Origin of the sequence: Bacillus sp. TH25 (assembly GCF_016650935.1) — a bacterium.
GTDB lineage: Bacteria > Bacillota > Bacilli > Bacillales > Bacillaceae_G > Bacillus_A > Bacillus_A mycoides.
In genome coordinates, this window is the sequence record NZ_JAEKEU010000036.1 from 352,410 (window position 1) to 410,080 (window position 57,671).

Below are 57,671 nucleotides of genomic sequence, written 5' to 3' on the forward strand. Positions count from 1 at the left end.
CACCTTTAAATACATCTGCGGTTGCATTTGCGATATCACGAGCTACTTTTGGATTTTTATCCTCAGCTGTAACGGAAATGACTTGTGAATCTTTTTCATTCGCAACATTAATCTTTTCTGTTAAAGCTTGTGCAGTCATATTTAAATGTAATTTTTCATTCACTTGGTCTAAGACTACTGGACTTTTAATAATGACCTTATATGTATTCGTTAATTGAATATTTGTTTGAATTTCACCAGCTTGAATCATTGCACCCTCTAGCTTTTTCTGATTAACCAGAATTTGCGTTGAAGATTGATAGATTGGTGTCATGAAGAAGAAGCTAATGATAGCACTTACAATAGCTGCACCAAAGGCGATTACGAGGATCATTGCTAAACGTTTTCTTAAAATATGAAATAACTCTTTCAAACTAATTGTTTCTTCCATAAGTTCCTCCAACTTTCTAAAATTTGCACATAAAAAAATTATAACATATAAATCTTACATTTTTTTATTTTAGTAATATCTATGTACGATTGGTATTTAAAAACATATATAATCTTACAAAATAATCTTAAATATGACAACACATTCCATCAATTTTATAAATTTTCTATTATATCATTTTTTTTGTATAATTCAATAAATAATTTTAAAACAATTCAAAAAAACTGGTAAAAATACTTACCAGCTTTAAAAATTACTATTCCATATATTATTTTCTAATAATATCCATATTGCTCTTTTTCTTCTTTTTTATCATTTAAAACGACGCCAAGTAGTTTTCCAGATGCTTTATCTAATATTTGTTTCGCCTTTATCAGTTTATCTTTTTCTGTTTTTTCACTACGAGCTACTAATACAATTCCGTCGCATTTATTTGCGAGTATTTGTGCATCTGTAACGGCTAGTACAGGTGGTGTATCGATTAAAATGACATCAAACATCTTATATGCCTCTAGAAGCATTTCATCCATTTTACGGTATCCTAGTAGTTCTGCAGGGTTTGGCGGAATTGGGCCTGATGGCATGACATATACATTATCTATATCTGTTTTTTGAATACATTGCATAAACGAAGCCTGTCCTGATAATAAATTTGTTAAACCATTTGGATTGTGAACCGCAAATAAGTTTTGTAATGTCGGCTTACGTAAGTCCGCCCCAATTAACAATACTTTTTTCCCTTGTTGACCGAAAACAACTGCTAGATTAGAAATAGTCGTTGTTTTCCCGTCTCCTGGATCTGCTGAAGTGACAATAATAGAACGAATATGGTTATCTACAGATGTAAATTCAATGTTCGTACGAATGTTACGGTATTGTTCTGTAATACGTGATTTAGGCTCTTTATGTGTAATTAATTGTCGTAATGGTTTTCTTTTCTTTCTTCCGAACATGTTCTAGTCTCCTTTTTCAAAATGCGACCTTTTCCCTTTTTCTCTTTTATGCTCGATATGCTACGCCTATTTTTCATTTACTTCTACCGTTAAATTTCCCCATTACTTTCCTCTACAGTTCATCATAACGAATCATAATAACCTTTGTCCTATCTTATAACCTCCATAATGTGACAACGGCATCTCTATCTTTATCGCGCTATCATTCATCTTGATTTCAAGATATTTATAGCGTCATTATATACAAACTCCCATTCATTTACAATTAAAATTCTGATTACTCTGCATTTTAATATTTCAAATAAAAAATATAGTAATTAAAAAAATCCTTCTGCATATTACAGAAGGATTTTTTTAATCACTATCTATTCTTTCTTATCACCAATTGCAAATGTAATTTCAGCTTCGCACGCAACTTCACCATCTACTGTTGCGATTGCTTTTCCTTTTCCGATTGGTCCACGTACGCGTGTCATTTCTACTTCTAAACGAAGTTGATCACCTGGGCGCACTTGTTTTTTGAAGCGGCAGTTGTCGATGCCTGCGAAGAAAGCAAGTCTCCCGCGGTTTTCTTCTTTCTTTAATACAGCAACTGCTCCAACTTGAGCTAATGCTTCTACAATAAGTACGCCGGGCATAACTGCATAGTCTGGGAAGTGTCCATTAAAGAACTCCTCGTTTGCAGATACATTTTTAATTCCAACCGCTCTTTTTCCCTCATCCACTTCTAATATTTTATCAACAAGTAAAAACGGATAGCGGTGAGGAATGATTTCTTTAATTTGTTCTATATTTAGCATGTAACAATCGCCCCTTTTACAATATTGGTCTTACCACTTGGACATATTGTTATTATCACATTTTGTTTATTATTTGTCATTATAAAGTGAAACTTTAATCAGTGGGGGGGTCCATCCCCCACTGATTATTAGTTGAACCAATCGGGCTTTTACGGGCAGTTGATCTCCCACCTAACTCCCTTGCATTCGCCAAATTTTGAGGTGGGAGTCTTACTGCCCGTTAATGCGGGATAAAGTAAAAATTTACTTCCTATTATAAAAAAATGCACACACTCTATTCCATTAAAATAGTTGCACTTCTCAGCAACTGACACGGAGGTAGAAAAGAGTGTATGCCCAAATTAGGGAAAGGCAATATGTATTTGAACATTTTTTGCCTTAATGTCGTATTCGACTCATTATATTACAAACGTTTTCAAATATGAAAATATTAAATTTAACCATATATATGAATATTTTACCTGTTTTCTCTATTTTTCTTTATTTTCCTTCCATTTTCTCAATAAATTAAAAAAATATAAAAATATAAAGATATAAAAAAATAAAAAGGACCAAGGTTTGATACCTTAGTCCTTCTCACTTTATCCCGATTGGTGAAGGCTAATAATCAGCGGGGGATGAACCTCCCACTGATTAAAGTTTCACTTTATTTCAATGCACGACGTGGTAATTTATCGATATTCTCTAACATAATACCTGTACCAATAGCAACACATTGCATTGGGTTTTCAGCGATTAATACTGGTACCTTTAATTCTTCTGCTAGAAGCATGTCGATACCGTGTAATAAAGCTCCACCGCCTGTTAGAATAACACCGCGGTCGATAATGTCCGCAGATAGTTCTGGTGGTGTGCGCTCTAGTACGCCTTTTGCAGCTTGTACAATGATAGCTGCGTCTTCTTTTAGTGCTTCTGTAATCTCTTCAGAGCATACTGTAATTGTACGTGGTAAACCTGTTACCATGTCACGTCCGCGAATTTCAAGCTCTTCACTACGTGCACCTGGGAATACTGTACCAACTTTAATTTTAATATTTTCTGAAGTACGTTCTCCAATTAATAGCTTATACTTACGTTTAACGTAGTTTAAGATTTCCATATCAAACTTATCGCCAGCCATTTTGATAGAGGAAGAGGTAACAATATCACCCATAGAAAGTACGGCAATATCTGTTGTACCTCCACCAATATCAACAACCATGTTTCCGCTTGGCTGGAAGATTTCCATACCCGCACCAACTGCGGCTACTTTTGGTTCTTCTTCTAAAAATACTGTTTTACCACCTGAACGTTCAGCAGCCTCACGAATTGCTTTTTGTTCTACAGATGTGATATTTGTTGGACAGCAAATTAAAATGCGAGGTTTTGAAAAGAAACTCTTCACGTCCAATTTGTTAATGAAATACTTTAACATTGCTTCTGTAATTTCGAAATCTGCGATTACACCATCTTTAAGCGGACGAATTGCTACAATATTACCAGGTGTACGTCCCACCATACTTCTTGCTTCTTCACCTACTGCTAATACTTTTCCACTATTACGATCAATTGCCACAACAGATGGCTCATTTAATACAATACCCTTACCTTTAACATGAATTAATACGTTAGCCGTACCTAGGTCAATTCCGATATCTCGTGCAAACATTCCCGTCATTTCCTCCTCGATATTCAAAATCAGGTTACACCCGAATTCTTTTACACCTAATTTCTGATTTTATCATAAATTTAACAGAAACGTAATATTCGCAAAAAGAATTCTTCTGAAAAATATTACCGAATTCACAAGGAATGTTTGCTATTTTAGATTTATTGGCGCACAGGGTTTTCTGTATCTTCTTTTCGGTACTTTTGCTTTGTTGCTTCTCCACCTCTTAAATGACGAATAGACTTATGATAATCAAGAATTTCTTTCACTTCATTTGCCAGCTCTGGATTTATTTCTGGCAAACGTTCTGTTAAATCTTTATGGACTGTACTCTTTGATACCCCAAATTCCTTTGCGATTACACGCACTGTCTTTCTTGTCTCCACGATATACTTGCCAATCTTGATAGTTCTCTCTTTGATGTAATCGTGCACACCACTCGCCTCCCTAAATTGGATGTGAGAAGTGTGAAATGAGACTCGCTGCATACGACTATGAAGTAAATGTGAGTGCTGTTTGTAAGCGTTAAACATTCTTGGATTTATAATGAAATGATTCACGATTTCTCACCTCAAACACTCTCTTTGCATTGGTTTATACCATTGTATTGCCCGCACTACTGATATATGCTACATGTTCACTATTTTTGCGGACTAAGTTAAGAAAAATTACGTTTTTTTGTGAGAAATACGTTAACGATGACAATTATGGCAAAAAAAAGTGACACCTCTTTATAAAAGGTGTCACTCTTCTCTTTCATATTCTTCTTCTAACAACTGATGGTGGGGGACTTCTTTCTTACCGGCAATATAATAATATAAAGCGAATAAAACAAACAATAAAATGATAGCAATCGACAGAACAGATAAAAATGACACAGTATCCCCTCCCTTTTGTAATATATATTCGAGAATCTCGTCATTTTTCCTTGTTATTGCAACTTTTTTCTCGAAATTGATTATTTTTATATAAAAATAAAGTGAAACTTTAATCAGAGGGGTTTTTGTTCATCCCCCACTGATTATTAGTTGAACCAATCGGGCGTTTACGGGCAGTTGATCTCCCACCTAACTTCTTTGCTCCAGCTGAATTTTGAGGTGGGAGTCTTACTGCCAGTTAATGCGGGATAAAAAAATCAGCTCTCCTAATGAGAACTGATTTTTTCACTTTATTATTCTTGTGAAGAAGAACCGTTAGATGATTCTGTAGAACCATTCGTTGATTTTTCTTCTTTTTGAGATTTCTCATCTTGTTTACCGTTCGTCTCTTTATCACTAGTCGAGCCGCTTGTTGATTTCTCTTCTTTTTGAGATTTCTCATCTTGTTTGCCGTTCGTCTCTTTATCACTAGTCGAGCCGCTTGTTGATTTCTCTTCTTTTTGAGACTTATCTTCTGGTTTCGTGCTTGTTGACTTTTCTTCTTTTTGAGATTTGTCATCAGCTTTTTTACCAGAAGCATTTGTCGCCTTTGCAGCACCTGCATCAGCTTTAATTTCTGCTACTGATTTATTTAAATAACGCTCAGGGTTCACAGCCACATTGTCTTTACGTACTTCAAAGTGAACGTAAGAACCTGCATCTTTATTCATTGCATTTAGACCTGATTTTCCTAACACTTCACCTTGCGCGACTCTTGCACCTTTTTCTACTTTCACACTGCCTAAGCTTTGATAAGATGCTGCTACACCATTTCCACTATCTACTGTTACAACATAACCAAGAAGTGAATCTTTTTCAGCTTTCGTTACTGTACCACTTAAAGCAGCTGTAACATCAAATTCTTTTCCGTTTTTCGCAGCAATGTCAATTCCTTTATTCGGGGAATATGTGTTGTTATAAAAGACAAGTGCTTTTTCTTGTTCCGCCTCTGATGCTGCATCTTCATAGAATTTCTTCTGTACTACTACTTCTGCATTTGCTGCAGTTGGCATTTTCACTACTTCTGAAGATTTTGTTACTGGTACTGCCGGATCTTCCGTTTGTGTATACGGTGTTGCTTGATCTTGGTTCGGAGCTTTCTTTGGATTAGCTCCCTGGAACCATAGCGCAACCATTAAGATTACCGCTGCACAAGCAATGTATAGTGCCGGAAACACCCATCTTTTTTGAAATAAATGTACTACTTTTTGCGACTTTTTACTATTTCTTCCTCGCATTCCATCATCACCTCAGCAATCATTTTGAACAATATTCACTCATCCTATACAACCTATAACTAATTACTTTTCGACAAAATCTGTAAAAATATGTATAGGAATTGCAAAATTTCCGAGGAAATGATAGAAAAAGGAAAAAACTGAGCGTTTCAGCTCAGTTTTTAGTCCATTTGTTTCTTTCTATAAATGAAGAGCGTAATAACAAGTACTGCAACTAACCAAATAGTTATATTCAATAAATTACTAGCAATTGCACTAAAACCTTCACCTTTTATAACACTGCTAACTGCAAGACCGATATGACGAGTTGGTAAATAACCAATCATCTTTGTAACAACTTCATTCTTCACAAACATTCCAATTAAATCGCCCAAAAGAAATGTCATTAATATTGGCAATCCAATTGTTGAGGTTTGTGGCACATTTTGAGCTAATAATCCGATACAAGTGCCAATGAGATTAAATATTAGCATTCCAAGAACAAAGATGAGTAATAATAATGCAAAATTACCTTCTAATTTACCTAAAATAAGTAGATTAATAAAACAAATTGCAACTGTAATCAGACCTGTTAATGAACTTTTACCAATTAATACTTCAATTGATGATGCTGGTGATAGCATAAGAACACGAAGCGTATTTTTTTCTTTTTCTTCAGCGATGAGCATTGCCTGTACAAAACCTCCGACCATAACTAACGCCATCGCAGTTAATGTACCTGCCCCAACTTCTCTAAAGTTATCTGCACGACTAAATAGTATTGCAAAGAAAACTGGCATTGCCATCATAATTAAAGTTTGTGAATTCGTTTTAAAATCCTGTAACTCTTTCCGAAAAATAGCTGAAAATCGTCTCATTGAAAATGTCATTATAATCCCCTCCCAGTAACTTCAATAAAGATATCGCCTAGCGTTGGTTCGTGTGAATGAATGGATAGTAATTCACCTTTTTTCATCCATTCTGAAATACGTTTTGCACCTAATTCGTCTTTTTGCACTACTTCTTTTTGCTTATCTTTTAATACGACTTGTATTTGATCTTTTGCGTATTGTAGGCGAAGGTTTTCTGGTGTATCAAGCGCTACAATTTCTCCGCCGCATAGAAAGGCGATGCGGTTACAAAGCGTTTCTGCTTCATCCATGTTGTGCGTTGTTAAGAAAATCGTTGTTCCTTCTTTATTTAAGTCTTTTAAGATTTTATGAATGTTTTGTACGTTTACTGGATCAAGTGCAGATGTTGGTTCATCTAAGAAGAGGATATCTGGTTTGTGAAGGATCGCTCTCGCTAGTGTGACACGCTGCTTCATTCCTTTTGACAATTTTTTTACTTGTGTTTTTTTATCATCTAATAAGTTCACTTGTGCTAGTACTTCATCAATTCGTTCTTTTTTACAATCGTATAAGTCGCAAAATAATAGTAAGTTATCATAAATGCTAAGTCTTTCATATAAGCCGCTATTGTCTGTTAAAATACCGATTCGTTTGTAATCGATACTACTTGGCCCTGTAATGTCTTTCCCTAACACTCGTACTGTTCCAACGCTATGAAGCAATTGAGAAGTTAAAATCTTTACTGTTGTTGTTTTACCAGATCCACTCGGTCCGAGGAATCCAAAGATTTCTCCTTGCTTCACCTCAATATTTACATTTCGAAGGGCCGTTTTTCCATCGAAACTTTTCATTACATCTTTCATTTCAACTGCCAATGTCATTTCGTCATCCCCTTTGTTTTTCTTTTTATAGATGAAAGTCGCTTTAGCGCTTTTCGTTTGTTTGTTTCGCTTTTCTTGACTCAATCATATGAAAAACAAAGGGTAGGCGCAGTAAAATACCAGTAAAAGGAGTATTTTTACCGGTGAATGAATCGTATTTTGAGCTTATCGGAGCATTTTTATAGCCCAATTACACCTTTTAATTCATCCATTCGTCCTTTTGAAAGCGGGATTGAACTTTTTCTTTCGTCATCCAAAATTAAACTAAAACTATTACGTGTCCACGTAATAACTTCTCGTACTCTTTGTAAATTGACGAGGTACGAGCGATGACATCTAAAGAATCCAAATCCTGTTAATCTCACTTCTAGTTCACTTAATGTTAATGCGCATACGAAATCCCCTTCGCGCACATGAATATGTGTCACTCCATTTTGTGTTTCAATGAAATGGATTTCCATCGGATCCAGTAAAATGATTTTATCATTCACTTTCGCTGGAATTCTTTCAAGTTTCATTTGCGGAATCATTTGAACTACTTTTTCTTCATCGACTTCTTCAACTTCCTCTTGCTCTATTTCTATCTTTTTCACACCATCGTTGTTTAATATGTACACATCTTCTGTCAGCGAAAGGGCATCTGATAAAAAGGAGGACGTAATAAAGATTGCCTTTCCTTGCTCTTTCATTTTCATAATCGCTTTTCGAATAATGATCGTACTCTCTGTATCCACATTTTGCTCTGGCTCTTCTAAAATAACTAAATCCGGATTATGAATCATAACTCGCCCAAGATGAAGACGGCGTTTCTCTGAAAATGACAATTTTTCTATTTTAACGTTCAACTTATCTAGGAGACCGACATATTGTACTACTTCTTCCATACTCATGTTAGATTCATAAAGCCCTAATATAAACTTAAAGTACTCCTTCACCTTCAAACGGTCGTATGCTTCATCTCTCAAAAAACAAAAACCGATGCGGGAATATACTTTCTTTCCAATCGGCTCCTCTTCAAATAACACACTACCTGAAGAAGCCTCTTCTTCTCCAATAATAATGCGATGCAACACTTTAGCTGTATGGTTATTACACTGCAAAACAACACATTGTCCCTTCTCAACCTCTAGCTCAATTGCCGGTAACTGGTTCGTCTTCCCTAACTGTTTCAACTCCAGTAGCGCCATTTCGTCTCCCCCAAATGTTTTTATCCTATTATACCAAACAATTAATGGAAAATTATGATATTTTAAACAAAAAAGAAGTAGGTATCAGGAAACCCCTGACACCTACTTCTTCACCATCAATTTTCCTTCATAATCATTCATCGTCTTTATTTCAATGCCTTTATAGTAATGAGCGACTATCTCTGTATATTTCTTACCTTCCGCTGCCATACCATTCGCACCGTACTGGCTCATACCGACGCCGTGACCGAATCCTTTCGTTGTAACGGTGATGTTATCCCCTTCTTGTTTCCACGTAAAGTCTGAGGAGCGTAAATCTAACTTTTCACGAACTTGTTTTCCTGTTAATGTTTTCCCTTGGAACTCTACATCCTTTACTCGCTTTCCTTCCGTAAGGTCTTTAATATTACCAACCTTTCCGTCCGCTAGCACTTTCACACCGAGACGTTTTTGAAAATCAGCTACTGTGAATTTTTGCTCACTCGTAAATTTTGGAGAGGCTTGATCCCACGGACTATCTACACTCTTTAAGTATGGATAATCATTTCCCCAATAATCAGCTGCATTTTCTGTTCGTCCGTTACTCGTTGAGAAGAAGGATGCTGAAATTGGTTTTCCATCATACGTTAAAACTTGTCCTGCGGTTTTCGAAACGGCTTCCTCAATTTTCTTTAAATTATTTTCGTAGTTATTACCCCATTGTTTCTTCAATTCCTCTTTGCTTTTGTACACTTGATCTTTCACTGTATCTGTCACGTCCGCATTGTTTTTCTTACCACCGCTTAGCATACGCTGCACTACAAATGTTCTTGCTGCTAATGCCTGCGCCTTTAGCGCCTCTATTTCAAAGCTGGCATTCATCTCAGAAGCTACTACACCGGCCACATACTCCTCCATAGGTAATGTTTCTACCTTCTTCTGCTGATCACGATATACAGCAACTTGAACCGCTGTATCCACTTTCCCTGGAGCTGGTATACTTTCTATCGCTGGAGGAGTTTTAGAAGCTGCTTCTTCCCCTACTTTTGCTTTCGCAAACGGAATAACAAGAGCAGCAGGTACAATGATAACGAGCGCTATTAGGAGCGCTACTGTAATGAAAAGTGGCTTTGAAAATTTCATCCTATTCCCCCAATATAAAGTTGGATTCCTTTCATTCTTATGGAACTACGGGATTTTTTAGAACATACTTGGGGGTATCGATATAAAGTGAAACTTTAATCAGTGGGGGTTTTGTCCATCCCCCACTGATTATTAGTCTTCACCAATCGGGCATTTACGGGCAGTTGATCTCCCGCCTAACTTCCTCCCATTCGCCGAACTTTGAGGTGTGGGGCTTACTGACCGCAAATAGTGGAATAAAACAAAAATTTTCTAAATATTTTTACTGAGACGTGCATAAGTATAGAATTTATTGACTATAACAGTAATAACCCAAAAAAATAGCCCCTATGTCAAAAGACATAGAGACTACTTCAATTAAGCGTGAAGATCAGAAACTTCTTGTTCTTTCACTTCTTCTACTTTTTCGTTTACACGTTCAATAGTTGCACCTAATGCAGCTAATTTCTTATGGAAGTCTACATAACCGCGGTCAAGATGTTTTAACTCTGTTACACGAGTATAACCTTCTGATACTAAACCAGCTAAGATTAATGCTGCTGCAGCACGTAAATCAGTTGCGCCAACTTCAGCTCCTTGCAAGCTACTTGGACCGTTCATAATTACAGAACGACCTTCGATTTTAATATCAGCATTCATACGACGGAATTCTTCAACGTGCATAAAGCGGTTTTCGAATACCGTTTCTGTAATCATACTTGTTCCATCAGCATGTAGTAATAATGCCATCATTTGTGATTGCATGTCTGTTGGGAAACCTGGATGAGGCATAGTTTTAATATCAACCGCTTTTAACTTGTCTGGGCCGATAACACGTACACCTTCATTTTCCTCAATAATTTTAACACCCATTTCTTCCATTTTCGCTGTAATTGAGCGTAAATGTTCAGGCACAGCATTTTCAATTAAGATGTCTCCACCTGTAATTGCCGCTGCAACCATGAATGTTCCTGCTTCAATACGGTCAGGAATAATAGGGTGGTTTGCACCATATAATTTTTCAACGCCTTCAATACGAATCGTTCCAGTTCCAGCTCCGCGTACTTTCGCTCCCATTGCATTTAAGAAGTTAGCTAAGTCAACGATTTCTGGCTCTTTCGCTGCGTTTTCAAGGACTGTTGTCCCTTTTGCTAATGTAGCTGCAGACATAATGTTTTCTGTCGCGCCTACGCTTGGGAAGTCTAAATAAATTTTAGCTCCTTTTAGTTCGCCCTCTACGTGTGCCTCAACAAATCCGTTACCAACTTTTACTTTCGCTCCCATTGCTTCGAAGCCTTTTAAATGTTGGTCAATTGGACGTGAACCAATTGCACATCCACCAGGAAGTGCAATACGAGCACGACCGTTACGTGCTAATAATGGTCCCATTACTTGAACAGATGCACGCATCTTACGTACATACTCAAATGGTGCTTCAATGTTTAATTCTTTAGAAGAATCGATTGTTACTTGGTTATTTTCAAATACGACTTCAGCATTTAAATGACGTAATACCTCGTTAATTGTGTATACATCAGATAATACTGGCACTTCAGATAGTACATTCTTTCCGTCACTCGCTAATAGGGCTGCAGCGATTATAGGTAATACAGCATTTTTTGCGCCCTCAACACGCACTGTGCCGCTTAACCGCTTTCCGCCACGGACGATGATCTTTTCCAAATTATTCCCCTCCGTGTCCTTTTTTCAGTATCTATCCACTCAATACTCAGAAGTTATGATCGGTGTGCCAACCACAATTGTATCTTTGTTGTTTGTAGAACGTATTGCTATTTGCACATTTATTTTCTCTCTATTTGTTGAAAGAGCGTCATTCCACTTTTTATTATATGCGGAGACTGATACAAATGCTCTTTCTTCTATCTGTTCGATCGCTCTTGCTGAAAGATCTTTCAAAACCTGATTGGTTTTATTTTGCAAAACACCTTCAATCTTATCATTCAGTACACCTTGAACACAAGTGTAAATTATAGGTTTTTCACTAAAAATTTTATCCATGTTCTGAACGTACTTCGGGTCCCATTTCGCCCCGCTCACTTCAAAAATAATAAAAGTGTTTTCTTTAGTATTTTCCTTACTCCAAGTTACTACTATTCGTTCTTCATGTGAAGAAGATTTTTTATAGGATGTAGCCTTATATCCATCTGGAGATTGTTCTAATTCCCAACTTTCAATGTTTGCCTTTTCCTTCACATCGTTTAACAATTTTTGAAACGTATGTATATTAGAAATTGTTTTCGTTTCTCGCGCTAACCATGACCACCGCTCTACTTTTGCATCGTTCTTCTCTAAAGCTGCAATCATGCTCTCCATTTTCTGTTCATCGCTTATAGGTTTCATCTCTTTATATCCAACCAAAAATAAAACAACACTTACGATAACGATAAGAATGGCTTTAAACTTCAATTTCATCCCCTCCTATCCCCATTGTTAACGGAGATATGAGGTTCTATACACTTACTTTACTAAATACGTTAAACTCTTTGAATAGCCTAAATAATCAAGGAAAAAGTTACTTACAGATGTCCCAATTGTAATTGTAATTAGGATAAGTAATACTCTCGTCTGCATCACTTTTCCAGACTTCATTAAGCGCTCAATGTGAATACCTTGTAAGGCCCACCACGTAATGGTAATAAACAATAAATGCGAAACAATGGCAATCAGTGCTTGTTGCCCTAAAAGATGTGCCAAAAAATCGACCCCTTTTTTTGCTTGGCTACTACTTACGCAAAATGTAAAAAACGATACCATAAATAAGTAGGAGCCACACTTTTTCACACGCAAATAAACATCTTACATTTTACATCGTAATTTTCTGTTAAAAAACATATACCTATAGGTGTTTTCATTTGCTGTTACTCCAAAATAAAAAGCGTAGAGTACGGACTCTACACCTTTTATTTTTACTATTGTACCACGTTCCCTAAGAAGAAGAAATCTTTCATTAATGGAAAATATTCATAGAAGAAATTGTAACCAATCATCGGCATAATCCCCAGTATTACAATTGAAATTGCGCAAAGACTCATGACAATCTTTATATTTAACGGTAACCGAAGCTTTTCTTCTGCCCCTTCTGTGCGGAAAAACATTTGCTGTAATATCCGGAAGTAATATACGAATGAAATAACTGTTGTCCCCATCATAATAGAAGCTAATACGTAATGAGCAGGCTCAACATGAAGTGCCCCTAAAAAGATGTTAATTTTTCCGATGAAACCTGCTGTCCCCGGTATTCCAGCTAATGATAAAATAAAGATCGTCATCACTATAGCTGTAAATGGGGATCGCTTGTATAACCCTGTAAAAATAGTCATATTTTCCTTATCATTTTGTAAGATTAATCCGTGGATGATTGCAAATGCCCCTATATTCATAAGCATATATGCAAGCATATAAAACCACATACTATCCATCGTAAACTGCGATAGCGCTACAAGAGGGACTAGCAAATACCCAGCATGCGCGATACCTGAATAGGCAAATAGACGTTTTACATTGTATTGCTTTAATGCTACTACGTTCCCAACAATCATCGTAATACTAGCTAGTACCGCAATGTATATACTCATACGCCCGTACAAAGATTGTGCGTCTCCTTGGATTGCCACACCTGCAAACACCATAAGAAACAAACGCGTAATGAGTAGAAAACCAGCAATTTTAGAAATCGTTCCGAGAAAAGCAGTGACAGGTGTAGCCGCTCCCTCATACACATCTGGTGCCCACATATGAAATGGCACTGTTGCAATTTTAAATGAGAGTCCAACGAGCAAAAGTAGAAATGCGAGGGCTAACAATAACTGAATGCCCCCAGCCAATCCTTGCGTAAATACCTTTTGCATTTCCACTATGTTGGTCGACCCTGTAATACCGTATAAATAGCTCATTCCAAAGAGTGTAATTGCTGTTCCAATTCCTCCGTTAATGACATATTTCATTGCAGCCTCATTCGATGCACGGTTTCTTTTTCGGATTCCTACTAAAATATAGGAAGAAAGCGAAAGCAACTCTAAACCAACGAACAATGTGATGAAATCAACGCTAGAAGCCATGAACATCGCTCCAAGAAGCGCCATTAAAAACAAATAATAATATTCTCCTTTATCTTGAATAGGCTCCTTCTTGTCATCGCTTATTGCCATACATAAAACGAGAGCTGCTCCGCCTAATAACAACGTTTTAAATCCTTTTGAAAATCCATCTAGTACAAACGATCCATTTAAAATATCTCCTGCCGGTTCGCTGTATAGCGTCATTAATGACACTATCGCTAACAAGGTAGCGGCAATTGCACCAATCGCAACGTACCTATGGTTCAGCTTAAAAAACAAATCACATATGGAAAGAAGGATGGCTGCCCCGAGAATAATGAATTCTGGTACCATGAGATGCCATGATAAGCTAAGTAACGTGTTCATATCCATCCTACTTCACCCCCAATGTTTTCAATGTAGTTTGAAGTGGATCCCCTAGTAGTTCTGGCATTACCCCAATTGCAATAATACAAACGATAAGCACTATAACAGGAACGTACTCCCATCCGTGTATATCAAATTTCGCTTCCCATTCTTTCTTACCAAATATCACTTGAAGTGTCGCTCTTAATACGTATACAGCGGTTAAAATAATTCCAATTACACCGACGGCGGCGATAACAGGTTTCCCTTGGAATAAACCGAGAAAGGCAAGGAATTCGCTAATAAATCCGGACATCCCTGGCATTCCAAGCGATGCCATACCGCCCGCTAGGAAGAAACCGCTAAGCACCGGAACACTTTTTGCAAGTCCACCAAGTGCTGTAATATCCGAAGTCCCGAAACGCTCTTCAATAATGCCAAGCAAGAAGAAGAGTAAGGCCGCAATTAAACCGTGAGACACAACTTGGAACAATGCCCCTTGTGTACCTGGTGCATTTAACGCCGCAAGCCCCATTAATACAATGCCCATATGCGAAATACTAGAGTAAGCAAGTACCTTTCTAAAGTCCGTTTGGATGAGTGCTAGAAAGGCCCCATACAATAAATTAATTACCCCTAAAATCGCAATTAGCGTTGCAAAATCACGAAAATATTCTGGGAATAATCCTTTCCCGAAGCGAACAATACCGTACGCGCCAATCTTCAGCAAAACCCCCGCGTGAAGCATAACTACAGCAGGATGCGCTTCTATGTGTACATTGACCATCCAGCGATGCAAAGGGAAAACAGGGAGTTTAATCGCAAAAGCAATCATTATGGCAAGAAACAAGCCGAACTGTACGCTACTTGAGACGGCCATTCCTCCCCCAGCACCTACACTCGTTAATATTTCTTTAAGCTCCGCAATATTTGTTGTACCTGTTTTCGCAAATAAAACCGAGAAAACGATAAGTAAAATAGCTGATCCAATACCGTTATATATTAAATAACTATATGCAGCCTTTTCACTCGACAATTTCCCCCACTTGCCAATTAATAAAAACATTGGTGGCAACGTAATCTCAAAGAACATGAAGAACAACATTAAATTTTGAGCAGCGAAGACACCGAGCATACCTATTTCTAACATGAGTAACAGCATGTAGAATGCTTTCAAATTTCTTTTAATAGAAAATGCCGCAATAGCTGCAAGCATCGCTAGAAGGGCTGTGAGCACCATCATTACAAGCGATAAACCATCAATGCCGAGCTCGTAATAAATTGAAAACCACCTTTTGTCCACTGCTGTGAAATCCCCAAATTGAATCCATTTCACCTTTTCATCAAATATCGATAAGCTCTTTCCTGAAGCGTATGTACAAGCAAGGACGATAGCAATTCCAAATGGAAGCGCCGTTCCGAATAAACCAAGCGCCTGCACTGTACGCGATTCTCGTTTCGGCGTTAATAAAAGCAAGAGAATTCCTAAAAGCGGGGAAAAAATGAAGAACGTTAATAGCAATCCATTCACCGTAAATCCCCTCCCGTATATAACAAAATAATTAGGAGCACTGCGAGCGAAACTGCTGTTACAGTTCCATACACTTGTACATTCCCGTTTTGAAGCCGCGATCCTAGGCCACTCATACCTTTAACGAGTCCAGCAATTAAAACTGCGATTCCTTCTACAACGTATACTTCAAATAAGCGAAGCACATGAGCGATTCCTTTCGTAATAGGAAGCACCGTCACATTGTATAGTTCATCCACATAATATTTTCCTTTCAAAAGGTTATAAAGAGGCGTCCCTTCTCCGCCGGCCCAATCTCTAGAGATAGATTTCTTGCCATATATGAAATACGCAAGGGCAATTCCCGCAAATGAAACGAGCGTCGCAACAACCATAATCCAAGCTGGTCCATGCACGTCTTTCACTTTGAAGCCCACATCTTTCGTAAGCCAATCCCCAAGAAACGTTCCGAACCACGGTGTATTTATATAACCGGCCACTACCGCAAGAACACCAAGGACAATCATCGGATACGTCATGGTGCGAGGTGATTCATGCACCTCTTCCTTCGTCTTCGTTTCCCCGGTAAAGACAAGAAAATATAGACGGAACATATAAAATGCTGTTAGAAATGCCGCAATTACTGCTAAAACGAATAGAAAGTAATTGCCATTCATCCAAGCCGCCGCTAAAATTTCATCTTTACTAAAAAATCCGGAAAGAAGAGGAACACCACTAATTGCAAGTGTGCCTATTAAAAATAGTGCACCGGTTACTTTCATCTTTTTCTGTAAACCGCCCATTTTATTAATGTTTTGCGTATGGACTGCATGAATTACACTTCCTGCTGCCAGGAACAATAATGCTTTAAAAAAGGCGTGTGTCGTTAAGTGAAAGATACCAGCTACATAACCAGCCGAGCCTAGCGCAAGCATCATATACCCGAGCTGACTAACTGTAGAGTAAGCAAGAACCCTCTTAATATCAGTTTGTACTAGACCAATAGAGGCCGCAAAGATTGCGGTGAAAGCCCCAACGATTGCCACAGTTTGCATCGCTACCGCACTTGCTGAAAATAGCGGGAACATCGTCGCTACTAAATATACGCCGGCTGCAACCATCGTTGCCGCGTGAATAAGCGCCGAAACAGGCGTCGGTCCTTCCATTGCATCTGGCAACCATGTATGAAGCGGGAACTGACCCGATTTCCCCATCGCACCGATAAAAATTAATATCGCCGTTATTGTAATCATAGAAGGAGAGAGGTCGCCCGTATGAATCGCTTTAAAAATCGCGTCATATTCAAAACTACCTGCGTACCAAAAAATTAATATCATCCCAATAAATAGCCCAACATCCCCAATGCGTGTCATAATAAAAGCCTTTTTCGCAGCAGCCTTCGCTTCTTCTTTAAAGAAATAAAAACCGATAAGTAAAAACGAACCAAGGCCGACTAACTCCCAAAATATATAAAGCTGTAATAAATTCGTCGATATAACTAGCCCAAGCATCGCAAAGGTAAAGAGCCCTAAATATGCATAAAAGGTTGGTAATCTGGTGTCACCTTTCATATAACCTTTTGAGTACACATGTACAAGAAAACTCACAAGTGTAACGATAAACAACATTAAAGCCCCTAATGCGGTAACTTCAAAACCAAATGATATATCTATATCTCCTACCCTAAGCCATACCCACTTATGCTTCACTGCCTCGGATGAAAATCGTTCTATTAGTACCACTACCGCGGATATAAAGGAGAGAAAGGTAAAGAAAATACCTAGTACACTACTTCCCTCTCTAATTTTCTTCCCGAACACAATAAGTAACAAAAACGAAACAAGCGGGAAAAGCGGTATGAGCCATGCATAATCGATCATTGTTTCCTTCCCCCTTTTCGGTCACAATGCTATCCTTTGAGCGTATCCATCTCATCTACATGAACTGTCGGGCGATTACGGTACAAAGCAATCAAAATTGCAAGACCTACCGCTGCCTCCGCTGCCGCTACAGACATCGTAAACAGCGAAAAAATTTGTCCTGTTAAATTCGGAAACAAGCCTAATTTACTAAACGCTACTAGATTTAAATTGGCGGCGTTTAACATCAATTCGATACAAACTAATACAATTACTGTATTTCGCTTTGTTAAAGCTCCAAATAAGCCGATGCAAAACAAAATAATCGCAAGTGTTAAATATGCAGAAGCCGGAACGCTACTCATGGGAATCCTCCTCTCCCTCATCCTTCTTCGCAAGGATAATCGCTCCTACAAGTGCTACAAGTAAAATAACTGAGGTTAATTCGAATGGAATAATATATTTTGAATAGAGAAGTGTACCGATTTGAAGTGTGTTATTTTCATGGAGAGGTAAACTTCCTTGTGTGCTTTGGTTTGAAAAATCGATACTATTAACAGCGAAATACATAACTGCTCCAAACGATACAACCGCAAAGAAGATAATCCATTTTCGAAGAGTAAGGCGCGATTCATTTTCCGCGTTATGTTTCGTTAACATAATGCCAAAAATCATAATAATAGTGATCGCACCAGAGTAAAGTAAAATTTGTGCCACTCCGATAAATTCGGCTGATAAGAGAAAGTACAAACCCGCAATGCTAAGGAACGTAAGCACAAGGGCCAGCATCATATGCATTACTTTCGTTAAATTCAGCATAAGAACGCCGCCGATAATCGCAGACAAGGATAATATAAAGAAAGCTACAAACTCGCCATTCATGCTTTATTCTCCTTCCTGACGTTCTCGTCGTTCTCGTCAAGCCACTGCAAATTTTTAAATAAATCATCACGTGAATACTCTGCAAGTTCAAAGTTATTTGTCATTACAATCGCCTCTGTCGGGCAAACTTCTGTACATAAATCGCAAAGAATACAAATTTCAAAATTAATATCATACGTGTCGATAATTTTCCCTTTTTTCGTAGGATCAGGATGTTTTTTTCCTGTTAATTGAATGCAATCTGTCGGACAAATGTTGGAACACTGATTACAAACAATACATTTCTCTGGATAAAACTTTTGAATACCTCGAAATCGGTCTGGTAATGGCAACGGTTGATTTGGATAATCATACGTCACCTTTTTCTTACTCAAATTACTAAGCGTATATTTTAACCCTTTAAATAGTCCTTTCATCTCTTACTGGCACCCCCTTTATAGATTAGAAGAATAGCTCCTTAATCAATGCCGTTAAGAAAATATTTGCAAGTGCGATTGGTAATAATACTTTCCAGCCAAACTCCATTAACTGGTCACCTCTTATGCGCGGGAACGTAACGCGGAACCAAATCAATAGAAAGACCACACTGCTGAATTTCAAAGCAAACCATACGGCTCCTGGAATAAACCCAAGGAACATAACTGGATTCCAGCCTCCTAAAAAGAGTACTGTAATTAAAGATGACATCCCGAAGAAATACACATACTCTGAAAGCATGAAAAACGCCCAGCGAAAACCTGAGTATTCCGTATGGTATCCTGAAACAAGTTCTGACTCCGCTTCGGGTAAATCAAACGGTGTCCTATTTAACTCTGCAACTGCCGCGATTAAGAAAATGACGAAACCGATTGGCTGTGCGAAAATGTACCATACCTTTTCCTGCGCCGCTACAATTTCATTCAAGTTAAGACTACCAGCTAACAAAACGACGCCAATTACACTCATCACAAGTGGAATCTCATAAGAAATCATTTGCGCTGCCGCACGCATCCCTCCTAAAAGGGAATATTTATTATTTGATGCCCATCCCCCAGTTACAACTCCGATCGTCGTAATCCCAGAGACAGCAATGTAATACAGTAACCCTACGCCAATATCCGCGAACTGAAATTTATCAGTAAACGGGATAACCGCAAGCACCATAAATGCTGGTGCAAATGCAATAACAGGTGCTAATATAAACAACGGTTTATCAGCAGCTTTCGGAATGCTATCTTCTTTTAATAATAATTTCAAAACATCAGCTACCGTTTGGAGTAAACCGAACCGGCCCCCAACTTGGTTTGGTCCAATCCGTCCTTGCATAAATCCCATCACTTTCCGTTCTGCCAAAATACCGTATGTAACGAAGCCAAGGACTGCAAATAATAGAAGCACCGCTAATCCGAAAAAAATGAAGAAATTCGTCCAACTTGAAGGTGATTGTAAGAGCGTCTCAATCATTAGCCGTCAACCTCCCCAAGTACAATATCAACCCCACCTAAAATCGTAATTAAATTGGCGATATTTTCACCTTTCAATAACTTCGGTAAGATTTGCAAATTATAAAAAGACGGTCTGCGAAATTTCAAACGGTACGGCTCTTTCTTTCCATCACTAGCAATATAACAGCCAATCTCTCCCCGCGGTGACTCTATACGGACGAACGCTTCTCCCTTAGGTGCTTTAATAATTTTCGGGACTTTCGCCAGCACAGCGCCGTCTTTCGGGAACTGCTCGGCTGCTTGCTCAATAATTTTCAATGACTCCTCAATTTCCTCCATCCGGCAAACGTAGCGATCCCAAGCATCTCCCGAGATCCCAACAGGAACATCAAAGTCAAAACGATCATAAATAGAATACGGCTCATCTTTGCGAAGATCAAAGCGGACTCCCGTGCACCGCAAATTTGCGCCGCTTAAAGAATACGAGATCGCCTCTTCCGCGCTATATACGCCAACGCCCCTCACACGATTTAAGAAAATTTCATTTCCGCTAACGAGGTCGTGGTAACCTGCCAATTGCTCTCTCATATACGGAACAAAATCTTTCACCTTTTCAATCCAGCCGTCTGGCGCATCCCACTTCACGCCGCCGACTCTCATATAGTTGAAAGTAAGCCTTGCACCGCACAATTCACTTAATAAATTTATAATCATCTCTCGTTCACGAAAGGCATATAAAAATGGACTAACCGCTCCTATATCAAGCAGGTTCGTTCCCCACCAGACGAGATGGCTCGCAACTCTCCCAAGCTCCATCGCAAGCACCCGTAAATATTCAGCACGCTCTGGAATCTCAAGATCCATCATCGTCTCTACAGCGTGGCAAAGGACGTAATTATTCGTCATTGCTGATAAATAGTCCATTCGATCTGTATACGGGATAATTTGTGTATATTGCAAGCTCTCAGCGATCTTTTCTGTTCCGCGATGCAAATATCCGATAACCGGTGTAGCCTCTTTAATAATTTCCCCGTCAATCTTAATTACAAGCCGAAACACACCATGTGTACTCGGATGCTGCGGCCCTACATTTAAGAGCATCTCTTCCGTACGGATCACAAGCTACACCTCCACATCATACGGTTCATAATCCTTCCTAAGCGGATACCCCACCCAATCATCCGGCATTAAAATGCGAGATAAATTAGGATGATCTTCAAATACAATACCGAGCAAATCATACGCTTCACGCTCCGGCCAATCTGCCCCTTTCCAAAGCGGCGTCACCGATTCTACTTGCGGCGCTTCCCTATCCAGCTTTACCTTCACTGCTACTGACTGTTTCTTTCCATATGAAAATAAATGAACGTATACTTCCATATGTGTCACAAAATCCGTCGCATGTAGCTCTGACATATAATCAAAAGCAAGTCCCTCATGCAATCGCATTAACTCCATCACTTCATAATATTTCGAAGGCTCCGCCACAAGCGTTGGAACATCTTTTGAAAGCTTATTAATATAGGAATCTACTAATGCATATTCTCCTACACTCTCCTTAACAACCTCCACATAGCGATTTAAATATGGTTGGTTAACTGATGGTTCTTCCTGCTGCAGTTCGTCTTCTATCTTATTTACAGATCCCTTTGCCCTTGCCGCAGCAGCGGCTTTCGCTTTCGCGGCTGCAATTGCCTTTGCTTTCTCATCTCCAGAATCCCCCTCACCTTGTGAGGCTTTCTGCTTCGCTAACGCTGCTGCTTTTGCTTTTGCAGCTGCTACGGCCTTCGCTTTGGCTTTTTCTTCGTCCGTTACTTCTTCTGATCCTTCTCGCTTCTGCTTCGCTAATACCGCTGCTTTTGCTTTTGCAGCTGCTGCAGCTTTCGCCTTCGCTTTGGCTTTTTCTTCGTCCGTTACTTCTTCTGATCCTTCCCGCTTTTGCTTCGCTAATACCGCTGCTTTTGCTTTTGCGGCTGCTGCGGCTTTCGCCTTTTCTTTAACTTTTTCCTCGTCCGTTACTTCTTCTGATCCTTCTCGCTTTTGTTTCGCTAATACCGCTGCTTTTGCTTTTGCGGCTGCTGCGGCTTTCGCCTTTTCTTTAACTTTTTCCTCGTCCGTTACTTCTTCTGATCCTTCTCGCTTTTGCTTCGCTAATACCGCTGCTTTTGCTTTTGCAGCTGCTGCGGCCTTTGCCTTCGCTCTGGCTTTTTCTTCGTCCGTTACTTCTTCTGATCCTTCTCGCTTTTGTTTCGCTAATACCGCTGCTTTTGCTTTTGCAGCTGCTGCAGCTTTCGCCTTCGCTTCTTCTACATTAAGCCCCTTATCTCTTGGTAGCGCTTTCTCTTTTTCTCGATGTTCTCCTTCAAGTTTAGACATTTCCACCCCATGTTTCGCAGCAAGACGTTTTCGCGCTTCCTCTTTCGCATGACGGGCTGCTTCTCTTTTCATACTTTCTAAGTCTTTATTTGGATCACTCATTTATTCGTCACCTGCTTCCCGGTCCTCGCCTCGTAACGAATTTTTTCTTTTAATTTATTAATTCCATAAATTAAAGCAGCAGGATTTGGAGGGCATCCAGGAATATACACATCAACTGGTACAATTTGATCTACACCTTTCACAACAGCATACGAATTCACATACGGGCCACCGGCTGTTGCACAAGATCCCATCGCAATTACCCACTTCGGTTCAGGCATTTGATCATATAAGCGCCGAACAATAGGTGCCATTTTCTTCGTTACCGTTCCTGACACAATCATGACATCCGATTGTCTTGGTGAAGTCCGAAAAAATGACCCAAATCGATCTAAATCGTAATGTGATGAGCCTACTCCCATCATTTCAATCGCACAGCATGCCAGTCCAAATGTCATCGGCCATAAAGAGTTGCTCCGCGCCCATCCCTTCAACTGTTCCAATGTAGAAAAAAAGATATTCCTTTCTAATTCCGCTCGCTCCTGTGGGTGTAATTCCTCAAAATTTATAACCATTGTAACACCTTCTTTTTCCAAGCATACGCTAATCCAACTAGCAACATCACAACAAAAATGAGCATTTCAATCAGTGCAAATAAACCAAGCTTGTCATATGCAACAGCCCATGGGTATAAAAATAAAGTTTCTACATCAAAGATGACGAACAATAAGGCGAAAATGTAATAACGAGCATGAAACCGAATATTTGCATCATGAAAAGGCTCAATTCCACTCTCATACGTCGTCGCTTTCGCTGCACTCGGTTTGTTTGGACGCAGCATTTTCCCTAATGTAAGAGCCACTACCGGCAGCAATATACCTAATAGCAAGAAAATCAAAACGATCATATAACTATTTTCATATACACTTGCCATTGTGAAACCCTCCCCCCTGAATTAAGAACAAGTTCACATAGTAAACAATATGTCTTACTTGCATTATTTATTATTTTTAAATTTTTCTAAATAATGCAACTATTTAATTCATTATAGCAAACTTCAAATTCCTATGTCGATATATTGGGAACAGAAACAACAATTAATACTTGCTGAGCAAATCTATTTTTACAACTCCTTATAAATGTGTAAAATAAATATAGAAATTCTATATGTTTTTCAAGCAATCCTAAAAAGCATAAACTAAAAAAAGGTAGTTCTTATGTATATACAGTGGGTGATATAAATGAAAAAACAAACACATGTAAGTATTCTTATAAGCATTTCATTGTTGTATATAGCTATTCATTACGTATCAATGTCCTTTTTATATGAGTACGCACTTCCATTTCAAATATTAACTGGAATAAGTACCATATTAATTGATATTACAATTTGCAGTTATATATTTCATTTTTCAAATATAAAACATGGGTTATCTCGTTTGTTTTGGATAACATTAACTATCGGATCCTTTTCTTATTTCATCGGTGATATAGTAGTTGCTTATCAACGCTTAATTCTGCATGACTACTATACATTCGTTGATCCATCAGACTTTTTTTACTTATTATTTTTAATTAGCTTTGCATTTGCCTTTCTATATGAAATTATTTATGGCCGAGATTTATTGGAACAGCTTTTTACGATATGTGATATTTGTATTATTGTTACTGCTCAATTTACTTTAAGCTACTATTTACTTATTGAAAGAACCATTCATATTTTTACAACATCATATATCGACATGTTTGTTCAACTCACGTATCCAATGGCTGATCTACTCTTTCTTTTAATAGGAATCAACCTTTTATTCAGACCATTATCCTTACTACCAAAGCAAGTTGGTGCTCTTCTTGGCAGTGCTTTAATTTTGTATGCTACTACGGATTCTATTTATGCTTATATAAAATACTTCCAGCCTGAGCACTCTATGTTCACAGTTGCTCCATTATATCAAGTAACCTTATTATTGGTAGCAATCGCTTGTATACTTCACACAAAAGAGCCCGAAAAACAAGAACAAATATTACTAACGCCTCAATTTGGTGAATCAATCCGATTATCATTACCGTATATTTCTGTCGTGATGCTTATTGTTTTTATATTGGTCGAAAATGTTTTTGCACCTATCATAGTAATTGGACTTATGGTAACTTTCGCCTTCGTTCTCATACGCCATACGTTAGTTCGAAGACAAAATAAAATATTATTGCTAGCACAAATGCAATTCAGCTTAGAACTCGAGAAACAAATCGAACTACGTACAGAAGATTTAGTAGAACAAAAAAATGAGTTATATCATAACCAACAAATGTTTAAATCTTTATACGAGCATCATCCAGATCCAATTTTCACATTAGATTTGTACGGTAATTTTCTCAATGTGAACAACGCTGGAACTACTTTACTCGGTTATCAAACGAATGAATTATTAAACCAACCATACTATTCACTTATGTATGAACAAGATTTAGAAGAAATCATTACTGCCTTTCATCACGTGAAAAAAGGGAAATCTATTTCTTTAGAAATACGGGCATATCATAAAAATAGAGATATTTACTACTTACATGTTACAGCTGTTCCCATCTTTTTAAAGGAACATATTTCTGGGGCCTATTTAATGATTAAAGATATTACAGAAAGCAAGCAGCAACAAGAGCAAATTAATTTCCTAGCATATCACGATACTTTAACGGAACTTGCGAATCGCCGTTCATTTCATCAACAGTTAGAAAAGGCAATTGCACGAGCAAAAATATCAAAAAGACCTTTTGCTGTTATGTTTCTCGATTTAGACCGTTTTAAAGTTATTAACGATACTCTCGGTCACCGGGTAGGAGATCTTCTTTTAATTGCTGTAGCAAAAAGACTAGAACGAATATCGACGTCAAATATGAAACTTGCTCGGTTAGCTGGGGATGAATTCACAATTCTTATAGAAGATTATAAAGAAGATAGGGATGTACAAAAAATAGCTGATATGATTGTACTATCTATGAATGAGCCATTCGAAATTGAAAATCAACATTTACAAATCTCGCCAAGTATCGGGATTGCAATATATCCAGAAGCAGGCGAAGATCCGTTATCTATTTTACAACATGCTGATATGGCCATGTACGAAACCAAAAATAAAGGAAAGAATGGTAGCTCACTTTATACGAAAGAGTTATATAAAAAAATGGAGCGAAAAGCTCGAATTGAAAAAGATTTACCACTTGCTTTAGTAAATAAAGAATTCTTTCTCGTCTATCAACCACAAGTTGACATTACAACGAATAAAATTATCGGTGCCGAAGCTTTAATCCGTTGGAAACATCCACTATTAGGTGACATTTCACCATGTGAGTTCATTCCAATTGTGGAAGAGACTCCGCAGGTCATCCCACTTGGGCATTGGGTGCTACGAGAGTCTTGTCGTCAACTAAAAATATGGCAAAGTTTTGGATACACAAACTTAAAAATGAGTGTCAATTTATCAGCGAAAGAATTTCAACAAAATCAATTAATCGAAAATATTTCACGAATACTAAAGGACGTAAAGATTGACCCAAAAGATGTAACACTTGAGCTAACAGAACGAATTGCGATGATTGATGAAAAAGAAACATTATTGAGACTAAAGCAATTAAAAGAATACGGTATTCAAACGTCCATTGATGACTTCGGTACCGGCTACTCTTCTCTTGCTTATTTATCAATTTTCCCGATTGATACATTAAAAGTACCAAAAGAATTTACACAACTAGCCGATCATCGACCTGAAGAGAGAGCCATCGTTTCCACTATCCTTTCTCTTGCAAATACATTAAATCTCTCTGTCGTTGCTGAAGGAATTGAAACAGAAAAACAGCTTAAGTTCCTGAAAAAAAACAACTGTAAATACATGCAAGGTTACTATTTCAGTAAACCTCTAACAAGTAAACAGTTTATAAAATTTCTACAAAAAACACCCAGTATGAACCAATAGTTCACACTGGGTGTTTTTTAAAGTGTTGGAATTCTTTTCTCGTAATATTCTTCTGCAATCTCTTCATAAAAAGCTGCTGTTGTTGTATAAAAATATGGAATCAACCATAGGAATCCAATCCCTAACGTAATACAACTTAATATAAACCAACCAATAAAACTTAAACATAAAATGAAATACTCCATCTTATGTCCATCCATCATACGACGGCTTTCTGTAATAGCTTGATTTATTGAATACTCAGGACGATCATTTATAATAAAATACGTCATCGCATAAGAAAATGATTTAATAATGCCTGGAATAATAAATAGTAAACACCATAAGAAAATATAAATGTTTACTACTATATATAATAAAAATGACTTTATAAACTTACTTCCTTCTGTAAACCATCTGAATATATGCCCAATACGCGCTTCTTTTTCACGAATTATATGTAGTGCTAAACAATAACCACCTAGCGTTAATGGACCTACCATCAATATTGCAATACCATCTACTAAAAGTGAATTATTCACTTCTTTCCAATCCCAAACCTGAGAGAAAATGAAATCAATACTAAAACTAAAAGCTGAAATAAGAATCGAAATAAGTAATGTTGCCCCAACAGCTAAGCCCCATTTTCCTTCTAGTGAATCTAGTGCTTCTCCTTTTAAATCACTAATCATAATTAGCCTCCAATACGTAATAATTCTATTAGTATAGCACGTCCCTACTTCAATTCGTCTTTTGAGATATAACGATAGAAATGTGCTGTCGTTGTACCTACATATGAACTAAGCCAAAGAAATCCTATTCCAAGAGTAAGAATCGCTAAAATAGCCCATCCTATGAAGCTAAGCCATAAAAGAAATAAATCTAGTTTATGTCCCTTCATAACGTTCTTACTTTCTCTCATTGCTTGTGAAACGCTATAATTTGGATTTTCAACCATAACATAATACGTCATCGCATAAGAAAAATACATCACAATCATTACAACAATCGAAATAGCTAATAGTACAAAGAAAGCAATTGTTAACGATACATTCCCTTCCTCACCAAAAAACGCGAATACACCTAGTAACAACATCGGAATCCACGTACCTGTATATAACAAAATCGCAAGCATAGCCCACATTGTTTTCATCATTCTTTTAAAGCCACGAAATCCTTCAAATAAATAATCTACTCTAGCATCTTCTCGTTTACTAATTTGTAGCAACACATTCGTATAACCGTATGATGTAATACCATAAGATGCATTACTCAAAATGATCATTATGCAATAAAAAATTCCAAATGTAATACCTGCCCCGACTGATATTGCTTCCTCTTCAATTGAACCCGCTAAACCAACAACTAAGAAAAATATAATAATTCCTGGAATTAAAAGTATAAGCATTGCAGCCATTGAAACAACATAACTTAAAATAATATGTAAAATCGTTGATCCAACACCTAGTCCCCATTTTCCCTTTAAAGAGTACAATGCTTCTCGTTTCATTTCACCGATCATTTGTTCATCTCCTTTATGAAATATAAATTGTTATATATTCTCTACTTATACATATAACAATATAATTATACCAATTTTGTCAGTTTATTCTATCTATTAAATTGAGTTTCAGTTTCGACATTTAAATAAAACACATCTATGCATAACAAAAAACGAACCTGCAGTTCTTTTTATTTCTTGATTTTCACTTGGCATGGGGCAAAAAAAGGCTCTGACCGCTTCTATGCACGGCTAGATGCTCTCTCCTACCTAAAGAGAGGCTTTTTTTTCCTCTTATTATTTATATCCATAACAAAAAATCCGTAAAGGCAAGAGCCCTTACGGATTTTTTTACTTCATATCAGAAACGTTTAAACGGTTCACAGCACGCTGCAAGGCCATTTCTGCACGTCTAAAGTCAACATGCGCTTGTTTATCTTGCATACGTTGCTCAGCGCGACGTTTCGATTCATTTGCACGATGGATATCGATATGGTTTGCTTCTTCAGCAGATGATGATAATACAGTTACTTTATCTGGACGAACTTCGATAAAGCCACCGCTTACTGCTACATAATCAGTGTGCCCACCATTTTTCAGACGAACCGCACTAATTTTTAAAGGTGCAACAGTTGGAATGTGACCTGGTAAGATCCCCATTTCCCCACTCTCTGCTTTTACGCTTACCATTTCTACTTCTTTTTCGTAAACCGGTCCATCAGGAGTTACAATACTGACTGGAAATGTCTTCATAATTCGTCCCTCCTAAGGCCTTACGCCATCATTTTCTTCGCGTTTTCAATAACTTCTTCAATGCTACCAACAAGACGGAACGCATCTTCTGGAAGGTCATCATATTTTCCTTCTAGAATTTCTTTGAAACCACTAACTGTATTTTTTACAGGTACGTAAGAACCTTTTTGACCTGTAAACTGTTCAGCTACGTGGAAGTTTTGTGATAAGAAGAATTGAATACGACGAGCACGATGTACAACTAACTTATCTTCTTCAGATAACTCATCCATACCTAAGATAGCGATGATATCTTGAAGCTCTTTATAACGCTGTAAAGTTTGCTGTACTTGACGAGCTACTCCATAATGCTCTTCTCCTACGATTTCTGGAGAAAGCGCACGAGATGTAGATGCTAATGGATCTACGGCTGGGTAAATACCCATTTGTGTTAAACGACGCTCTAAGTTTGTTGTTGCATCTAAGTGAGCGAACGTTGTAGCTGGTGCTGGATCCGTATAGTCATCGGCTGGTACGTATACCGCTTGGATAGACGTGATAGATCCTTTATTTGTAGATGTAATACGCTCTTGTAATTGACCCATTTCTGTTGCAAGTGTTGGCTGGTAACCTACCGCAGATGGCATACGACCAAGAAGGGCAGATACTTCAGAACCCGCTTGCGTGAAACGGAAGATGTTATCGATGAACAATAGTACGTCTTGTCCTTGCTCATCACGGAAATGTTCAGCCATTGTTAAACCTGTTAATGCAACACGTTGACGTGCTCCAGGTGGCTCGTTCATTTGTCCGAATACCATCGCAGTTTTCTTAATTACGCCGGAATCGCTCATTTCGTGGTATAAGTCGTTACCTTCACGAGTACGCTCACCTACACCAGCGAATACAGAGATACCACCGTGCTCTTGTGCGATGTTGTTAATTAATTCCTGAATTAATACTGTTTTACCTACACCGGCACCACCGAATAGACCGATCTTACCACCCTTAATGTAAGGAGCAAGTAAGTCTACTACTTTAATACCAGTTTCAAGAATTTCTACTTTAGTAGATAACTCTTCGAATGCAGGCGCTTGACGGTGAATTGGATCACGACGTACATCCGCAGGAACATCACCATCTAAGTCAATTGCATCACCTAATACGTTAAATACACGACCAAGTGTTGCATCACCAACTGGTACAGAGATTGCTTTACCAGTATCTTCTACTTCTGTGCCACGAACAAGTCCATCTGTGGAAGACATTGCAACTGTACGAACTGTGTCATCACCTAAATGAAGTGCAACTTCAAATGTTAAGTTAATGCTTGCTCCGTTTTCGTTGCTTTGTTTTACCGTAAGGGCGTTGTAGATTTCTGGTAGCTTTCCGCCATCAAACTTAACGTCTACAACCGGACCCATGATTTGCGTAACGCGCCCTTTATTCATCGGGTTCCCTCCTAGCTTTCTTTTAATTAGCCAGCTTTCTAAGAGAAGTCGGCTTTTAATTTTTATTAGTTTATAGCTTACGCGACTCTCCTGTTTTGGACGAGCCGCCTACGCTTTTTATTGAATCTAGTTCCAGCGGCTAGAACAGTCGGTCATTTCGCGCCTTCCTGCGAGGCAAACTACGCCTCTTCGTCAGGAGCTCCAATGCCCTCTTGTTCTGGACGAGCCGCTTCCACCTTTTAATACTATTCTAACGCTGCTACTCCACCAACGATTTCCGTAATTTCTTGCGTAATCGCTGCTTGACGCGCACGGTTGAATGAAAGTGTAAGTGAATCGATAACTTCCATTGCGTTGTCTGTAGCACTCTTCATTGCTGTCATACGCGCCGCGTGCTCACTTGCTTTACCGTCTAGTAATGCACCGTACACTAAGCTTTCTGCGTATTGTGGCAATAATACTTTTAAAATTTCTTCTTCAGAAGGTTCGAATTCATAAGCTGTCGTCGGTTTATCAGACGCCACATCCGTAAGCGGTAAAATTTTATTTTCCGTTACTTCTTGTGAAATTTTACTTACATAATGATTGTAGTAAATATACAGCTCATCATAAGCACCATCTGCGAACATCGCAATTGCTCGAGAAGCAATATCTTTAATATCAGTAAATGATGGGTGGTCAGATAATCCAACTACTTCATCAATGATGTTAAAGCCGCGACGTTTTAAATAATCACGTCCTAGTCGTCCAAGCACAATAATTGAATATTGGTTTGAATCCATATTATGACGTTCACGAATTACGTTACTTACTGTACGTAATACGTTACTGTTATAACCACCTGCTAGTCCGCGATCAGATGTAATAACGATGTACCCTGTACGCTTTACAGGACGCGCATTTAGCATTGGATGATTAATCCCTTTACTTCCTTGCGCAATGCTCGCTACTACTTCTTGAATCTTTTCCATATACGGAACGAAAGATTTAGCATTTTGTTCTGCACGGTTTAACTTAGATGCAGATACCATCTCCATCGCTTTCGTAATTTGACTCGTTTTCTTTGTCGAGTTAATCTTCGCTTTTATATCGCGTAAAGATGCCACAGGTTTTCACCACCTTTTTTCCGGAAGTTGGCACGATTAGTAAGAATCCTCTTCCTAATCTACGTTGCAAGATATTCTTGCTCATGATTGAAGGAAAAGAATAGGTGCACCTACTCTTTTCCTTTACATAACCGTCAGCAATCTCAAAAGCTGAGATGCCTTTATATATTATCTAGCTTCAGCAGCCTGAACGAGCCGCTTCCGCTTTTATTTATTACTCAGAAGCTACGAATACTTTTTTAAATCCATTAATAGCTGCTGCAAATTTATCGTCATCCGCAAGTTTCTTAGTTGTGCGAATTTCGCTTAATAAGTCAGTTGCATTTGAATCTAACCAAGCATGGAATTCTTCTTCGAAACGAGTGATATCTACTACTGGGATATCATCTAGGAATCCACGTGTTAAAGCGTAAAGAATGATAACTTGTTTCTCTACACGTAACGGTTTGTGTAATCCTTGTTTTAATACCTCAACTGTACGAGCACCACGGTTTAATTTCGCTTGTGTTGCTTTATCAAGGTCAGAACCGAACTGAGCGAACGCTTCTAACTCACGATAAGATGCAAGGTCAAGACGAAGTGTACCTGATACTTTACTCATCGCTTTAATCTGAGCTGATCCACCTACACGAGATACAGAAGTACCCGCATCGATTGCTGGACGTACGCCAGAGAAGAATAGGTCAGATTGTAAGAAGATTTGTCCATCCGTAATAGAAATTACGTTTGTTGGGATGTAAGCTGATACGTCCCCTGCTTGTGTTTCGATGAAAGGTAGTGCAGTTAAAGAACCGCCGCCTCTTGCATCACTTAATTTTGCTGCACGCTCTAATAAGCGAGAATGTAAGTAGAATACATCCCCTGGATATGCTTCACGACCTGGAGGACGACGTAATAGTAATGAAAGCTCACGGTAAGCCGCTGCTTGTTTTGATAAGTCATCATATACTACTAATACGTGTTTACCATTGTACATGAACTCTTCACCCATTGTTACACCAGCGTAAGGAGCTAGGTATAATAATGGAGCTGGTTGAGAAGCTGATGCAGTTACAACGATTGTGTAATCTAATGCACCGTGCTTACGTAGTGTTTCTACTACGTTACGTACTGTTGATTCTTTTTGTCCGATAGCTACATAGATACAAATCATATCTTCATCTTTTTGGTTAATGATCGTATCAAGTGCAACTGCCGTTTTACCTGTTTGACGGTCACCGATGATTAACTCACGTTGACCACGGCCAATTGGTACAAGAGCATCGATCGCTTTAATACCTGTTTGAAGTGGTTCATGAACAGATTTACGATCCATTACACCTGGTGCTGGACTTTCGATTGGACGAGTGTTTGTTGTATTGATTGGGCCTAAACCATCAACTGGTTGACCTAATGGGTTTACAACACGACCGATTAGTTCTTTTCCTACTGGTACTTGCATGATGCGACCAGTACGACGAACTTCGTCACCTTCACGGATTTCTGTGTAAGGTCCTAAAATAATGATACCTACGTTGTTTTCCTCTAAGTTTTGTGCTAGTCCCATAACGCCATTAGAGAACTCTACAAGTTCACCAGCCATAACGTTATCAAGACCATGAGCACGCGCAATACCGTCACCGACTTGGATAACTGTACCAACATCACTAACTTCGATTTCAGACTGATAGTTCTCGATTTGTTGCTTTATCAGTGCGCTAATTTCTTCAGCTCTGATGCTCATGTGCTTCACCCCTATCTATTCTTCATTAATTCACGCTGAATACGTGCTAATTTTCCTTGTAAGCTTCCGTCGTAAATGCGATTTCCAATACGTACTTTAATGCCGCCTAGTAAATCTTCATCCACAACATTTTTCACGCGAATTGCATCTTTTCCTGTTTTTTTTGCAAATGCTTCTGCAATGTTAAGTTTTTCTTCTTCCGATAGAAGACGAATAGAATATACAGTTGCATCCGCTACGTTACGTTCTTCATTAGCAAGAACAACATATTCATTTGCAATTTCAGGTAGGATATCAATACGCTTGTTATCAATTAAAATATATAACGTATTTAAAATAGATTCAGAAACAGATGCGAATACGTTTGCAAGAAACGTTTTCTTCTGCTCTTTTGAAATGTTCGGTTGCGTTAAAAAGCTATGTAGTTCTCCGTTCTTTGTAAAAACGTTTTGTACAAGGCGTAATTCCTCTTCAAACATTTCTAATACGTGTTTTTCTTTTGCAATTTTGAAAAGAGCGACAGCATAACGTTTTGCTACAATCCCATTGCTCATCGCGCTTCTCCTACTTCTTTAATATAATCGCGAATTAACTTCACTTGATCTTCTTCTTTTAATTCTTTTTCAATTACTTTAGAAGCAATATGAACAGATAAAGAAGCAACTTGTTCTTGTAAAGCAGCAATCGCTTGCTCTTTTTCGCGTTGAATTTCTTGTACAGCAGATGTTTTAATTGATTCTGCTTCTTCTTTCGCAGCAGCAACAATAACATCCTTTTGATCTACAGCTTGTTTCTTCGCTCTTTCGATTAACTCTTGTGCTTCAACACGCGATTGTTTTAACATTTCACGTTGTTCTTCTACTAATTTCTTCGCTTCAGCATTACTTCTTTCTGCAGCGTCGATTTCATTAGTAACATGCTCTTCACGTTCTTTCATAATTCCCATTAAAGGACCCCACGCGAATTTGCGTAGCATTACTAATAGAAGTAAGAAAATGAACAATGTATAAGCAATCGTTCCAAATGGAATGGAAGCCCCTAATAATAAAGTTGGCACAAGGATTCACTCCCTTCAAAATATCTAAATTGATCATATGAAAAAAAAAGACATACGTTTCGTTCATAAAGCAATGGCGAAGAAAGTTCGGAAAAACACTCTTCGCCATCTATGTAAGGGGAGTCTCCCTTATTTGTTCATTACGATGAAAGCAATAACTACACCGATAATTGGAAGTGCCTCAACTAATGCAACCCCGATGAACATAATTGTTTGAAGTGCGCCTTTTAATTCTGGTTGACGAGCAACACCTTCGATTGTACGTGATACGATAAGACCGTTACCAATACCTGCACCTAATGCTGATAAACCAATTGCAATTGCAGCTGCGATTACACCTAAACTCATTTAATTTGTCCTCCTTTGTATTATAAAAAAATAAATTTTTTCTTACTTAAATTATATTAATGGTCATGGCTTACTTTATGAGCCATATAAACCATCGTTAACATTACGAAAATAAATGACTGGATTGAACCAACGAATACGCTGAATCCCATCCATGCTAACATCGGTACAAGTGCACCTAATGCTCCTAAGAATGATGCCCCGCCTAACTTAGCAAGTAATCCTAATAAGATTTCACCTGCGTAAATGTTACCAAATAAACGAAGACCTAACGTTAATGTGTTAGCAAACTCCTCAATAACCTTTAATGGGAATAAGAATTTCATAGGTTGGAAATAACCTTTAACATATTCTTTCGTACCCTTCATCTTAATTCCATAATAATGGGTGAGGGTAACTACCATCACGGCTAATGTTAATGCAACTGCTGGATCAGACGTTGGTGATCTCCACCATGCAATATGTTCGCCAGCCTCAACTGTTGAATACATGAATGGTAAACCAAGGAAGTTCGATACGATGATAAACATGATAAGCGTAACGCCAAGCGTTAAGAAACGTCCACCTGTTTTCCAATCCATCGTACTATTGATAATCCCTTTCACGAAGTCAAACACCCATTCCATGAAATTTTGCATCCCGGTTGGGCGAAGCGCTAAGCTGCGAGTTCCGATAACAGCGATTAAGAAAACAATAACTGCTGCTACAGTAACCATCATAACTGATGACAAATCGAACGTTAAACCTAGAAATTCAACTAATTTACCGTGTTCCACTAGTAATTCACCTCTCTTCCCTGCTCGTATACTCTAAATAAAGAAAATCTATGATCATGACAAGGTATCCTGTCAGCAATCCTACACCTAAGCCCCACATCGCAATTAACTCTTGATATTTGGCTGCAAATAAAATTAATAACCCAATCGTGGCGAATCTTGAATATGTACTTACCGCTGTCGCCTTAAACTTCACGTTTTCTCCATTTGTTACGCGATCTAATAGCTTGTCTGTTCTACGTGCAATGATGCGCAAACTAAGAAAACTGAAAATCGTTCCGATAATCAGCCCAAGAAATACATCCTTGTAAGAGGTAATTCCCCATCCTAGCACTAGAAGCGCAAGCAAGTAGTACATATATTTCTTTTGTCTTTGGACAAGTCCATGTACGTCTATCATCATTGCTCTCCCGAATAGTAATGTTGAATGAGTCGAATCATTGCGTATACCCCTGTTCCTAACCCGAGTAATAACCCTATAATAAGAAACAACGGAAACGTTCCAACCTTATTATCAATCCATTGCCCACCAAAGATTCCAATAAGAATAGAACCAACTAACTGAGCAAGTATTCCTGACATTAAAGCATACGCTTTTATATGGCTGCGATCGTTTTTTTGCAAGGATTCATCCCTCCAATATGTAACCCTCATTCACGATGTGTTAATAATAACTCATTTTTCTGCATAAATTCTATACAAAATAAAAAGTTTACATTTTCGTCACGGAATAGATGCATTTTTGTCACTGAAAGCCCTACCATCTATCCCCGTTGTTAGCATACAATAGGGTATTAACAGTGTCAACGAGAAATCGTAAAAAATCAAAAAATTTGAGTATTAGGCATTTCCTCCCAAAAATGAAAACGTTCCCCTTCTAAATACTGGTTAGAGATATGCAATTTCTAACAGTTTTCTCTTTATAATAGAAGAAAATGTTCACAAGTTTGTCACTATTATATTTTTAAGATATAGCGCTTTCCTTCCATAATATAGTGTCCCCGAGACGTAAGACTTCTATATTATATGTGATGTGTATATAACTTATGTTGTATATACCCTGTATATTTATCTCCCCCTCCCCCGTGCGCTGAGGGCGAAAAAAAAAACGAGCGGGGAATCCCCCTCTCGTCTGTTGTCTTACTTCGTTCCGAATAAACGGTCACCAGCATCACCAAGACCTGGAACTACATAACCATGGTCATTTAACTTCTCATCTAATGCCGCTACATAAATATCAACATCAGGATGCTCTTCCTGCACTACTTTTACTCCTTCTGGAGCAGCTACGATACACATTAATTTAATTTGCTTTGCACCGCGCTTTTTCAGAGAATTAATTGCTTCAGCCGCAGAACCACCTGTTGCTAGCATCGGATCTAGTACGATAAAGTCACGCTCTTCTACATCCGTTGGAAGTTTCACATAGTATTCTACCGGTTGCAATGTTTTAGGGTCACGGTATAAACCAACGTGTCCTACTTTTGCTGCTGGAATTAATTTCAGAATTCCATCAACCATTCCTAAACCTGCACGTAAAATCGGAATTAAACCAAGTTTTTTACCAGCGATCACTTTTGTTGTCGCTTTGCTTACAGGCGTTTCAATTTCAATGTCTTCAAGTGGAAGGTCACGAGTAATCTCGAAAGCCATTAAGCTTGCTACTTCGTCCACTAATTCACGAAAATCTTTCGTACCTGTATTCTTATCGCGAATATATGTAATCTTATGTTGAATTAACGGGTGATCAAATACATACAGTTTTCCCATGTGAATCTCTCCTTTAGATGATATTCATGCGTTTACACGCTTCTTTACACTATTTACGATTGTAAAGAAAACGCTACTAATATTCAAGGGCAAATTTGGCAAAATCATGATTTTGCGATGAATCTATCTAGTATCTTTACCAATTATGGGAGCTGTATCCTTCATTATATCGCCAAAATTTATTCATCATTTGTATACATACTTTAAAAATAATATATGTCCACAAAAAAGACTGCCAAAACAATTACGTTTCAGCAGTCTTTTTCAATCTATTATAGATCTGTATACATTGGGAATTTGCTCGTTAACGCTTCTACACGCTTACTTGCTTCTTCTAATGCAACTTCATTCTCATGATTTTTTAATGTATAAGCAATAAGTGCCGCAATTTCATCCATTTCTTCTAAACCGAAACCACGAGATGTTACAGCTGCTGTACCGATACGTACGCCGCTTGTTACAAATGGGCTTGCTGTTTCAAATGGAATTGTATTTTTGTTCACTGTAATACCAACTTCATCTAATACGTGCTCTGCTACTTTACCTGTAATTTCTAAGTTACGAACATCAATCAAGATTAAATGATTGTCTGTTCCACCAGAAACAAGTGTAAGTCCTTCTTTTTGAAGACCTTCAGCTAAGCGGTTCGCATTATTAATGATATGTTGTGCATATGTTTTAAACTCATCTTGTAGTGTCTCACCAAATGCAACAGCTTTTGCAGCAATTACGTGCATAAGTGGGCCACCTTGAATACCAGGGAAGATTGATTTATCAATTTGTTTTGCAAATTGCTCTTCACATAAAATCATACCACCACGTGGACCACGTAATGTTTTATGTGTTGTCGTTGTAACGAAATGTGCATGTGGTACTGGGTTTGGATGTAAACCAGCAGCTACTAAACCAGCGATATGTGCCATATCAACCATAAAGTATGCACCCACTTCATCTGCAATCTCACGGAATCGTTTGAAATCGATAACACGAGGATATGCACTTGCACCTGCAACGATTAATTTTGGTTTATGTTCTTTCGCTTTTGCTAATACATCATCGTAATTAATACGGTGAGATTCAGCATCCACGCCATATTCTACGAAATTATATTGTACTCCACTGAAGTTAACAGGGCTTCCGTGTGTTAAGTGACCACCATGAGATAAATTCATACCAAGTACTGTATCGCCTTGCTCTAAAATCGTAAAGTATACTGCCATGTTCGCTTGTGCACCAGAATGTGGTTGAACATTTACATGCTCTGCGCCAAAAATTTCTTTCGCGCGATCACGTGCGATATCTTCTACTACGTCTACGTGTTCACAACCACCATAGTAACGTTTTCCAGGATATCCTTCAGCATACTTATTCGTTAAAACAGAACCTTGCGCCTCCATTACCGCTTCACTTACGAAGTTTTCCGAAGCAATTAGCTCAATCTTTGAACGCTGTCTTCCTAGTTCTGCCTCAATTGCAGCAAATACCTTTTCATCTTGACGTTTTAAATGATTCACCAAAATCCCCCTTTTCTGAACGAATTACATCAATTCCCAATAGTTTTTTCTCATTTATTCAGAAAAAACGAAAATTCAGGTTGTAATTCTTTCGAACCTTCATGTTTTCAACTACATTCTAACATGACTTTCTATATCATAAAAGAAAAAAAAAGACCAAAATTGGTCTTTTCTTTCTTCTATTATAAGGTCAGACTACATACCTTTTACCTTTCGATATAAAGCTGTTATAAGACTTTATAATTTTTCATGTTTAACGGCAAGGAATAGTTTCTTCATTTGCCGCATAAACAGCACGTGCTCCACCTATTAGCTTCCCACGTGTTTTCGCCATCGTTACATGCGCACTTCCTATTTCCTTCACACTTGTACGAACCGGTACAGCTACATGCTTTAAATGCATACCGATAAATGTATCGCCGATATCCATTCCTGCATCTGCTTTAATAAACTCAATTACTACCGGATCTTTAAAATTGTGATACGCATACGTCGCTAATGCACCACCTGCTGATCTAACAGGCGTAACTGTTACAATTTCAAATTGATATTTCATCGCTACATCTCTCTCAACTACTAAAGCACGATTTAAATGCTCACAACATTGAAACGCCAATTCAATACCTGTTCGTTCTTGAAATTGTTTTAATTCAGAAAAAATCGCCTCTGCCACTTCCATCGTTCCTGATGTTCCAATTCTTTCACCTAGCACTTCGCTCGTGCTACACCCCACTACAAAAATTTGGCCACTTTGCAGCGTCGCTTGGTCTTGGAAATCAGAAAGCGACATTTGTAGCTGTTCTCTTACCTTTACGATTTCTGTCATTACGCCTCTTCCTTTCACAGGTTGGTTCACCAAATTATATTTCAAACTACTTATAGTTAGAATCTATTACTTTGTTTCGTACGTTTTAATTTTTCCTACGCGGTTTTCGTGGCGGCCACCTTCATAGTCAGTTGTTAGCCAAATTTTCGCGATATCACGCGCTAGACCAGCTCCAATTACACGCTCGCCCATTGCTAACATGTTAGTGTCATTATGCTCTCTCGTCGCTTTCGCACTGAAAGTATCATGAACTAATGCACAACGAATACCATTTACTTTATTTGCTGCGATTGACATCCCAATGCCTGTCCCGCAAACTAAAATGCCGCGATCCACTTCACCATTTGCTACCATTTCTGCTGCTGGAAACGCAAAATCAGGGTAATCAACAGAACCAGCTTCACATTCACAACCTAAATCAATATATTCAATATTTAACTCTTCTAATAAACTTACAAGTTCTTTACGGATATTCATACCGCCGTGATCAGATGCTACTACTACTTTCATTTTTACCCCTCCAAAGTTTCAATCAATTATCTTCATTTACACTCGCTACCTTAATAGAACGAAGTGATCTCCAATATCGTATTATACACGAAACATCAACCTTCTGAATGTTTTTCCAGTAAAGTTTGTACAAGTTTTTCCATCTCTTCTAACGTTTCTTTATAAATAGAAAGCGATCCGCCAAATGGATCTGAAATATCCTTACTTACACCCTCAGTTAATCCATATAATGTATCCAATTTCTTTTCAACACTCGGATAATGCCCAAGTACAATTTCCCTATGGTTTTCCGTCATTGTTACTACAATATCCGCCCAATTAACCAAAGTATCGTTTACCTGCTGCGCGGCATGATCGATTGAAATTCCTTTTTCAGCTAAAGCTTCCTTCGCATATACCGATGCATCGCTTCCAGGATAGGCGAAAACACCAGCAGATTGCACTTCAAACTTATCTCCTCCATGATGACGAAGCAGCGCCTCAGCCATCGGACTACGACATGTATTGCCAGTGCAAACAAATAACACTCGTTTCATCCAAACCCACCCCTTTTTTCTATTTCCTACCATTTATCCCCGATTGGTGAAGGCTAATAATCAGCGGGAGATGAACAACCTCCACTGATTAAAGTTTCACTTTATCATAGCGTATATTAGAATAGAACAAAAGAAATGTGAATATACGAAAGGCGCATTTCTCTTATATTTTTTCTAAGAAAAATGCGCCTTATCCACATATATGTGAAACCCTATTTCCAAGCACCCAAAGTATTTACCATACATAATGAACACACTACGAAACAAAATAAGGAATCCATTTCATACGAAACAGATTCCTTTCATACAATAATTATTTCATTGTAACTTTCATTACTTCTGTTGAGCCTTTTGTAGCTGTTACACCTACAGTTGTCTTAATAGACTCAGCTGCATCTGTGTTTGTAATAACGATTGGAGTAATTGTGCTTTTCGCTTTTTCACGAATTAATTCTAAGTCGAATGAGATTAATTTATCTCCAGCTTTTACAGCTTGTCCTTCAGAAACGTGAGCTTCGAAACCTTCACCTTCCATTTTTACAGTTTCTAATCCAACGTGGATTAAAATTTCTGTACCGTTTTTCGCTTTAATTCCAATAGCATGTTTCGTGTGGAATAATTGTACGATTTCACCATCAACTGGAGATACAACTACACCTTCAGTAGGATCGATCGCAACACCGTCACCCATCATACGACCAGCGAATACTGGATCTGGTACTTCTTCAATATTTTTCACTGCTCCAGTTAATGGAGCTACGATTGTTTCTTCATTTGTTTTTGAACCAAAACCGAATAATTTTTTAAACATAGGATAGTCCTCCTTATAATTTACCTAAAAGTTTATAGGGCAATCTCTATTCAAGATCGAAATACACGTAAGACTTCATACTTCGAATGTTATACTGTAAAAACTCTTTCGAAATAAATCATGTCATTACTACTAGACTCTTATTGTAGCGCTTCACAAAATTCCAGTCAATTCTGATTGTCTGAATAACAATGAGAAGTTAACTTCTACTTATATTTTCTCTTTTTTTCACTTACTTGTCTAGAGGTCTTTACTACATTTTATTTTTTGTTGTTAATTTGTAAAATTCCTTTCAAATTTTTGTTGAAATACACTTGACTAAAGTAAGTAACTATTTTATTATTACTTACATAAGATAAGTTAATAACTTTTAGGAGGTTTTTAAAATGATGGATATCGGTCTTCTTATTATTCGTCTTATTATAGGAATTACATTCATGGGTCATGGTGCTCAAAAATTATTTGGTTGGTTCGGCGGTTACGGCTTAAAGGGAACTGGCGGCTGGATGGAGTCAATCGGCTTACGTCCTGGTGTGTTTATGGCATTTATGGCTGGCGCAACTGAACTATTAGGTGGTTTCTTATTCGCAGCAGGTATTTTCACTGTAGTTGGTTCTTTATTTATCGTAGGAACAATGTTAGTAGCAATTTTCACAGTTCACGGAAAAAATGGTTACTGGGTAACACAAAACGGATTCGAATATAATTTAATGTTAATCGCTGTCGCTATCGGTGTAGCTTTAATTGGACCTGGCGCTTACGTTTTACTTTAATATTTATCTCTATTTCAAGATATTTACCAAAAAAGAGATTACTTCAGTACAATCGAGGTAATCTCTTTTTTTTACATCATCAAAAAAATATTATTTTCAGCAGGAGATTCCCATTGATATCTTGTAAAGGAACAATAAGTATTCATATTTAGAAAGGGGATTACAACATGTTATCCATTAATCCAAACGAACAAACTGAAAAAGATAATTACAAATTACTAACAGGAAGTATCATTCCACGTCCTGTTGCATTCGTTACTTCTGTAACTAAAGATGGCGTATTGAACGGTGCGCCATATAGTTATTTCAATATCGTCGCTGCCAATCCACCACTTATTTCAGTTTCAGTACAACGCAAAGAAGGAAAACCGAAAGACACTTCCAGAAACGCAATAGAAAAAGGAGAATTTGTCGTACATATTTCTGATGAATCTTACGTAGAAGCAATCAACGAAACAGCAGCGAACCTACCTCCTAATGAAAGTGAAATCGAATTAGCAAAACTAACACCGATTGACAGTGATGTCATTTCAGTACCAGGGGTTAAAGAAGCAAACATTCGAATGGAGTGCATATTAGAACGCGCTATCCCACTCGGCGGAACCGAAGACTCGCCAGCTTGTGACCTACTAATCGGCCGCGTCGTTCGCTTTCACGTCGCTGAACACTTATACGAAAACGGCCGAATTCACGCCGAAGAACTAAAACCAATAAGCCGCCTAGCAGGACACAACTACGCAAAACTAGGAGAACAATTTGAATTAGTAAGGCCAATTTAAAAGTGGAAGCGGCTCGCTCAGAATCGCAGGGCATTGGAGCTCTCTCGCTTGAAGCGCTTTTTGCTTCGATCGAGAGAGCGAAATGACCGGAGGTTCTAGCCGCTGGAGCTGGATACATCTAAAAGTGGAAGCGGCTCGCTCAGAATGAGAGGGGGATGGAGCTCCTGACGTAGAGACGCTTTTTGCCTCGCAGGAAGGCGCGAAGCCACCGACCATTCTAGCCGCTGGAGCTGGATACATTTAAAAGTGGAAGAGCTGGCCACTGGAACTGGATACCACCGAAAAGCTCCAGCTTCATCACTCAAACATACCCCCCGCTGAAAGCGGGGGATTTTTTATCGTAATTCTTCGTTCTTCTCCTCTAATGCCGGGAATTTCTCTTTTTTAGATCTACCAAGCTTTATTACAAAGAAATATAAAGAAAGTAACGTAATAAGGAAAACAATTAAAAACGGGTACGGAGAATAAAAAGTACGCGCCGCCTCCGATTTTCCTGCAACAAATTTTAATGATTCGATATCTAAAAACTCAGCAAACATTTGTACACCGAGCATACTGAACCAAAAAACAAAAAAACTAATAATAATACCAAAAACTTGCTTCAATCTCGTCATTCATCTCATCCTTTCTATATTTGTAATTTTTTAGTGTGATCAATATAGTACAAACGAAACTATGCACAGAAAGGAACTATCTCACCATTCACGAATTAACTTAATCCAACCTAACATCGAAATTTGCAAAATAACACCCAATATTATAAGTCTTCTTAGCCATCGAGGAAAGAAGGTTAAAAGCTTAACATACCATTCCAATAGCTTGTTCATAATTCCCTCCTACATAAAATTATATAGGAAAAAGGAGATACAATCCAAACCCAACAAGAATAATACCACCTACTATTTCACCGTATGTGCCAAGTATATTTTTGGCATGGCTACCAAGCAATAAACCCATCCAAGCCAGTAACATACTTATTAGTCCGAACAATAATATCGTAATAATTGTCTCTGCTCCGTAAATTCCAAGACTAAGACCTACTGAAAAACTATCTATACTGACACCAAATGCAAATACAAATAAACTAATTCCAATTGGAGCAGTTCTAGTCTCTTCCCCTTCTAAAATAGACGAATATACGATATAGAACCCTAGCCCAATTAATAAAATAGCTCCTGCAAAATTTGCGACATCCCCATACCTCTCTGATAGAAAACGTCCTAGTACCATTCCGATAAATGGCATAATAATATGAAATATCCCAATCGTCATACCGATATAAAGGATTTGTCTTAACTTTAATGTTACCATCCCCATACCGAGGCTCACTGAAAATGCATCCATCCCCAGGGCGAATGCCATAATTATTAAAGGTATTAATTGTTCAAGTGTCATTCATATCCCCCCTCGGACGTGCTACTTCACAATATGCTTATCCGAGGAGAAATATTCTGTTTGCTAAAGGTACATTATCATTCAATAATAATCTGATGTCCCGCAGCTTTTGTTAAACGATTCATAATTGCATTTCCTATGCCTTCATTCGGGAATGATTCACTAAAAATAACATCTACTTCACTTGCATCAAACGTTCTAAGCACATCATATAACTTAGTCGCAACGCTGGCTAAATCGCTTCGCACACCACAAGACAATACAACATCTGCACTATACACATGCTGATACTCTTCTGTCGTTAATACACCTACTTTAAACCCTTCTTTCTTCTTCTCATCTACAATACGTTGAATAAACTCACGGGACCCTTCAACAATACTAAGTGGCGCTTTCGGTGCATAATGTGTATATTTCATTCCAGGTGATTTTGGTTTTTCTTTCTCATCCTTTAAAGCTGGATCTAAAGAAACATTTCCTATCACTGCTTCTAATTGCTCCTTCGTAATCCCGCCTGGACGTAAAATCGTCGGAACCTCGCTCGTACAATCAATTACAGTTGACTCAACGCCTACTCCTGTTGCCCCGCCATCAACAATACCAGCAATTTTCCCGTTTAAATCTTCATACACATGAGAAGCTAACGTTGGACTTGGGCGTCCTGAACGATTCGCACTCGGTGCCGCAACAGGCACGTTTGCCTCTTCAATAAGAGCGAGCGCTACTGGATGATCCGGCATCCTCACTCCAACTGTATTAAGTCCGGCCGTAACCCTCTCTGAAATCCCTTTTTTTCTCGGTAAAATGATTGTTAATGGTCCTGGCCAAAAATGCTCCATTAACTTTTCTGCAACCGGCGGAATTTCTCTTACGATACCATCTAACTGAGATTTCGTTCCTATGTGGACAATCAGTGGATTATCGCTCGGTCTCCCTTTCGCTTCAAAAATTTTCGCTATCGCTTCATCATCCATTGCGTTTGCTCCTAACCCATATACCGTTTCCGTTGGGAAGGCCACCGCTTCATTTTCTCTTAATAATCTCGCTGCTTCTTTTAATTGTGGATAATATTTTTTTCTTTCCACAACATTATCCACAACCCACATATTTGTATGCATTTTTTCCCACGTCCTTTTCTACCATGAAATACTTGTCTATTTTTAGTTTACTATGAGATTTATCCAAAAGACAAACAAGGTTTATCCACAAAATGTGGATAAACCTTGTTAATCCGTGGATAACTTTGTGAATAGCTGACAATTTAGTATTATTGCATTTAGCTCTTTTATATTTTTACAAAAGTGTTCTAACTGTCGAATTTCCTCTGGCACTTCCTCTTTCTCTATAATGACAAAGTTAAAAAACTGAAAGATTGTCACCGATTGTGGATGATTTGTGAGTAAGTACAATTGTCGAATATCTTTTTCTTTCATATACTGCAAAAACATCTCAAAAAAATATAAGAAAGTCTGTTTATCCACATTAGGTGTGAATAAACAAGAACGGATAAGTGCATTTTTCCCACCTTGTTCATATCCAACTACCGCTCGTATTTCTCCCGCCTCTTCCAAGATCATAAATTGTGCGTACAACTCATTTATTTTATCATCTTTTTTATTAGCTTGTCCGAAAAAAGAATGCAATCTTTCTACATCTGCTTTCGTAGCAAAATACACGTTCTTCATAGTAAATCCCTCCTCATTGATATATATGAGGAAGGATTTATTAATAGTACTATTTAGAGAATAAAGATGTAAAAGCTTCGACGATAAATAATTTAACCTCTGGTTTTTCTTCTTCCTCTTCTACTGTTACATACTCATTTTCCTTTTCTTGCTTTTGCTCCACAGGTTTTTCCACTTTTTCCACAGTTTTTGTTTCTACTGTTTTTACCGGCTGTTCTTCTACTTGCGTTTCATGTTTTACTACTTTCTTTTCCTGGGCTCTTACTTTTTCAGCTTTTTCCGGCTTTACTACTTTCGTTTCTTTCACCTTATCCACTTTCTTCTCCGGTACATCCACTACTTCCTCATCTGGTTGTCTCACCTGCTCCTCTTCAGGAGATTCAGCTTTCACAACATGTTCTTCTTTCCTTACAGCTGTACCACTTGAAAAATCTAAGAAACACATCGGTGGAAATAATACACACCACCAGTTTGCACCTTCACCTTTTCCAATTGTAATAAGTACCGCTTCATATTCTCCTGCCGGATAAATAAAATTCCCATATACCTTTGTAGGAAACTTCACATTCTTACCGAATTTCACTTGAAACGCCTCTTTACTTCCTTCTCTTTTCAGCGTATTCTCCACTGTCTTTTCAATTTCAGGAATATGATTTTGAATTACTTTTCGAGCTTCTTCAAATGACGTTAAATCCGCTACCCATCCATCAATTTGCGCTTTCACTTCATCACGTACTTTACGTTTTAATGCCTGATCTTTATCGGAATCACTATTAGCTAAAATACGTAATCGAACGGCCTCTTTCGGAATAACAGTAGGCCCTTTTGCATCAGCTTTCATATATCCAAACTGCACAAGTAACTGTGCACCAATTAATAATAAAAGAAAATAAGCAATAACTTGTTTTTTCATTTCCTCCACCGTCCCCTCTAGAAACAGTGTGGACAGAGTTACTTCTTTCTAAACTATTAAATTCAAAATCTATATAAAAAACCGATAGAAAAGCATTTTTTTAATTGGCGAGAGGGACTGGCTATGTATAGGAGCGGTCAGGGCCTTTTCCCGCCACGCACAAAGTTTTAAAACAAAGACAGGTAACAAAGTGCGTGTCCATTTTTATCTTTATGACAGCAATCTATAGGTAATAAGGTACGTATTTTCGCTGGAATAATACCCCTTACCAAAATTCTAAATAAAATGTATGGCTGAGTAGTTACGAATTTTTCATACAAAAAATAGAGTAAGGCTTATACCTTACTCTATCTCTGCAAATACCATGCGATCTTTTCCATTAATATCAAATACAACTTCAACTTGAGCGCGCGGGAAAGTTTGCTGTAATAATGCTTTCACATCTTCACCTTGCCCTACACCAATTTCAAACGCCACAATCGCCTTTTTCTGTAATACATTCGGCAATTCCTCCATAAAACGACGATAGAAATCTAGTCCATCTTCACCACCAACAAGCGCACGCTTCGGCTCATGCTCCTTCACAACAGTAGAAAGACCACGCCAATCTTCCTCTGGTATGTACGGAGGATTGGAAACAACAACATCTAACTTCTGACCTGTTTCATAAAACGGAGACAGTAAATCGCCGTGATAGAAAGTTACATCCGCCCCTAAAGTTTTTGCATTTTCTTTTGCAACTTCAATCGACTCCTGCGCGATATCTACTGTATACACATGAAGATTTTTATTTTCTAAAGCGAGCGTAATAGAAATCGCTCCACTACCTGTTCCGATATCCGCTATGTGAAGCTCCTCATTACCGAAATGGCGCTCAATTCTCTCTAGCACCCCAACTATAAGTTCCTCTGTTTCCGGTCTTGGTATCAATACCTCTTCATTTACAAAGAATGATCGGCCATAAAACATTTCATAACCAAGCATATATTGGATCGGAATACCTTCTACGTGCTTGTGGATAAATTGTGCAAAACTTTTCTCTTGTTCCGCAGTTATTTCTTCACGCATATTCATGAGCATTCCGGTTCTGTTCGTCTTTAATACATGACAAAGGACAATTTCTCCCGCATTTTCATCTCGTCCATTTTCCTGTAAAAAAGAAGAAGCCCATTTCAGGGCTTCATAGACACGCATTACTCAGCTGCCTCCATCTTTTGAGCCTGATCTTCCATCACTAAGGCATTGATGAAATCATCTAACTTACCTTGTAGGATTTGATCTAGCTTTTGAATCGTTAAACCGATTCGATGGTCTGTAACACGGTTTTGCGGGAAATTATACGTACGAATACGCTCTGAACGATCTCCCGTACCAACAGCTTGTTTACGGTTTTGATCATACTCAGCTTGCGCTTCTTGTCTAAATTTATCATAAACACGTGCGCGTAATACTTTCATCGCTTTTTCTTTATTCTTAATTTGTGATTTCTCGTCCTGACAAGATACAACTACACCAGTCGGTAAATGTGTTAAACGTACCGCTGACATCGTTGTATTAACGCTTTGTCCACCAGGGCCACTAGAAGCAAACGTATCAACACGAACATCTTTTTCATGAATATTAATTTCTACTTCTTCTGCCTCTGGTAATACAGCTACAGTCGCTGTAGATGTATGAATACGTCCACCAGATTCCGTTTCAGGAACACGTTGTACACGGTGAGCACCATTCTCGAATTTCAGCTTCGCGAAAGCACCTTTACCATTAATCATAAAGATAATCTCTTTATATCCACCTAACTCTGTATAGCTCGCTTCGATAATTTCAGTTTTCCAACCTTGCACCTCAGCATAACGGCTATACATACGATATAAATCACCAGCAAATAAAGCTGCCTCGTCACCACCAGCAGCGCCACGAACCTCAACGATAACGTTTTTATCATCATTAGGGTCTTTTGGAACAAGTAAAATTTTCAGACGTTCTGATAATGTTTTCTCTTGTCCTTCTAATTCAGAAACCTCTTCTTTTACCATATCACGCATATCAGCGTCTAACTTATCTTCTAACATTGCTTTTGCATCTCGTAATTGCTCACGAACATCTTTATACTCACGGTACACCTCTACCGTGTCCTGAATATCAGATTGCTCTTTTGAATACTCACGAAGCTTATTTGTATCGCTAATAACCTCTGGGTCACTTAACAATTCATTCAACTTCTCATAACGATTTTCTACAGCTTGCAAACGATCTAACACACCATTCACCTCTACATCCTAGTATCTAATACAAATAGTATATGGTACTTAATCAAAAAAACGCAAATTATATTTAAAAGCGCAGGTGGCTTGTTCAGAATCGCAGGACACTTTAAGCTCTCGACCTTGAAGTGCTCTTTGCTTCGAGTGAGAGAGCGAAATGACCGGAGATTCTAGCCGCTGGAGCTAGATAATATTTAAAAGCGCAAGCGGCTCGCTCAGCTCTGACTGGCTAAGGTTCTCTCGCACAAAAGGTGCTTTTCACCTTGAGTAGCGTCGGTTCTTAGACACGAAGAGCTTGCCACCAATCTTCATCTATTTTCGAAAAAAACCCGCTCTACATAGCGAGTTTCACTTATCTTTGTTTTGTAGGTACTGCATGACAATGACGACAACGTGGTTCATACGATTCTGAAGCCCCAACTAAAATAATTGGATCATCAAATGCCGCTGGTTCTCCATCGATTAAACGTTGCGTACGACTTGCAGGAGATCCACATTCAGAACAAACTGCCTGCAATTTAGTTACATGTTCAGCAATCGCCATCAGCTGAGGAACTTGTCCAAATGGTAGACCACGGAAATCTTGGTCTAATCCAGCTACAATGACACGATAGCCACGATTTGCCAATACTTGCACCACTTCCACAATGTCCCCATCAAAAAATTGTACCTCATCGATTGCAATAACATCCATTTCTTCTGTTACATGGTTAAATATATCTTTTGAAGCTGAAACAGGAACTGCTTTAACCTTTAATCCATTATGTGATACAACATCTTCTTCACTATAACGATTATCAATACATGGTTTAAATACAATTGCATGTTGTTTCGCAAATTGTGTACGGCGTATACGGCGGATGAGCTCTTCTGATTTTCCAGAAAACATACTCCCGCAAATCACTTCAATCCAACCATTTTGATTCATTAAGTACATTGAGCTCTCCTTTCATCTACTTTCCTAATCCAAAGTAGGGTAAAGGTTTAATATTTTCGCAAAAAAAACAGACAAGCGAATACATACACTTGCCTGTTTTATGTTCTTTATTACTTAATACCGTATTTCTTATTGAAGCGGTCAACACGTCCGTCTGCAGTAGCAAACTTCTGACGTCCAGTGTAGAATGGGTGAGAATCAGAACTGATCTCAATTTTTAGTAATGGATAAGTGTTACCATCTTCCCACTCAACAGTTTCGCTAGAGCCTTTTGTAGACCCGCTTAAGAATTTGAAGCCAGTGTTCGTGTCCATAAATACAACTTTATTGTAATTTGGATGGATTCCTGCTTTCATTCTTTTCATCTCCTTCCGCCCTGAATCATTTTCGAAACAGAGTTTTTCATCTTCAGCTGCTTACACAACTATATTGATGAAACACATATGATGAAATTATAACAAGGCTAACTCCATTTTGCAACTACCTGTTTTTGTCTTTTTAAAATTAAAAGTGGAGGCGGCTCGCTCAGCTCTGACTGGCTAAGGTTCTCTCGCACAAAAGGTGCTTTTTACCTTTAGTGCGTGAGGTTCTTAGACACGAAGAGCTAGCCGCCGGAACTGGATATCAATTAAAAGCGCAAGCGGCTCGTTCAGAATCCAGGTCACTTCGAGCGAGAGAGCGAAATGACCGGAGATTCTAGCCGCTGGAGATGGATTAAGTAAAAAGCGTAAGCAGCTCGTTCAGAATGGGAGGGGGATGGAGCTTCTGACGTAGAGGCGCTTTTTTCCTCGCAGGAAGAAGTGAAGCCACCGACCATTCTAGCTACTGAAGCTGGATTAAATAAAAAGCGCAAGCGGCTCGCTCAGAATGAGAGGGGGATGGAGCTTCTGACGTAGAGGCGCTTTTTTCCTCGTAGGAAGAAGCGAAGCCACCGACCATTCTAGCCGCTGGAGATGGAACTAGATACACCTTAAAGCGCAAGCGGCTCGCCCAGAATCGTAGGGCACTTCAAGCTCTCAATCCAAATATGATTTCCATCTCAAAAAACAAATTTTTTCCATATATTACTCTCTCTAATATTCCCTTAAAAACATAAAAAACTCGCTTACTATGAAATAAGCGAGTCCCCATCTTTTCCCTTTACTTAGTGGTTACATACCTTTTTGAGTCTGCAACAATATTTTGTAAAAATTCTTCATTTGTCTTTGTTTGACGAAGTTTACGTAAGAAGCCTTCAACAAAGTCTGGTGTATCACGCATTGTTTTACGAATACCCCACAGCTTGTCTAAATGTTCTTTCGGAATTAATAAGTCTTCTTTACGCGTACCAGAGCGACGAATATCAATCGCTGGGAAGATACGGCGCTCAGCTAATGAGCGATCTAAGTGAAGTTCCATATTTCCAGTTCCTTTAAACTCCTCGTAAATTACATCATCCATACGAGACCCTGTATCAACAAGCGCTGTTGCTAAAATCGTTAGGCTACCGCCCTCTTCGATATTACGCGCAGCCCCAAAGAAACGCTTTGGTCTATGAAAAGCAGCAGGATCAATACCACCCGATAAGGTTCTACCACTTGGCGGAATAACAAGGTTGTAAGCACGCGCTAAACGGGTAATACTATCCATTAAAATGACAACGTCCCTTTTATGTTCTACAAGACGCATTGCACGCTCTAATACAAGCTCCGCTACTTTAATATGATTCTCTGGCACTTCATCAAAAGTAGAACTTACAACATCACCTTTAACAGAACGTTCAATATCTGTTACTTCCTCTGGACGCTCATCAATTAAAAGTACAATTAATTCTGCTTCCGGATGATTTGTTGTGACACTGTGTGCAATTTCTTTTAACAGACTTGTTTTACCAGCCTTTGGAGGCGCAACAATTAAACCACGTTGTCCAAATCCAACTGGTGCGATTAAATCCATGATGCGTGTCGGTAACTTTTTCGTTTCCGTCTCCAATTTCATTTGGCGATCTGGGTATAACGGTGTTAATGCAGGGAAATGTACACGCTCTTTTGCTGAGTCTGGATCATCTCCATTTACAGCTTCAACTTGTAGCAATCCAAAATAGCGCTCATTTTCTTTCGGAGGTCGTACTTTACCAGAAACCTTATCTCCATTACGTAAATCGAAACGACGAATTTGCGAAGCCGAGATATAAATATCTTCTGAGCTTGGAGAATAATTGATAGGACGTAAAAATCCAAATCCTTCTGATTGAATAATTTCTAATACGCCTTCCATGAAAAAGAAACCTTCTTTTTCTGCTCGAGCTTTTAAGATAGAGAAGATTAGCTCTTTTTTCGTTAACTTGCTGTAATACGAAATCTTAAATTCCTTCGCAAGCTCGTATAACTCTTTTAATTTCATGTTTTCTAATGCTGCAATTGACAAATTCATTCAGACACCACACTTTAACTTTATTCTCTTTTCACATGGGTAAAGGGAAAAATACGGAAGGCAAATAAATAATAATGAAAGGCAATAAGTTCAAGTAGGATAATATTCACTATTGTAACCCTTTTATCTAGTTTTAATCAATACGTTGAAACACAAATACAAGAAGCGAAGACAAGAAAATTTGTCTTCGCCTTTTCATATTTCTTTCTTTTTTCTACTCACCTGATTTTAAGGCAGAATAGATAAGGCATTTCTGCTTTTATTTAATCCAGCTTCAGCAGCTAGAATCTCCGGTCATTTCACTCTCTCACTCGAAGCAAAAAACGCTTCAAGGTCGAGAGTTTGAAGTGTCCTGCGATTCTGAACGAGCCGCTTACGCTTTTTACTTAATCCAGTTCCAGCGGCTAGAAGGGTCGGTGGTTTCGCTTCTTCCTCCCATTCTGAACGAGCTGCTTACGCTTTTTACTTAATCCAGCTTCAGCGGCTAGAATCTCCGGTCATTTCGCTCTCTCACTCGAAGCAAAGAGCGCTTCAAGGTCGAGAGTTTGAAGTGTCCTGCGATTCTAAACGAGCCGCTTACGCTTTTTATTTAATAACCAAATTCGGTTTTTTATTTAAGCTATGGCGGCCGTCTACGAAGCGTACTGTGCCTGATTTTGCACGCATAACAAGGGATTGTGTTGTTCCGACGCTACCTTTAAATTGAACGCCTCGTAATAGTTCTCCGTCTGTTACACCTGTTGCTGCAAAGATTGCATCGTCACCTTTTACTAAGTCTTCCATACGAAGGATACGATTGATATCTTCAATACCCATTCTTTTACAACGAGCTAGTTCAGCTTCGTTTTGAGGTAAGAGCTTCCCGTGAATTTCTCCACCTAAGCATTTTAATGCGACCGCAGCTAATACACCTTCAGGTGCTCCACCAGAACCGAATAGAATATCTACACCAGTACGGTCAAATGCTGTATTGATTGCTCCAGCTACATCTCCATCGTTAATTAACTTAATACGAGCACCAGCTTTACGAATTTCTTCGATAATTGCTTGGTGACGTGGACGGTTTAAAACTGTCGCTACAACATCTTCGATATCTTTATTTTTCGCTTTCGCAACTGCACGTAAGTTGTCGATAATAGGTGCGTCAATATCAACTGCACCAACTGCTTCTGGACCAACCGCTATTTTATCCATGTACATGTCAGGAGCATGTAACAAATTGCCGTGATCTGCAATTGCAATAACAGCAAGCGCATTCCAGCCGCCAGCCGCTACGATATTTGTCCCTTCTAAAGGATCAACTGCAACGTCTACGCGTGGTCCATATCCTGTACCCAATTTTTCTCCGATATATAGCATTGGCGCTTCATCCATTTCACCTTCGCCAATTACAACTGTACCTTTCATCGGAATTGTATCAAATACATCACGCATAGCTGATGTTGCTGCACCATCTGCCTCATCTTTTTTTCCGCGCCCCATCCAACGCGCTGATGATAATGCTGCAGCCTCTGTTACACGTACTAACTCCATAGATAAACTTCTTTCCACGATAATCCCTCTCCTTTAAGTCTTTATATTTCTGCCGTATTTTGTGAACCTTGTTTTTCTATAAAGTGTACTTCCGTTAGTAGTGATTCTTCGCTCCCCATTAACGGAAGTATCACCACCTTATCCCGATTGGTGAGGGTTAATAATCGGCGTGGGATACCCCATACTGATTAAAGTTTCACTTTATGCATTCTTCATTTCTTCAATTTCTTGCTTTGTCATTTGTTCTCGCCAAATGTTTGCACCAAGCCCTTTAAGCTTGTCTACTATATTTTCGTAACCTCGATCAATATGATCAAGTCCCGTTACTTCTGTAATGCCATCTGCCATTAAACCCGCAATAACAAGGGACGCACCAGCTCGTAGGTCACTCGCTTTCACCTTCGCACCTTGCAGTAAAACCGGTCCAGTCACAATTGCTGAACGGCCTTCTACTTTAATTTGCGCGTTCATACGGCGCAATTCATCAATATGCTTGAAACGTGCGCTGTAAATTGTATCAGTTACAACTCCTGTTCCATGCGCTTTTGTTAAAAGCGTTGTAAACGGCTGTTGTAAATCCGTTGGAAACCCTGGATATACAAGCGTTTTTACATCAACTACTTTTAACCTTCTATTGCCGTTCACTGTAATTTGGTCATCGTTCGTTTCAATTTGAACACCAGCTTCTCTTAGCTTCGCAGTAACCGATTCTAAATGCTGAGGAATAACATTATCAACTGTTACTTCTCCTCCTGATGCTGCTCCTAAAATCATATACGTACCAGCTTCAATACGGTCTGGAATAATAGTGTGGTGACAACCGTGCAGTGAATCCACACCATCAATTCGGATTACGTCTGTACCAGCACCTTTAATACGTGCTCCCATACTCGTTAACAATGTAGCTACATCAATAATCTCTGGTTCTTTCGCTGCATTTTCAATAACAGTTCTACCTTTCGCTCGTACAGCCGCTAGCATAATATTAATCGTAGCTCCTACACTAACAACATCTAAATAAATACGTGCCCCACGTAGTTCGTCTGCTCTTAAATAAATGGCACCTTGTTCATTTGTAACATATGCCCCTAACGCTTCAAACCCTTTAATATGCTGATCAATCGGTCGTGGCCCTAAATGACATCCACCTGGAAGCCCAATAACAGCTTTTTTAAAACGGCCAAGCATTGCACCCATTAAATAATAAGAGGCGCGCAATTTTTTCACTTTTCCATTTGGTAAAGGCATCGCAACCATGTTAGAAGGATCGACTACCATCTCTTCTTCCTGCCCATAAGTTACTTTCCCTCCAATTTCCTCTAGTAAGTCTCCTAACATTTTCACGTCCGAAATATTAGGAACACCGCCAATAGTTACTGGAGTATCTGCTAAAATTGTCGCTGGAATTAGTGCAACAGCACTGTTCTTTGCACCACTCACACGAATCGTTCCATTTAAAGCTCTTCCGCCTTCAATTAGCAACTTTTCCATATTGAGCTCCCTTCTTGTGAATGTATTTATCTTCTACTTCTTTATAAGAAGTAGAAGATTCCCCCTTAAGAATCTCAATCACTCTCTCCATCCCGAAACTCAATAAGTAGAAAACCATCACCTGTAGCTCCCCTGCTGTACAAATAGATGAAGATTAACTATTCATCGAATCAAATTACTCAATTCAGATACTTACCACATTTATTAATAGGACTATGCACATTATTTTCTATATTTGCAAACCAAAAATTCACTTTATAAAATCTTTAGACTTGTTCGCGCTTTCATTATACAACGAAAGGAAACCGTCTAAAAGACTAGACGGTTTCCAAAACGGAATTTTATTCTTACGCTTTACCGTTAGAACCGAACTCACGCATTTTACCAGCAACAGTTGCTTTGATAGCGTCGCGGCCAGGTCCAATATATTTACGAGGATCGTAAACTTCTTGGTCTTTGTTTAATGCTTCACGAACAGCTTTTGTAAACTCAATTTGGTTCTCAGTGTTTACGTTAATTTTTGAAGTACCTAGAGAAATAGCTTTTACGATATCAGCAGTTGGGATACCAGTACCACCGTGTAATACTAAAGGTACGCCAGTGAAGTCACGAACTTGTTCCATTTCAGCGAATCCTAAGTTAGGCTCACCTTTGTAAGGACCGTGTACAGAACCTAGAGCTGGAGCTAGGCAATCGATACCTGTTGCTTCAACAAGGTGCTTACACTCTGCTGGATCAGCGTAAATTACGCCTTCAGCGATGATGTCGTCTTCTTGTCCGCCAACTGTTCCAAGCTCAGCTTCAACAGATACGTTACGAGCGTGTGCGTATTCTACCACTTTTTTAGTAGTTTCAACGTTTTCTTCGAATGGGTGGTGAGAAGCGTCGATCATTACAGATGTGAAACCTGCATCGATTGCTTCTTTACATTTTTCGAAGCTTGAACCATGGTCAAGGTGAATCGCTACAGGAACAGTGATGTTCATTTCTTCGATTAAAGCTTTAACCATAGCTACAACTGTTTTGAAACCAGTCATATGACGAGCTGCACCCTCAGATACACCTAAGATTACAGGAGATTTTTCTTCTTCCGCAGCAGCTAAGATAGCTTGAGTCCACTCTAAGTTGTTCATGTTGAATTGACCAACTGCGTATTTTCCTTCTAGTGCTGTGTTTAGCATTTCTTTCATAGAAACTAAAGGCATGGTGAATCCTCCTAAAAAACGTTTTTTGTATCCGATAAATTCTTATCGCTGGTAGTATGACCAGAATAAGGTAAAATATGTATATTTACATACCGGACTTCTTTCTACACTCAATAGGATAACAACTTGTACTCAAAAACTCAACTGTATTCACCTGCTCAATAGTCCATGTAAACGCTTTTTTCCATATTTTTTATAAAAAATTCATTTTTTACGCCTCTACAGCAAGCTGATCTCTCACTGCTTGACGAATCTCATCAATATCAAACGGTTTAGCAAAGTGCATTAAAGCTCCTAAATCTTTCGCTTCTTGAATCATATCCAATTCTCCATAAGCAGTCATTAAAATCACTTTAATACTCTCATCAATTTCTTTTACATGTTTTAAAATCTCTATACCATCCATACCTGGGATTTTCATATCTAACACTACTAAATCCGGATTATCTTTTTTCACGATATCTAAAGCTTGAAATCCATTTGCTGCTTGGAACGTCTGATAACCTTCTTTTTGGAACACTTCATGCAATAAAACACGAATGCCATATTGATCATCAACGATTAAAATTTTCCCTTCCATAACTCCCAACCTTTCTGTGTAAGTACAAGATTTAAAGCTCCTTATATCTTATCGGTTTATTTTCGCTACTCTTTGCCAAATCCCTTCCTATTCTTTCTTATTTTACCGTTTACTATTTCGTTATGCTACCCTACGATTTCCCCTTTCCAAAAAAAATAAGCTATAATGAGAACCAGCTAACACGAAAGAAAGGAGCAACAACATGTTAAAAATTTTCTCGACTCAATTAAGTGGATATTTCTCCCGAATTTCTCAAAAAGAGGAATTGAATATAGAAGATAGCGCTCGTCTACTTGCCCAGGCGTTAGTTGGCGACGGCTTCATTTACTTGCATGGTACAAACGAAATGGAAGGTATTGTTTCAGAAGCATTATTTGGCGCCGAACCAATGAAACAAGCAAAACGTTTAATAGAAAACAGCGAACCGGCGGCAGTGACTTCTGCGGACCGCGTACTTCTTATTAGTCGTTTTTCGACAGATGAAGAAATTATAAAAACCGCGAAAAAACTTCATGAAGAAGGCCAATCTATCGTTGGAATCTCGGCTATTCAAGAAGGTGTTGAATCACTGGAACAATATACAGATGTACA

The 57,671-nt window shown here is 38.4% G+C and carries 63 protein-coding genes (2 of these 63 cut by a window edge); 4 read left to right on the forward strand and 59 right to left on the reverse strand.

The genetic code is table 11. The features are described from left to right. The 25 genes from JFT89_RS17510 to nuoA form a co-directional block, all read right to left on the reverse strand. Window positions 1–430, reverse strand: the 5' portion of a protein-coding gene (locus JFT89_RS17510) for a YveK family protein (RefSeq protein ID WP_201040415.1). Its footprint begins 314 nt before the window's first position; the window shows 430 of its 744 coding nt (coding positions 1–430); the start codon lies at window positions 428–430; the stop codon falls past the left edge of the window. Between the two features lie 275 nt (window positions 431–705). Further along, complete coding sequence (locus tag JFT89_RS17515; protein WP_201040416.1) at window positions 706–1,383, reverse strand: CpsD/CapB family tyrosine-protein kinase; 678 nt, start codon at window positions 1,381–1,383, stop codon at window positions 706–708. A 365-nt stretch (window positions 1,384–1,748) separates the two neighbouring features. Then, window positions 1,749–2,183, reverse strand: a complete 435-nt coding sequence (gene fabZ / locus JFT89_RS17520) for a 3-hydroxyacyl-ACP dehydratase FabZ (RefSeq protein ID WP_000931959.1) — start codon at window positions 2,181–2,183, stop codon at window positions 1,749–1,751. Between the two features lie 646 nt (window positions 2,184–2,829). Further along, window positions 2,830–3,831 carry a rod shape-determining protein gene (gene mreB / locus JFT89_RS17525; RefSeq protein WP_002130035.1) on the reverse strand — a complete coding sequence of 334 codons (1,002 nt, stop codon included), beginning with the start codon at window positions 3,829–3,831 and terminating at the stop codon, window positions 2,830–2,832. 161 nt (window positions 3,832–3,992) lie between these two features. After that, on the reverse strand, window positions 3,993–4,265 hold the full coding sequence (spoIIID, locus tag JFT89_RS17530) for a sporulation transcriptional regulator SpoIIID (protein ID WP_002089714.1): 273 nt from the start codon (window positions 4,263–4,265) through the stop codon (window positions 3,993–3,995). A 309-nt stretch (window positions 4,266–4,574) separates the two neighbouring features. Beyond that, window positions 4,575–4,709, reverse strand: coding sequence for a hypothetical protein (locus JFT89_RS17535; protein ID WP_002016211.1), 135 nt, complete (start codon window positions 4,707–4,709; stop codon window positions 4,575–4,577). 293 nt (window positions 4,710–5,002) lie between these two features. Further along, the gene (gene spoIIQ / locus JFT89_RS17540) at window positions 5,003–5,986 is read right to left on the reverse strand and encodes a stage II sporulation protein SpoIIQ (RefSeq protein WP_078205023.1); all 984 of its coding nucleotides are present in this window, start codon (window positions 5,984–5,986) and stop codon (window positions 5,003–5,005) included. A gap of 161 nt (window positions 5,987–6,147) precedes the next feature. Then, on the reverse strand, window positions 6,148–6,855 hold the full coding sequence (locus JFT89_RS17545; protein ID WP_002191277.1) for an ABC transporter permease: 708 nt from the start codon (window positions 6,853–6,855) through the stop codon (window positions 6,148–6,150). Continuing rightward, a complete protein-coding gene (locus JFT89_RS17550; RefSeq protein ID WP_201040417.1) occupies window positions 6,855–7,697 on the reverse strand; it encodes an ABC transporter ATP-binding protein in 843 nt (280 codons plus the stop codon). The genes JFT89_RS17545 and JFT89_RS17550 overlap by 1 nt, the downstream gene beginning before the upstream one ends. A 179-nt stretch (window positions 7,698–7,876) precedes the next feature. Further along, window positions 7,877–8,884: a LytTR family transcriptional regulator DNA-binding domain-containing protein gene (locus JFT89_RS17555; RefSeq protein WP_002068498.1), complete on the reverse strand. Its 1,008-nt coding sequence runs from the start codon at window positions 8,882–8,884 to the stop codon at window positions 7,877–7,879. Window positions 8,885–8,986: 102 nt separating this feature from the next. Then, window positions 8,987–10,006: a stage II sporulation protein D gene (gene spoIID, locus JFT89_RS17560; protein ID WP_002166416.1), complete on the reverse strand. Its 1,020-nt coding sequence runs from the start codon at window positions 10,004–10,006 to the stop codon at window positions 8,987–8,989. Between the two features lie 357 nt (window positions 10,007–10,363). Further along, window positions 10,364–11,668 carry a UDP-N-acetylglucosamine 1-carboxyvinyltransferase gene (gene murA, locus JFT89_RS17565; RefSeq protein WP_002068497.1) on the reverse strand — a complete coding sequence of 435 codons (1,305 nt, stop codon included), beginning with the start codon at window positions 11,666–11,668 and terminating at the stop codon, window positions 10,364–10,366. Between the two features lie 39 nt (window positions 11,669–11,707). Next, window positions 11,708–12,412, reverse strand: coding sequence for a YwmB family TATA-box binding protein (locus JFT89_RS17570; protein WP_201040418.1), 705 nt, complete (start codon window positions 12,410–12,412; stop codon window positions 11,708–11,710). Between the two features lie 51 nt (window positions 12,413–12,463). Next, window positions 12,464–12,700 carry a DUF1146 family protein gene (locus tag JFT89_RS17575; RefSeq protein WP_002113021.1) on the reverse strand — a complete coding sequence of 79 codons (237 nt, stop codon included), beginning with the start codon at window positions 12,698–12,700 and terminating at the stop codon, window positions 12,464–12,466. A 215-nt stretch (window positions 12,701–12,915) separates the two neighbouring features. Further along, window positions 12,916–14,430 carry an NADH-quinone oxidoreductase subunit NuoN gene (gene nuoN, locus JFT89_RS17580; RefSeq protein WP_016096492.1) on the reverse strand — a complete coding sequence of 505 codons (1,515 nt, stop codon included), beginning with the start codon at window positions 14,428–14,430 and terminating at the stop codon, window positions 12,916–12,918. Between the two features lie 7 nt (window positions 14,431–14,437). Then, window positions 14,438–15,940, reverse strand: coding sequence for an NADH-quinone oxidoreductase subunit M (locus JFT89_RS17585; protein WP_016121105.1), 1,503 nt, complete (start codon window positions 15,938–15,940; stop codon window positions 14,438–14,440). Next, window positions 15,937–17,799 carry an NADH-quinone oxidoreductase subunit L gene (gene nuoL / locus JFT89_RS17590; protein WP_201040419.1) on the reverse strand — a complete coding sequence of 621 codons (1,863 nt, stop codon included), beginning with the start codon at window positions 17,797–17,799 and terminating at the stop codon, window positions 15,937–15,939. The genes JFT89_RS17585 and nuoL overlap by 4 nt, the downstream gene beginning before the upstream one ends. Window positions 17,800–17,828: 29 nt before the next feature. Then, window positions 17,829–18,143, reverse strand: coding sequence for an NADH-quinone oxidoreductase subunit NuoK (gene nuoK / locus JFT89_RS17595; RefSeq protein WP_000100081.1), 315 nt, complete (start codon window positions 18,141–18,143; stop codon window positions 17,829–17,831). Next, complete coding sequence (locus JFT89_RS17600) at window positions 18,136–18,660, reverse strand: NADH-quinone oxidoreductase subunit J (RefSeq protein ID WP_016096491.1); 525 nt, start codon at window positions 18,658–18,660, stop codon at window positions 18,136–18,138. The genes nuoK and JFT89_RS17600 overlap by 8 nt, the downstream gene beginning before the upstream one ends. Next, complete coding sequence (nuoI, locus tag JFT89_RS17605) at window positions 18,657–19,076, reverse strand: NADH-quinone oxidoreductase subunit NuoI (RefSeq protein WP_000677191.1); 420 nt, start codon at window positions 19,074–19,076, stop codon at window positions 18,657–18,659. Before nuoI ends, JFT89_RS17600 begins: the two co-directional genes overlap by 4 nt. Before the next feature lie 25 nt (window positions 19,077–19,101). Continuing rightward, window positions 19,102–20,103 carry an NADH-quinone oxidoreductase subunit NuoH gene (gene nuoH / locus JFT89_RS17610; RefSeq protein WP_002068471.1) on the reverse strand — a complete coding sequence of 334 codons (1,002 nt, stop codon included), beginning with the start codon at window positions 20,101–20,103 and terminating at the stop codon, window positions 19,102–19,104. Beyond that, the gene (nuoD, locus tag JFT89_RS17615; RefSeq protein ID WP_201040420.1) at window positions 20,103–21,203 is read right to left on the reverse strand and encodes an NADH-quinone oxidoreductase subunit NuoD; all 1,101 of its coding nucleotides are present in this window, start codon (window positions 21,201–21,203) and stop codon (window positions 20,103–20,105) included. The genes nuoH and nuoD overlap by 1 nt, the downstream gene beginning before the upstream one ends. Window positions 21,204–21,206: 3 nt before the next feature. Then, window positions 21,207–22,562 (reverse strand): NADH-quinone oxidoreductase subunit C, encoded by a 1,356-nt coding sequence (locus JFT89_RS17620; protein ID WP_201040421.1) that lies wholly within the window; start codon window positions 22,560–22,562, stop codon window positions 21,207–21,209. Continuing rightward, window positions 22,559–23,077, reverse strand: coding sequence for an NADH-quinone oxidoreductase subunit NuoB (nuoB, locus tag JFT89_RS17625; RefSeq protein WP_002089729.1), 519 nt, complete (start codon window positions 23,075–23,077; stop codon window positions 22,559–22,561). The genes JFT89_RS17620 and nuoB overlap by 4 nt, the downstream gene beginning before the upstream one ends. Then, on the reverse strand, window positions 23,068–23,436 hold the full coding sequence (gene nuoA, locus JFT89_RS17630) for an NADH-quinone oxidoreductase subunit NuoA (protein WP_000179270.1): 369 nt from the start codon (window positions 23,434–23,436) through the stop codon (window positions 23,068–23,070). Before nuoA ends, nuoB begins: the two co-directional genes overlap by 10 nt. A 307-nt stretch (window positions 23,437–23,743) precedes the next feature. Here nuoA and JFT89_RS17635 point away from each other — a divergent pair, with 307 nt between their 5' ends. After that, window positions 23,744–26,473 carry an EAL domain-containing protein gene (locus tag JFT89_RS17635; RefSeq protein ID WP_016096487.1) on the forward strand — a complete coding sequence of 910 codons (2,730 nt, stop codon included), beginning with the start codon at window positions 23,744–23,746 and terminating at the stop codon, window positions 26,471–26,473. 17 nt (window positions 26,474–26,490) lie between these two features. On the opposite strand, the gene JFT89_RS17640 is transcribed toward JFT89_RS17635, so the two are convergent. From JFT89_RS17640 to JFT89_RS17730, 19 genes are all read right to left on the reverse strand, one after another. Beyond that, a complete protein-coding gene (locus JFT89_RS17640; RefSeq protein WP_002068586.1) occupies window positions 26,491–27,144 on the reverse strand; it encodes a DUF975 family protein in 654 nt (217 codons plus the stop codon). Window positions 27,145–27,188: 44 nt separating this feature from the next. Continuing rightward, window positions 27,189–27,974: a DUF975 family protein gene (locus tag JFT89_RS17645; RefSeq protein ID WP_002068585.1), complete on the reverse strand. Its 786-nt coding sequence runs from the start codon at window positions 27,972–27,974 to the stop codon at window positions 27,189–27,191. Between the two features lie 330 nt (window positions 27,975–28,304). Further along, window positions 28,305–28,706 carry a F0F1 ATP synthase subunit epsilon gene (gene atpC / locus JFT89_RS17650; RefSeq protein WP_002016279.1) on the reverse strand — a complete coding sequence of 134 codons (402 nt, stop codon included), beginning with the start codon at window positions 28,704–28,706 and terminating at the stop codon, window positions 28,305–28,307. A gap of 20 nt (window positions 28,707–28,726) precedes the next feature. Continuing rightward, the gene (gene atpD / locus JFT89_RS17655; protein ID WP_002139020.1) at window positions 28,727–30,136 is read right to left on the reverse strand and encodes a F0F1 ATP synthase subunit beta; all 1,410 of its coding nucleotides are present in this window, start codon (window positions 30,134–30,136) and stop codon (window positions 28,727–28,729) included. A 245-nt stretch (window positions 30,137–30,381) separates the two neighbouring features. Further along, window positions 30,382–31,242, reverse strand: coding sequence for a F0F1 ATP synthase subunit gamma (atpG, locus tag JFT89_RS17660; protein WP_002016283.1), 861 nt, complete (start codon window positions 31,240–31,242; stop codon window positions 30,382–30,384). Between the two features lie 214 nt (window positions 31,243–31,456). Then, window positions 31,457–32,965, reverse strand: coding sequence for a F0F1 ATP synthase subunit alpha (gene atpA / locus JFT89_RS17665; RefSeq protein ID WP_002016284.1), 1,509 nt, complete (start codon window positions 32,963–32,965; stop codon window positions 31,457–31,459). An 11-nt stretch (window positions 32,966–32,976) separates the two neighbouring features. Beyond that, the gene (atpH, locus tag JFT89_RS17670) at window positions 32,977–33,519 is read right to left on the reverse strand and encodes a F0F1 ATP synthase subunit delta (RefSeq protein ID WP_002130060.1); all 543 of its coding nucleotides are present in this window, start codon (window positions 33,517–33,519) and stop codon (window positions 32,977–32,979) included. After that, window positions 33,516–34,022 (reverse strand): F0F1 ATP synthase subunit B, encoded by a 507-nt coding sequence (gene atpF, locus JFT89_RS17675; protein ID WP_002016287.1) that lies wholly within the window; start codon window positions 34,020–34,022, stop codon window positions 33,516–33,518. Before atpF ends, atpH begins: the two co-directional genes overlap by 4 nt. Before the next feature lie 129 nt (window positions 34,023–34,151). Next, complete coding sequence (gene atpE, locus JFT89_RS17680; RefSeq protein ID WP_000052064.1) at window positions 34,152–34,370, reverse strand: F0F1 ATP synthase subunit C; 219 nt, start codon at window positions 34,368–34,370, stop codon at window positions 34,152–34,154. 56 nt (window positions 34,371–34,426) lie between these two features. Further along, window positions 34,427–35,146, reverse strand: a complete 720-nt coding sequence (gene atpB, locus JFT89_RS17685) for a F0F1 ATP synthase subunit A (RefSeq protein WP_000399874.1) — start codon at window positions 35,144–35,146, stop codon at window positions 34,427–34,429. Window positions 35,147–35,153: 7 nt separating this feature from the next. Then, window positions 35,154–35,546 (reverse strand): ATP synthase subunit I, encoded by a 393-nt coding sequence (locus JFT89_RS17690; RefSeq protein WP_002016288.1) that lies wholly within the window; start codon window positions 35,544–35,546, stop codon window positions 35,154–35,156. Further along, window positions 35,546–35,770 (reverse strand): AtpZ/AtpI family protein, encoded by a 225-nt coding sequence (locus JFT89_RS17695; RefSeq protein ID WP_002089742.1) that lies wholly within the window; start codon window positions 35,768–35,770, stop codon window positions 35,546–35,548. Before JFT89_RS17695 ends, JFT89_RS17690 begins: the two co-directional genes overlap by 1 nt. Window positions 35,771–35,796: 26 nt before the next feature. Next, a complete protein-coding gene (locus JFT89_RS17700) occupies window positions 35,797–35,910 on the reverse strand; it encodes a DUF4024 domain-containing protein (protein ID WP_000232963.1) in 114 nt (37 codons plus the stop codon). A gap of 376 nt (window positions 35,911–36,286) precedes the next feature. Next, entirely contained in the window at window positions 36,287–36,916 is a 630-nt protein-coding gene (gene upp / locus JFT89_RS17705) for a uracil phosphoribosyltransferase (RefSeq protein ID WP_000517533.1), read from the reverse strand. Window positions 36,917–37,188: 272 nt separating this feature from the next. Further along, entirely contained in the window at window positions 37,189–38,430 is a 1,242-nt protein-coding gene (glyA, locus tag JFT89_RS17710; RefSeq protein WP_002016291.1) for a serine hydroxymethyltransferase, read from the reverse strand. Between the two features lie 253 nt (window positions 38,431–38,683). After that, complete coding sequence (locus JFT89_RS17715; RefSeq protein WP_201040422.1) at window positions 38,684–39,256, reverse strand: TIGR01440 family protein; 573 nt, start codon at window positions 39,254–39,256, stop codon at window positions 38,684–38,686. Between the two features lie 66 nt (window positions 39,257–39,322). Continuing rightward, on the reverse strand, window positions 39,323–39,766 hold the full coding sequence (rpiB, locus tag JFT89_RS17720; protein ID WP_000869917.1) for a ribose 5-phosphate isomerase B: 444 nt from the start codon (window positions 39,764–39,766) through the stop codon (window positions 39,323–39,325). A 95-nt stretch (window positions 39,767–39,861) separates the two neighbouring features. Then, entirely contained in the window at window positions 39,862–40,302 is a 441-nt protein-coding gene (locus JFT89_RS17725) for a low molecular weight protein arginine phosphatase (RefSeq protein ID WP_201040423.1), read from the reverse strand. 313 nt (window positions 40,303–40,615) lie between these two features. Further along, on the reverse strand, window positions 40,616–41,113 hold the full coding sequence (locus tag JFT89_RS17730; protein ID WP_002016294.1) for a PTS sugar transporter subunit IIA: 498 nt from the start codon (window positions 41,111–41,113) through the stop codon (window positions 40,616–40,618). A 386-nt stretch (window positions 41,114–41,499) separates the two neighbouring features. Between JFT89_RS17730 and JFT89_RS17735 the strand changes: the two genes are divergently transcribed. Both JFT89_RS17735 and JFT89_RS17740 read left to right on the forward strand, forming a co-directional pair. Next, window positions 41,500–41,886 carry a DoxX family protein gene (locus tag JFT89_RS17735; RefSeq protein ID WP_002068579.1) on the forward strand — a complete coding sequence of 129 codons (387 nt, stop codon included), beginning with the start codon at window positions 41,500–41,502 and terminating at the stop codon, window positions 41,884–41,886. 167 nt (window positions 41,887–42,053) lie between these two features. Next, complete coding sequence (locus JFT89_RS17740; protein WP_002034901.1) at window positions 42,054–42,665, forward strand: flavin reductase family protein; 612 nt, start codon at window positions 42,054–42,056, stop codon at window positions 42,663–42,665. 335 nt (window positions 42,666–43,000) lie between these two features. On the opposite strand, the gene JFT89_RS17745 is transcribed toward JFT89_RS17740, so the two are convergent. From JFT89_RS17745 to spo0F, 15 genes are all read right to left on the reverse strand, one after another. Continuing rightward, entirely contained in the window at window positions 43,001–43,279 is a 279-nt protein-coding gene (locus JFT89_RS17745; protein WP_002034899.1) for a DUF3935 domain-containing protein, read from the reverse strand. Window positions 43,280–43,360: 81 nt separating this feature from the next. After that, window positions 43,361–43,492, reverse strand: a complete 132-nt coding sequence (locus JFT89_RS30520; RefSeq protein ID WP_002139014.1) for a hypothetical protein — start codon at window positions 43,490–43,492, stop codon at window positions 43,361–43,363. A gap of 19 nt (window positions 43,493–43,511) precedes the next feature. Next, the gene (locus tag JFT89_RS17750; protein ID WP_002016298.1) at window positions 43,512–44,060 is read right to left on the reverse strand and encodes a manganese efflux pump MntP; all 549 of its coding nucleotides are present in this window, start codon (window positions 44,058–44,060) and stop codon (window positions 43,512–43,514) included. 77 nt (window positions 44,061–44,137) lie between these two features. Then, window positions 44,138–45,178, reverse strand: a complete 1,041-nt coding sequence (locus JFT89_RS17755) for an L-threonylcarbamoyladenylate synthase (RefSeq protein WP_002016299.1) — start codon at window positions 45,176–45,178, stop codon at window positions 44,138–44,140. Window positions 45,179–45,286: 108 nt separating this feature from the next. Then, window positions 45,287–45,745 (reverse strand): GNAT family N-acetyltransferase, encoded by a 459-nt coding sequence (locus tag JFT89_RS17760; protein ID WP_002068573.1) that lies wholly within the window; start codon window positions 45,743–45,745, stop codon window positions 45,287–45,289. Window positions 45,746–45,794: 49 nt separating this feature from the next. Beyond that, window positions 45,795–46,658 (reverse strand): stage II sporulation protein R, encoded by an 864-nt coding sequence (spoIIR, locus tag JFT89_RS17765; RefSeq protein WP_016096485.1) that lies wholly within the window; start codon window positions 46,656–46,658, stop codon window positions 45,795–45,797. A 342-nt stretch (window positions 46,659–47,000) separates the two neighbouring features. Beyond that, entirely contained in the window at window positions 47,001–47,852 is an 852-nt protein-coding gene (gene prmC, locus JFT89_RS17770; RefSeq protein ID WP_016096484.1) for a peptide chain release factor N(5)-glutamine methyltransferase, read from the reverse strand. Further along, a complete protein-coding gene (prfA, locus tag JFT89_RS17775; RefSeq protein ID WP_002139009.1) occupies window positions 47,852–48,919 on the reverse strand; it encodes a peptide chain release factor 1 in 1,068 nt (355 codons plus the stop codon). The genes prmC and prfA overlap by 1 nt, the downstream gene beginning before the upstream one ends. A gap of 355 nt (window positions 48,920–49,274) precedes the next feature. Next, complete coding sequence (locus JFT89_RS17780) at window positions 49,275–49,859, reverse strand: thymidine kinase (protein ID WP_002016305.1); 585 nt, start codon at window positions 49,857–49,859, stop codon at window positions 49,275–49,277. A 110-nt stretch (window positions 49,860–49,969) separates the two neighbouring features. Next, window positions 49,970–50,215 (reverse strand): type B 50S ribosomal protein L31, encoded by a 246-nt coding sequence (locus JFT89_RS17785; RefSeq protein WP_000643447.1) that lies wholly within the window; start codon window positions 50,213–50,215, stop codon window positions 49,970–49,972. A gap of 784 nt (window positions 50,216–50,999) precedes the next feature. Next, the gene (rho, locus tag JFT89_RS17790; protein WP_002016308.1) at window positions 51,000–52,271 is read right to left on the reverse strand and encodes a transcription termination factor Rho; all 1,272 of its coding nucleotides are present in this window, start codon (window positions 52,269–52,271) and stop codon (window positions 51,000–51,002) included. 585 nt (window positions 52,272–52,856) lie between these two features. Then, on the reverse strand, window positions 52,857–53,822 hold the full coding sequence (gene glpX / locus JFT89_RS17795; protein ID WP_002016310.1) for a class II fructose-bisphosphatase: 966 nt from the start codon (window positions 53,820–53,822) through the stop codon (window positions 52,857–52,859). 183 nt (window positions 53,823–54,005) lie between these two features. After that, the gene (murA, locus tag JFT89_RS17800; RefSeq protein WP_002034893.1) at window positions 54,006–55,295 is read right to left on the reverse strand and encodes a UDP-N-acetylglucosamine 1-carboxyvinyltransferase; all 1,290 of its coding nucleotides are present in this window, start codon (window positions 55,293–55,295) and stop codon (window positions 54,006–54,008) included. Window positions 55,296–55,642: 347 nt separating this feature from the next. After that, window positions 55,643–56,500, reverse strand: a complete 858-nt coding sequence (locus tag JFT89_RS17805; RefSeq protein ID WP_002068568.1) for a class II fructose-bisphosphate aldolase — start codon at window positions 56,498–56,500, stop codon at window positions 55,643–55,645. Window positions 56,501–56,711: 211 nt separating this feature from the next. Next, window positions 56,712–57,080, reverse strand: a complete 369-nt coding sequence (gene spo0F / locus JFT89_RS17810; RefSeq protein WP_000398592.1) for a sporulation initiation phosphotransferase Spo0F — start codon at window positions 57,078–57,080, stop codon at window positions 56,712–56,714. Between the two features lie 202 nt (window positions 57,081–57,282). Between spo0F and JFT89_RS17815 the strand changes: the two genes are divergently transcribed. Continuing rightward, a protein-coding gene (locus JFT89_RS17815; RefSeq protein ID WP_002068565.1) for a DUF2529 domain-containing protein crosses the window boundary here: on the forward strand, window positions 57,283–57,671 show its 5' portion. It continues 136 nt past the right edge of the window; only the first 389 of its 525 coding nucleotides appear in the window; its start codon is at window positions 57,283–57,285; its stop codon lies off the right edge, out of view.

Coding starts and splice junctions, on each gene's coding strand:
- JFT89_RS17725 (WP_201040423.1), bottom strand. CDS start 40,302: ATGAAACGAGTGTTATTTGTTTGCACTGGCAATACATGTCGTAGTCCG.
- JFT89_RS17640 (WP_002068586.1), bottom strand. CDS start 27,144: ATGATTAGTGATTTAAAAGGAGAAGCACTAGATTCACTAGAAGGAAAA.
- JFT89_RS17805 (WP_002068568.1), bottom strand. CDS start 56,500: ATGCCTTTAGTTTCTATGAAAGAAATGCTAAACACAGCACTAGAAGGA.
- upp (WP_000517533.1), bottom strand. CDS start 36,916: ATGGGAAAACTGTATGTATTTGATCACCCGTTAATTCAACATAAGATT.
- spoIID (WP_002166416.1), bottom strand. CDS start 10,006: ATGAAATTTTCAAAGCCACTTTTCATTACAGTAGCGCTCCTAATAGCG.
- murA (WP_002034893.1), bottom strand. CDS start 55,295: ATGGAAAAGTTGCTAATTGAAGGCGGAAGAGCTTTAAATGGAACGATT.
- JFT89_RS17740 (WP_002034901.1), top strand. CDS start 42,054: ATGTTATCCATTAATCCAAACGAACAAACTGAAAAAGATAATTACAAA.
- JFT89_RS17745 (WP_002034899.1), bottom strand. CDS start 43,279: ATGACGAGATTGAAGCAAGTTTTTGGTATTATTATTAGTTTTTTTGTT.
- mreB (WP_002130035.1), bottom strand. CDS start 3,831: ATGTTTGCACGAGATATCGGAATTGACCTAGGTACGGCTAACGTATTA.
- atpE (WP_000052064.1), bottom strand. CDS start 34,370: ATGAGTTTAGGTGTAATCGCAGCTGCAATTGCAATTGGTTTATCAGCA.
- JFT89_RS17715 (WP_201040422.1), bottom strand. CDS start 39,256: ATGACAGAAATCGTAAAGGTAAGAGAACAGCTACAAATGTCGCTTTCT.
- nuoI (WP_000677191.1), bottom strand. CDS start 19,076: ATGAAAGGACTATTTAAAGGGTTAAAATATACGCTTAGTAATTTGAGT.
- JFT89_RS17780 (WP_002016305.1), bottom strand. CDS start 49,859: ATGTACTTAATGAATCAAAATGGTTGGATTGAAGTGATTTGCGGGAGT.
- nuoA (WP_000179270.1), bottom strand. CDS start 23,436: ATGGCAAGTGTATATGAAAATAGTTATATGATCGTTTTGATTTTCTTG.
- atpC (WP_002016279.1), bottom strand. CDS start 28,706: ATGAAGACATTTCCAGTCAGTATTGTAACTCCTGATGGACCGGTTTAC.
- JFT89_RS17600 (WP_016096491.1), bottom strand. CDS start 18,660: ATGAATGGCGAGTTTGTAGCTTTCTTTATATTATCCTTGTCTGCGATT.
- nuoL (WP_201040419.1), bottom strand. CDS start 17,799: ATGATCGATTATGCATGGCTCATACCGCTTTTCCCGCTTGTTTCGTTT.
- JFT89_RS17620 (WP_201040421.1), bottom strand. CDS start 22,562: ATGAGTGATCCAAATAAAGACTTAGAAAGTATGAAAAGAGAAGCAGCC.
- JFT89_RS17760 (WP_002068573.1), bottom strand. CDS start 45,745: ATGAAGAACGTGTATTTTGCTACGAAAGCAGATGTAGAAAGATTGCAT.
- rpiB (WP_000869917.1), bottom strand. CDS start 39,766: ATGAAAGTAGTAGTAGCATCTGATCACGGCGGTATGAATATCCGTAAA.
- nuoK (WP_000100081.1), bottom strand. CDS start 18,143: ATGAGTAGCGTTCCGGCTTCTGCATATTTAACACTTGCGATTATTTTG.
- JFT89_RS17755 (WP_002016299.1), bottom strand. CDS start 45,178: ATGCATACAAATATGTGGGTTGTGGATAATGTTGTGGAAAGAAAAAAA.
- spoIIR (WP_016096485.1), bottom strand. CDS start 46,658: ATGAAAAAACAAGTTATTGCTTATTTTCTTTTATTATTAATTGGTGCA.
- atpA (WP_002016284.1), bottom strand. CDS start 32,965: ATGAGCATCAGAGCTGAAGAAATTAGCGCACTGATAAAGCAACAAATC.
- JFT89_RS17750 (WP_002016298.1), bottom strand. CDS start 44,060: ATGACACTTGAACAATTAATACCTTTAATAATTATGGCATTCGCCCTG.
- JFT89_RS17645 (WP_002068585.1), bottom strand. CDS start 27,974: ATGATCGGTGAAATGAAACGAGAAGCATTGTACTCTTTAAAGGGAAAA.
- JFT89_RS17730 (WP_002016294.1), bottom strand. CDS start 41,113: ATGTTTAAAAAATTATTCGGTTTTGGTTCAAAAACAAATGAAGAAACA.
- JFT89_RS17545 (WP_002191277.1), bottom strand. CDS start 6,855: ATGACATTTTCAATGAGACGATTTTCAGCTATTTTTCGGAAAGAGTTA.
- rho (WP_002016308.1), bottom strand. CDS start 52,271: ATGAATTTGTCAATTGCAGCATTAGAAAACATGAAATTAAAAGAGTTA.
- JFT89_RS17515 (WP_201040416.1), bottom strand. CDS start 1,383: ATGTTCGGAAGAAAGAAAAGAAAACCATTACGACAATTAATTACACAT.
- fabZ (WP_000931959.1), bottom strand. CDS start 2,183: ATGCTAAATATAGAACAAATTAAAGAAATCATTCCTCACCGCTATCCG.
- JFT89_RS17550 (WP_201040417.1), bottom strand. CDS start 7,697: ATGACATTGGCAGTTGAAATGAAAGATGTAATGAAAAGTTTCGATGGA.
- atpH (WP_002130060.1), bottom strand. CDS start 33,519: ATGAGCAATGGGATTGTAGCAAAACGTTATGCTGTCGCTCTTTTCAAA.
- nuoB (WP_002089729.1), bottom strand. CDS start 23,077: ATGGTTATAAATTTTGAGGAATTACACCCACAGGAGCGAGCGGAATTA.
- JFT89_RS17555 (WP_002068498.1), bottom strand. CDS start 8,884: ATGGCGCTACTGGAGTTGAAACAGTTAGGGAAGACGAACCAGTTACCG.
- atpD (WP_002139020.1), bottom strand. CDS start 30,136: ATGAATAAAGGGCGCGTTACGCAAATCATGGGTCCGGTTGTAGACGTT.
- JFT89_RS17690 (WP_002016288.1), bottom strand. CDS start 35,546: ATGATAGACGTACATGGACTTGTCCAAAGACAAAAGAAATATATGTAC.
- JFT89_RS17785 (WP_000643447.1), bottom strand. CDS start 50,215: ATGAAAGCAGGAATCCATCCAAATTACAATAAAGTTGTATTTATGGAC.
- spo0F (WP_000398592.1), bottom strand. CDS start 57,080: ATGGAAGGGAAAATTTTAATCGTTGATGATCAATATGGCATTCGTGTT.
- JFT89_RS17735 (WP_002068579.1), top strand. CDS start 41,500: ATGATGGATATCGGTCTTCTTATTATTCGTCTTATTATAGGAATTACA.
- JFT89_RS17635 (WP_016096487.1), top strand. CDS start 23,744: ATGAAAAAACAAACACATGTAAGTATTCTTATAAGCATTTCATTGTTG.
- nuoH (WP_002068471.1), bottom strand. CDS start 20,103: ATGATTGAGACGCTCTTACAATCACCTTCAAGTTGGACGAATTTCTTC.
- prmC (WP_016096484.1), bottom strand. CDS start 47,852: ATGCGTGTCTATGAAGCCCTGAAATGGGCTTCTTCTTTTTTACAGGAA.
- JFT89_RS30520 (WP_002139014.1), bottom strand. CDS start 43,492: ATGAACAAGCTATTGGAATGGTATGTTAAGCTTTTAACCTTCTTTCCT.
- JFT89_RS17700 (WP_000232963.1), bottom strand. CDS start 35,910: ATGGTAGGGCTTTCAGTGACAAAAATGCATCTATTCCGTGACGAAAAT.
- nuoN (WP_016096492.1), bottom strand. CDS start 14,430: ATGAACACGTTACTTAGCTTATCATGGCATCTCATGGTACCAGAATTC.
- spoIIQ (WP_078205023.1), bottom strand. CDS start 5,986: ATGCGAGGAAGAAATAGTAAAAAGTCGCAAAAAGTAGTACATTTATTT.